Consider the following 57,671-nt stretch of genomic DNA (forward strand, 5'->3'; position numbering starts at 1 on the left):
CGCACGGTACGACTGGTAGATTCGGTCGCACCGCACGCGGTTCCACACGTTCAGCAGTTCTATTGAGGTGACGGCAATGGCTTTGACGCCGGAAGACGTAGTCAACAAGCGGTTCCAGCCGACGAAGTTCCGCGAGGGCTACGACCAGGACGAGGTCGACGACTTCCTCGACGAGGTCGTGGTCGAGCTCCGTCGCCTGACCGCGGAGAACGACGAGCTCCGCCAGCGCCTGCAGGCGGCCGAGTCGGCCCCGCAGCCGGCGCAGGCCGAGCAGCCCGCTCCCGCAGCCGAGCCGGAGCCCACCCCGGCCCCGGTCGAGGCAGCACCGGAGCCCGCTCCGGTCGCCGCGGCGGCACCGGCCACGACGGTCCCCGCCGACGAGGACACCGAGGGCACCACGAACCTCCTGACCCTGGCGCGTCGTCTCCACGAGGAGCACGTCCGCGAGGGCATCGAGAAGCGCGACGCGCTCATCGCCGAGGGCACGGCCCAGGCGGCTCGCCTGGTCTCCGAGGCCGAGGCGAAGCAGCGCCAGATCATCGCCGACACCGAGAACACGAACCGTCAGCGTGTCGCGGTGCTCGAGCAGGAGCAGCGCCAGCTCGAGGGCAAGATCGACGAGCTCCGGACCTTCGAGCGCGACTACCGTGCGCAGCTCAAGAGCTACATCCAGGGTCAGCTCTCCGAGCTCGACACCTCGGGCGAGCAGTCCGGTCTCACCCCGGCGCCGGCTTCGGCGCAGGGCTTCGGCAACTGACGTTGTCGCGACCAGCATCACGAGCGAAGGTCAGTGTCCGCGCGATCGCGGCACTGGCCTTCGCCGCTGTCGTGGTGGTGGCGTTCGACCAGGTCGCCAAGACGCTGGTCGTCGCGAACCTGCCCTACGGCACTCCCGTCCCGGTCCTCGGCGGGGCGTTGCAGTTCCTGTACGTCCGGAACCCGGGGGCCGCGTTCTCGTTCGCGGTGAACATGACCTGGGTGTTCTCGGTCATCTCGGCCGCGGTCGTCGTCGCGATCATCGTGTACTCGCGTCGCATCCGGTCGATGTGGTGGGCCATCGTGCTCGGCATGCTGCTCGGCGGCGCGCTGGGCAACCTGCTCGACCGGCTCTTCCGTGAGCCGGGCTTCGGTCGTGGCCACGTCGTCGACTTCATCTCGACGCCGTGGATGATGCCGGCGATCTACAACGTCGCCGACTCCTTCATCTGCATCAGCATGGTGGTCTTCGTGCTGCTGGTGATCCTCGGGGTGAACCTCGACGGCACCCGCACGCTCTCGGCCAAGCGCCAGGCGCAGCTCGACGCGGCGCAGCCGGTCGACGCGGCGGAGCCGCTCGACGGTGGGGCCGCGTTCTCGTCGGCTGATGCGGCTCTCGACGAGCCGACCCGCGCCTCCAGGCCGGAGGACCGCGACCGTCGCGACACGCTGGGCCACGACGCCACGTGAGCGAATCGCGTTCTCTTCCCGTGCCCGACGGGCTCGCCGGTGAGCGCGTCGACGCCGCCATCGCGAAGCTCCTCGGCTTCAGCCGGTCGTTCGCGGCCGACGTCGTCGCGGCCGGTGGCGTCCGCGTCGACGGCGTCCCCGTCGACAAGTCGGATCGGCTGCACGCCGACTCCTGGCTCGAGGTCGAGTGGACCCCGAAGGAGCCGCCGCGCATCGTGCCGGCGGCCGTGCCGGGCATGACGATCGTGCACGACGACGAGGACATCGTCGTCGTGGACAAGCCCGTCGGTGTCGCTGCGCACCCCTCGCCGGGGTGGGACGGTCCGACCGTGCCCGGGGGCCTCGCCGCCGCCGGGTTCACCATCGCGACCTCCGGCGCCGCCGAACGTGCCGGGATCGTGCACCGCCTCGACGTCGGGACCTCGGGCCTGATGGTCGTCGCGAAGACCGAGCTGGCGTACACGCACCTGAAGCGGGCCTTCAAGGAGCGCACGGTCGAGAAGGTCTACCACGCACTCGCGCAGGGCCACCCCGACCCGACCTCGGGCACGATCGACGCCCCCATCGGCCGGCACCCGTCGAGCGACTGGAAGTTCGCGGTCACGTCGGAGGGCAAGCCGAGCGTCACCCACTACGAGACCCTCGAGGCCTTCCGCGCCGCCACCCTGCTCGAGGTGCACCTGGAGACCGGGCGCACTCACCAGATCCGGGTGCACATGGCTGCTACACGCCACCCGCTCGTCGGGGACACGATGTACGGCGCCGACCCGGTGCTCGCGGCCGAGCTCGGGCTGACGCGCCAGTGGCTCGATGCCGTCCGGCTCGGCTTCGACCACCCCCGCACGGGCGAGTGGGTGTCGTTCGAGGCGCAGTACCCGGACGACCTGCAGGCAGTGCTGGAGCAGATCCGGAGCGCGTCGCTCTGACGCGCCCGGGCGCTTGCGCCGAGTGGTCGTGAACTGTCGGCTGCGGCGCCGCCAGGCGACGCTTTCTGTGCCCGCGGCGGTCGGCGTGCGGCGTGTCCTGCTCTCTCGGCGGGGCGCCCCGCGCGTGTCGCGACCCGGTGCCGGTCTGGAGGCGCGGTGCGGCCCCGACCCGCGCCTCCAGGCCGACGCGCCCGGCCGCACGCGCCGAGGGGTCACGAACTGTCGGCTGCGGCGCCGCCAGGCGACGCTTTCTGCGCCCGCGGGGGAGCGCGTGCGGCGTGTCCTGCCGTCTCGGCGGGGTGCCTCGCGTGTGTCGCGACCCGGTGCCGGTCTGGAGGCGCGGTGCGGCCCCGACCCGCGCCTCCAGGCCGACGCGCCCGGCCGCACGCGCCGAGGGGTCACGAACTGTCGGCTGCGGCGCCGCCAGGCGGCGCTTTGTGCGCCCGCGGCGCAGCGCGTGCGGCGTGTCCTGCCCTCTCGGCGGGGCGCCCCGCGCCTGTCCAGACCGCCGCGCCCGGGCGCTTGCGCCGAGGGGGCACGAACTGTCGGCTGCGGCGCCGCCAGGCGACGCTTTCTGCGCCCGCGGCGGCATGGGTGCGGCGTGTCCTGGCCTCTCGGTGTGGCGCTTCGGGCGTGTCGCGACCCGGTGCCGGCCTGGAGGCGCGGTGCGGCCCCGACCCGCGCCTCCAGACCGACGCGCCCGGCCGCACGCGCCGAGGGGTCACGAACGGTCGGCCGGGGCGCCGCCAGGCGACGCTTTCTGCGCCCGCGGCGGAGCGCGTGCGGCGTGTCCTGCTCCCTCGGCGGGGCGGCCCGCGCGTGTCGCGACCCGGTGCCGGTCTGGAGGCGCGGTGCGGCCCCGCCCCGTGCCTCCCGTCCGCCCCGACGCGCGCGGGAATGTGGGCGGCCGCGGTTAGGCTGTTCCCACCCCGCAGCACACCGTACGAACCGGAGGTTCCGTGTCGGATTCCGACTCCTTCGTCCACCTGCACGTGCACAGCGAGTACTCGATGCTCGACGGTGCCGCCAGGCTCTCCGACCTCGTGGCGGAGACCGCCGCGCAGGGGATGCCCGCCGTGGCGGTGACCGACCACGGCAACATGTTCGGCGCCTTCGAGTTCTGGAAGGCCGCCAAGGCCGGTGGCGTCAAACCGATCATCGGGACCGAGGCGTACATCACGCCCCGCACGCACCGCTCGGACAAGACCCGTGTGCGCTGGGGTGACGGCGGGGGCGACGACGTGTCCGGCGCCGGGTCGTACACGCACATGACGATGTTCGCCGAGAACACGACGGGCATGCACAACCTGTTCCGGTTGTCGTCCAAGGCGTCGCTCGAGGGCTACTACTTCAAGCCCCGTATGGACATCGAGCTCCTGCAGGAGTACCACGACGGCATCATCGCCACGACGGGTTGCCCCTCGGGGGAGATCCAGACACGCCTGCGGCTCGGCCAGTACGACGAAGCGGTGCAGGCCGCCGCCGACTACCGCGACATCTTCGGCAAGGAGAACTACTTCGCCGAGGTCATGGACCACGGCCTCGAGATCGAACGCCGGATCATGAGCGACCTGATCCGTCTGGCGAAGGACCTCGACATCCCGCTGGTCGGCACGAACGACCTGCACTACACGCACGCTCACGACGCCAAGTCGCACGCGGCACTGCTCTGCGTGCAGTCCGGCTCGACCCTGAACGACCCGAACCGCTTCAAGTTCGACGCTGACGAGTTCTACCTGAAGACCCCGGCGCAGATGCGGCACGTCTTCCGCGACAACCTCGAGGCCTGCGACAACACGCTGCTCATCGCGGAACGCTGCAACGTCGAGTTCGACACCTCGGCCAACTACATGCCGAAGTTCCCGGTGCCCGAGGGCGAGACCGAGCACTCCTGGTTCGAGAAAGAGGTCGCGAAGGGGCTGGACTACCGGTACCCGGACGGCATCTCGAAAGAGGTGCAGGACCGCGCCGACTACGAGGTCGGCATCATCAACCAGATGGGGTTCCCGGGCTACTTCCTGGTGGTCGCGGACTTCATCAACTGGTCCAAGAACAACGGCATCCGCGTCGGTCCGGGTCGTGGCTCCGGCGCCGGCTCGATGGTGGCGTACGCGATGCGCATCACCGACCTCGACCCCATCCGGCACGGCCTGATCTTCGAGCGGTTCCTCAACCCGGACCGCGTCTCGATGCCCGACTTCGACGTCGACTTCGACGACCGGCGCCGCGGTGAGGCGATCAAGTACGTCACCGAGAAGTACGGGTCGGAGCGCGTCGCGCAGATCGTCACGTACGGCACGATCAAGGCGAAGCAGGCGCTGAAGGACTCCTCGCGCGTCCTCGGGTTCCCGTTCGGCATGGGCGAGAAGCTCACCAAGGCGATGCCGCCGCCCGTGATGGGCAAGGACATCCCGCTCACCGGGATCTTCGACAAGGACCACCCGCGCTACAAGGAAGCCGTCGACGTCCGTACCGTGGTCGAGACCGACCCCGAGGCGAAGACCGTCTTCGACACCGCGCTCGGGCTCGAGGGGCTGAAGCGCCAGTGGGGCGTGCACGCAGCCGGCGTCATCATGTCGAGCGACCCGCTCATCGACATCATCCCGATCATGAAGCGGGAGCAGGACGGCCAGATCGTCACGCAGTTCGACTACCCGGCAGCGGAGTCGCTCGGCCTGATCAAGATGGACTTCCTGGGGCTCCGCAACCTCACGATCATCAGTGACGCCCTCGACAACATCAAGACGAACCGGGGGACCGAGCTCGACCTCGAGAACATGGGCCTCGAGGACCCCGAGGCGTACGCGCTCCTGCAGCGCGGTGACACCCTCGGCGTGTTCCAGCTCGACGGTGGACCGATGCGTGGCCTGCTGCGGCTGATGAAGCCCGACAACTTCGAGGACATCTCCGCGCTCATCGCCCTGTACCGCCCGGGGCCCATGGGTGCGAACTCGCACACGAACTACGCGCTCCGCAAGAACGGCGAGCAGCCGATCACGCCGATCCACCCGGAGCTCGAGGAGCCCCTCAAGGACATCATCGGCACGACCTACGGCCTGATCATCTACCAGGAGCAGGTCATGGCCATCGCGCAGAAGGTCGCCGGGTTCTCCCTCGGCCAGGCGGACATCCTCCGCCGCGCGATGGGCAAGAAGAAGAAGTCCGAGCTCGACAAGCAGTACGCGGGCTTCCAGCAGGGCATGAAGGACAACGGGTACTCCGACGCGGCGATCAAGACGCTGTGGGACATCCTGCTGCCCTTCTCCGACTACGCGTTCAACAAGGCGCACTCGGCGGCCTACGGTGTGGTGTCCTTCTGGACCGCGTACCTCAAGGCGCACTACCCGGCCGAGTACATGGCGGCGCTGCTGACGAGCGTCGGCGACGCCCGGGACAAGCTCGCGCTCTACCTGAACGAGTGCCGCCGGATGGGCATCAAGGTGATGCCGCCGGACGTCAACGAGTCGATCGGCTTCTTCGCCGCAGTCGGCGACGACATCCGCTTCGGCATGGGTGCCATCCGCAACGTCGGGTTCAACGTCGTCGACGACATCGTCAAGGCGCGGACCGAGAAGGGCGCCTTCGAGTCGTTCCACGACTTCCTGCGCAAGATCCCGATCTCGTCGGCGAACAAGCGCACGGTCGAGTCGCTCATCAAGGCCGGTGCCTTCGACGAGTTCGGCGACACCCGACGTGCCCTGGTGGAGATCCACGAGGGCGCGGTCGAGGGTGCGGTCAAGGTCAAGCGCGACGAGGCCCACGGCAACGTCGGGTTCGACTTCGACTCGCTCTTCGCCGAGGCAGCCGAGGACGCCCCGAGCGCCGCGGTGTCGCAGGTGCCGGACCGTCCGGAGTGGTCCAAGCGCGACAAGCTGGCGTTCGAGCGGGACATGCTCGGGCTCTACGTGTCCGACCACCCGCTCGCCGGGCTCGAGATCGAGCTCGCGAAGCACCAGTCGATCACCATCGCCGACCTGCTCACCGCCGACGACTCGATCGAGGGTGAGACGGTCACCGTCGCCGGCCTGCTGACGAGCGTGCAGCACCGGGTGGCGAAGACGAGCGGCAACCCGTACGGCATCGTCGACATCGAGGACTTCGGTGGCCAGATCGGCGTGATGTTCCTGGGCAAGACGTACCAGGAGTTCGGCCCGTCCCTGGTGCCCGACTCGATCGTCGTCCTGCGCGGCCGCGTCAACGTCCGCGACGACGGCAAGGCCCTGCACGCGGTGAGCATGTTCCAACCGAACGTCGGCGACGCGATGGGCTCCGGCCCGCTCACCCTTTCCCTTCCGGAACGCCAGGCCACGACGACCACGGTGACGGAACTCGCCGCCGTGCTCGGCCGCCACCAGGGGGACACCGAGGTCCGGCTGAAGCTGCTCAAGGACGACGTCGCGCGCACCTTCGAGCTGCCGTTCCCGGTGAACCTGACCCCCGACCTGTTCGGCGAGCTGAAGAGCCTGCTCGGACCTCGCTGCCTGGTGTAGGAGCGTCGACCATGGCCGGTCACCGGATCTTCGGGACGCCCGTCGCGGACGTCTACGGGCACTACCTGGCGAAGGTGGAGCGGAAGGGCCACACGAAGGCGGAGCTGGACACCGTCATCGAGTGGTTGACCGGCTTCGACGGGCGGGCGCTCGCGCAGCACGTGGCCGACCGGACCACGTTCGAGGACTTCTTCGCCGGCGCGTACCTCAACCCGAACGCCCCGCTCATCACCGGGGTGATCTGCGGGGTGCGGATCGAGGAGCTCGACGACCCGCTCATGCGGCAGATCCGGTACCTCGACAAGCTCGTCGACGAGGTCGCGAAGGGCCGGCCGATGGCGAAGATCCTCCGGACCGCGTGACCGACGGGCGGCCGTCGCCGGCGGCCCCGACCCTCGACCGCCTGGCCGCGGCGTTCCGTCCCGTCCACGCGCCGGCGCAGTTGATCCACGGGGACCTGCTGGGCAACGTCCTGTTCGCGGAGGGACTCGCGCCCGCGATCATCGACTGGCCACCGTACTGGCGTCCGGCCGGCACGGGAGCCGCGATCGCCGCGGTGGACGCGGTCTGCTGGCACGGCGTGCCCGTCGACCGCCTCGACGATCTCGGCGAGGGCGAACACGAGTGGCGGCAGTTGCTCCTGCGCGCCCTCGTGTTCCGGATCGCCACGCTGCACCTGCTCGGTGCGTTCGACGTGGCCGGCATCGCGCGACACCGCGCGGTCGTCGACGCACTCGCGTGACGGACGGGAGGCCCGTGGCAGCGCCGCCACGGGGATCCCGTCCACTCGTCGGTCGTCGCTCAGGCGCCGCGGCCGGCGATCGCGCGGAGGCGGGCGACGATGCGCGGGTTGCGCGCACCGAACGTGAGCGCGGCGAGGCGTCGGACCGACACCGTCGCGCGGTGCACCAGGAGGCCGGTCGCTTCGGCGATGTCCGAAACCGCGTGCCAGCGAGCACGCAGGGACGCCGGGTCGATCTCGTTCGCGGCGGCTGTGCGGACGAGCCGGACGAGGTCGTCCCCGTCACGCCAGCTCGTGCTCTGGTTCTCGAAGCGGCGCAGGATGCGGTCGATCGCCGACGCACGGTGGTTCGCGACCGCGTGTGACCACCGGACGTCCTGCGACACGGGGTCGACGAGGATCCAGCGGGGAGCGTTGGCGTTGAGCGCGGAGAGCTGCGCGAACGTGGTCAGGGCGCCGAGGGCGACCGCGACGTCGAAGATCTGCCGTGGCCGGCCGCCGACGGCGATCGCAGCGCCCGGGAACGCCTCACGGGCGTCCCGGATCTGCGACTTCGCGACGATGACCGTGACGACGACGTCATCCGGCGCTGCAGCGAGAGTGCTGCGGGTCCGGGCGATGACCTCGTGGGTCAGGTCGGCCGGGAGGTGCAGCGCCACGCGGACGACGTCGTCGTCGGGCAGGAACGCATCGGCGAACACGTCGACGGCGTCACGGTACCGGGCGAGGAAGAGCGCGATCGCTCCGCCGTAGAAGGGGTAGCGCTCGAGCAGGATCCGCTCGTGCTCGAGTCGGAGCGAGGGACCGCGATCTCCGCTGAAGCTCGTCGAGCCCGTGTGCAGGACCAACGCACGGTTCGCCAACACCGAGGTGAAACCGTGCTCGTTGATCCGCAGGCAGAAGTCGTTCTCCTCGCCGTAGCCGGGGGAGAAGACGTCGTCGAACAACCCGAAGCGGTCGACCATCTCGCGCCGGATGAGGAAGCAGAAGCCCATCGCCACCGGGGAGACCGTGTGCCGCGGGAGCAGGTACTTCGTCCGGCCGTGCAGCTCGCGGGTGCGGCGCGGTGCGAGGCTCGCGCGCGGGTTCCGCCGCGCGTAGGGGAAGGACGCGATGGTGGCGTTGTCGCTCCTCGCGCACACGACGCCGATCGAGTCGTCCGAGGCCAGGACCGCGGTCATCTCGTCCAGGAACCCCGGCATCGGGACGGTGTCGCTGTTGAGGAGCAGGACGTCGTTGCCCGTGCGGTCGAGCTCGAGGACGGCCCGGTTGCAGTTGCCGACGAAGCCGAGGTTGCGGCTGTTGCGGGTGTACTCGAACCCCTCGTGGTCACCGACGAGCTCGAGCACCCGGGCCTCGATCGCGTCGACGCGGGGGCCCATGTCGTTCGCCAGGAGCACGCGGTCGACGGCGAAGTCCACCGTCTCGAGCAGTGCCTCGATGCAGCGCTCGAGACCGGGGAGGTCGTCGTAGATGGGGACGACGATCGTGACCGGACGACGGTCGCGCGTCATCGCCGAGCCAGCTTCCGGACGACGACGCCGGGCTGGGCGATGAGTCGGCCGACGGCCCCGGAACGGGATCGCACGCGGCTCGCGAGGAGACCGACGGCGGCTCTGGCGCTCGTCGCACCGAGCGACGCGTACGCGCCGGGCAGCTCGAACCAGTAGCGCGCCGCCTGGGGGAGCCGGTAGCCCTCGGCGCCGACCAGCGCGACCAACCGTGCGATGGCCGCCGCGTTGTCGTGGCCCGCACCCGTGACGGTGGCGAGGCGTTCCGGTGCAGCCGCACCGTGCCTCCTGGCCGTGTCCGGGTCGGCCGCGTACGCGGCGAGGGCGTCGGCGAGGGCGTCCGTGTCGTCGGCATCGACCAACGCGCCGGTCACGCCGGGCTCCACGAGTTCCGCGCTGCCGCCTTGGCGCGTGGCGACGACGGCCCTGCCGAGCGCCATGTACTCGGCGGTGGTGCGACCGAAGGCCTCGATGGTGGACGGCGTGACGCAGACGTCGGCCGCCTGGATGAAGGGCGCGGGCGTGTGCTGCTCGCCAGCGAAGACGACGTGCTCGGCGACGCCGAGCGCGCGGGCGCGGTCGGTGAGCCGCTGGTCCTCACCCGGGTGCTTCCAGCTCCCGACGAAACAGACGCTCGCGGTCACGCCTCGTCGGCGCAGCGCGCCGAGCGCGTCGACGACGCGGTGCTGACCCTTGGACTCCTCGACGCGGCCGAGGACCGTGATCCGGAGGCCGGGTTCTGCCTGCGGGAAGGGGGTGACGGCAGGCGTGTCGTCCTTCGTCGCCAGGAGTCGGCTCGTGTCGACCGTCGGGTACGCGACGGAGAGCTTGTCGGCAGGGATGTACTGCGCCAGGTGCTCGCGCATCGCCTCGGAGTTGGTGACGACGGCCCCGGACAGCAGGCCGATGTCGCCGAGGACGCCCGCACGGCCCGTCTGGAACTGCAGACCGTGGTCGAGGTCGCCGTACTCGCGGACGAACCACGCCTGCGGGATCCCGAGGACCGCGGCGGCGAACGACGCCCACGGGGCGACGAGTGTGTTGGTGACGACGAGGTCCGGGCGCTCGCGCTCGTACTTCCGGATGATCGCGTTCACGGCGGCGTAGTCGACGGTCGCGAAGGCGGCGCGTTCGGCAGCCGGTGCGGGCTGCGGACTCGGCAGGGCCCAGCCGCGGAACCGCAGCGCGTCGTACGACCAGCCACGCTCGTCGAGGGCATCGATGAACTTGCCGCGCGGGGCCTTGGTGATGAAGGTCGGCGTCATGGCCGGGTCCTGCGCCTGCCAGTCCTCCACGAAGCGGATGAGTGACCGTTCCGCCCCGCCGAGGTTCACCGGCGCGGTGGAGTGGTTGGCGAAGCTGACGATCACCCACCAACCCTACTCAGGTTTCACCAGGTGTTCGTCTCCGCGGCACCCGCAGCGGACATGCATCACCGAGTCGAACGTGGCAAGTGCAACCTTTGTGCGAGAATGTCTCGTCCCCGAATCCCTGTGAGGAGCGCTGCGTTGCGCCCCGGAGGAGCCTGCACCCGAAGCATGACGTACCTGAACGAGCTCATGTCGTCGCGGGAACTCCTGGCGAACCTCACCGCCCGCGAGGTCAAGGGCAAGTACCGCCGCACGGTCTTCGGGCAACTGTGGTCCCTGATCAACCCGCTCGCGACGATGCTGATCTACACGATCGTGTACTCGTTCATCTTCCGGGCACGACTCGAGGTCGGTGACCCCAGCGGGCTGAACATCTACCCGCTCTGGCTCATGTGCGGGCTGCTGCCCTGGATCTTCGCGCGCAACGTCATCAACTCCGGCATGACGTCGATCGTCGCCAACGGCTCACTGATCAAGAAGGTGTACTTCCCGCGGATGACCCTGCCGCTCGCGGCCGTCGGGTCCTTCGGGTTCACGTGGCTGGTGGAGATGGGGGTGCTGCTCATCGCGCTCGCGATCGCCGGGTCGAACTTCTGGCTCTACCTGCCGCTGATCGCCCTGACGATGGTGTTCCTCGCCATGTTCTCCGCCGGCCTCGGGCTGATCCTGTCGATCATCAACGTGCACTTCCGCGACATGCAGCACCTGGTCGGCATCGCACTGCAGATGTGGATGTACCTGTCGCCGATCATCTACCCGCTCTCGCTCGTCGAGGACGCCGCCAACAAGGCCGGACATCCGTGGATCATCCACGTCTACAAGCTCAACCCGATCGAGCGGTTCTCCGAGGTCTTCCGGAACCTCATGTACGACAACCGCCTCCCGAACTGGACCGACCTGGTCGCGTGTGCCATCGCCGGGTGCGCCTCGCTCGCGATCGGCTACGTCGTGTTCTCCCGCAACGAGAAGAAGCTGGCTGAACTCCTGTGAACGACTCCGCCGTCTCCGTCGAACACGTCTCCAAGCGCTTCCGCATGTACCACGAGCGCAACGACTCGCTGAAGAGCATGGTCATGCGCGGGAAGAAGTCCGTGCACGAGGACTTCTGGGCACTGAAGGACGTGTCGTTCGAGGTCCCGCACGGATCGACGTTCGGTCTCATCGGCAAGAACGGGTCCGGCAAGTCGACGCTGTTGAAGTGCCTCGCCAAGATCCTCTGGCCGGAAGAGGGCTCGATCACCGCGCGTGGCAAGCAGGCGTCACTGCTCGAGGTCGGCTCCGGGTTCCACCCCGAGCTCTCCGGTCGCGAGAACGTGTTCCTGAACGGCTCGATCCTCGGGATGAGCCGCAAGGAAGTGGCGCGGAAGTTCGACGACATCGTGTCGTTCTCCGGTGTGGGCAACTTCATCGACCAGCCGGTGAAGAACTACTCGTCCGGCATGTACGTGCGGCTCGGGTTCTCCGTCGCCGTCGCGGTCACGCCGGACATCCTGGTCGTGGACGAGGTGCTGGCCGTCGGCGACGCGACGTTCCGCAAGCGCTGCCAGACGAAGTTCAAGGAGATGAAGGACGAAGGCCGCACGGTCATCCTCGTCTCGCACTCCATGGGGACCGTCAAGGACATGTGCGACCAGGTCGCCTGGCTCAACGAGGGCGAGCTGAAGATGATCGGCCCGACCAAGAAGGTCGTGTCGGCGTACGAGGCGACCGTCTGAGCGTGCTCCTGCGCTGCACCTAGGCTGGAGCCGTGCAAACGGATGTTGAGGAGCTGTCGGCCTACTCGGACGACCGCGGGAACCGTATCGAGTACGCCGGCCCGAAACGGGGGAACGTCAAGATCACGTTCCGCGGGTCGAACAACGTCGTGCGGGTCCACCAACGTGCGCGTCTCGGGCGGATCGTGGTGAGCATGGACTGTGACAACGGTCTGCTCGACATCGCGGAGAACCACGGTGCGCCGGCGTTCGTCGCGAACATCAGGATCGGGCAGGACTCGTCCGTGCTCGTCGGCGCCAACGCATCCACCACCGCCAACTGCGTGATCTCGGCGACGGAGGGGACGACCGTGCGGATCGGCGACGACGTCATGATCGCTTCGCACGTCCAGATCCGGGCGGACGACGCGCACCCGATCTTCGACGTCCGCACCGGAGCGCGGGTCAACGTGTCGAGGTCGATCGACATCGGTGACCACGTCTGGCTCGCACTCGGCGTCACCGTCCTCGGCGGTACCACCGTCGGACGCGGCTCCGTGATCGGGACCGGGTCGATCGTGACGGGCCGGGTCCCCAACAACTGCATCGCCGTCGGGACGCCGGTACGGGTCGTGCGGCGCGACGTCGCCTGGGAGCGGCCGCACCTCTCGCTGAAGGAGCCCTTCTACAAGCCGGACGCGTCGACGGTCGAGCGTTCGCCGTTCTGGGAGCTCACGGAAGCCGACGACTGATCCTCGGCGGGCAGCGCGGCCTCGGGCTGGGGCTCGGCTGGTCGTGGTCCGCCCGTCAACCACTCCATCATCTGGATGACGCGTTCCGAATTGCGCCCGTCCCGCGTGACGAAGGTCCGTCGCGCCCGTTCCCGGAACGTGTCCGACGGGCGGAACCCGGCCTCTGCGATCCGTTCGACAGCGCCTTCCACTTCCCGGACGGACCCTGTGACCTCGCCGAACCCGGCTTCGTCGTAGTCGAAGTACCCGCGACGACCACTGTGCGAGCCGCCGAAGAACTCGCGGAGGTCGAAGTGGAAGTACACCACCGGGACGTCGATGAAGGCGGCGTCGAAGGCCAGCGACGAGAAGTCGGTCACGAACGCAGCGCTCCGGGCGAGGACGTCCTGCACGCCGTCGACGGCGAAGTCGAGGATCTCCACGTCGTCGGGCAGGTGGAAGTCGGTCAGGTACGGACGGAGGAGCGGGTGCGGCATGAGCGCGAGGCGCTTCCCGGTCCGCTTCGCGAGTGCGCGGAGCTCCGGCGACGACATGAGCGCCGTGTACTCCTTGGCGAAACGGCTCTCCATGAACCGGTCGTCACGCTCCCACGCTCCGGATCCGGCGACCTGCGCCCCGACGAGGTAGTGACGCCAGGTTGGCATCACGAGGATGAGGTCGCGCTCGGTTTCCTGCTTCGCCCGGCTCTTCTCGAGGAGCGCGTCGAAGCGGGGCAGCCCAGTCAGGACGACCTCGTGCTGGGAGAAGATCCACTGCCCGTGGCCCGCGATCGCGTCCCGCTCCTGCGGGGTCGAGACCACGAACAGGTCGGGTCGCTTCGAGTTGAGCCACCGCGACAGGTCGTAGTTGATCACGCCGTGCTGCAGGAAGGTGAAGTGGAACCGCGGCTGCCCGAACTTCGACGCGGGCAGGGGCTTGGTGACGAAGTCCGCGATGTGCGACGACGCGACGTGTTCGGCGTGGAGCATCAGTTGCACCCACTCGAGCGACCGGAACGCGATCATCCGGAACCCTTCGCGCTGCAGGCGGTCCCAGTCCTTGGAATCGCGGTTGAGCACGAAGTAGGCGTTGATGTCCGGACGGTGCCGTCGAACGTACCGGTAGGCGTGTTCCGCGTTGTCGTTCGCGTCCGTGTCCCGATCGATGAACACCCACGCGCCCTGGAACCGTTCGCGTGCGCGTCGCGTGCGGGCCAGCGTCGGTGCCAGGGCGTTCCGGAGTGCGGTCTTCTGCAGGGAGTTCCGGGTCGTGATCGCACGCTCGCGCACCGCTCGCCAGACGTGCTGCTTGTTGGTCAGCTCCACCTCGTTGGGATCGACCACGCGTCGGCGCTGCGCCAGGATCTGCGGTTCGAGCTGGCGGCGGGTCAGGGTTGCGTAGTGGTTCGGCACTTCACCCCGGGCGAAGACGACCTGCTGTCCGTCCACGTGCATCTCGGTGACGTGGCCGCGGGGGATCCAGATCACGCGCCGGCGAACCAGCGGCCGACCGTAGAAGACGAAGTCCTGGACGGTCTCGAACTCGGGGACGACCTCGTGTCCGTCGACAGCGATCTGTTCCGCCGGGATCTCGCCGGTGAACCAGTACTGGAGCTGCACGAGTTGGTGGGCCTCATCGACCTGAGCGAGGTTGACGGTGTTCGGGCGGTCCGGTTCGTCCCGGTACCCGACGAGCATCGCCCGCCGCACCGCGAACTCCACGGGCAGTAGGTCGAAGGAGCGGACCGCTTCCGGACCGACTCGCTGCAGGACCGCAGCCGCCAGCTCGTGGAACTCGTCGAACGCATCGGCGGGGGCGAGGGCCGAGGGCGACCGGATCGCACGCTCGCGCCGGAAGTACCCGACGAGGTCGTAGAGGACGGTGTTCGCCACCCAACGATCGATGCGTCCGGTCGCCGACGCCTCGTCGAGGAGCCCGAGGTGACCGTGACGGAGCACATCGGTGTACTTCCGTCGGTCCTCGTGGCTGGTCTGCACGGTGGAGCTGCCGTCGCCGCGCTGACGGTAGCGGTACTTGGCCGAGGCCATCAGACCGATCCGGTGCAGTCCGTTGCGGAGCAGGTAGCGCGCGACGAAGTGGGCGTCCTCGAACGTGGGTCGGACACGACCGTCGAACCGGAGACCCGCCGCCTCGACGAGGTCACGACGCATGAACGCCGCGTTCACGCCGGTCTGCACGATGGGGTCCAACCGCATGTCGACGATGCGCGATCCCTTCTCGAAGCGCTTGCGGGACGGGTGCCCGTCCGTCACGCCGCCGTCGTCGTCCAGGAGGAGCTGATGGGCCGCGAGGAGCGCGACATCGTCCGACGCGTGCAACTCGATGAACTTCGCGACCTCTTCGAAGTACCGTTCCTCCAGCTCGTCGTCGGCGTCGACGAAGGTGACCCACTGCCCGGTGGCCCGGGCCAATCCGGTGTTCCGTGCGTCGGCGATCCAGGCGTTGTCCTGGTGGATCACGGTCACGTCGGCTCCGGCAGACCTTGCCCAGTCGTCGAGGAGCGACCCCGTCGAGTCGGTCGATCCGTCGTCGACGAACACGAACTGCACACGGTCGTGGTCGAACGTCTGCCCTTCGAACGACCGCAGGAGCGTCGGGAGGTACCGTTCCACGTCGAGTGCCGCCACGACGACGGAGATGAGTGGTGTGGTCCGGATCGCTGAGTCCATCGGTTGATCGGCTCCCTGTCGTCGTGATGCACGTGCTGCGATAGTTTAGGGCTGAAGTCGAGGTTGGCTCGTCGCGCACTGCGCAACCCGAACGTGATGAACTCCAGGAGAAGTGCTGTGGGCGGACCCCTTCCCCTGCTGTCGGTCGTCGTGCCGGTCGGCAGCGTCGGCCCGTGGTTCGACGTCGCGCTGGAGGCGCTCCGGTCGCAGAGCCACCGTCGGCTCGAGATCATCCTCGTGCTCGACGGGCTCAGCTCCGGGGTGACGGAGTCCGTCCGGTCGCTCGCCACCGAAGACCCGCGCATCGTCGTGCTCGAGATCGGGGAACGTGGCGGAGCCGGCAACGCCAGGAACACCGGGCTGCGCGTCGCGACCGGCGACTTCGTCGTGTTCGCGGACGCCGACGACCTCGTGCCGCCCGCTGCCTACGAACGGCTCCTCGCCGTGTTCGCCGAGTCCGGTCCGGTGCTCGTCAGCGGCAGGGCTGAGCAGTTCACCGGGGACGGGCGCGAGTCGACCTACTGGACGACGGACGACGCACTCTGGACGACCGGGGGGACCGGCCTCCGACTCTCGGACACGCCGCAGCTGGCCTTCGACCACACACCCTGGAACAAGGTCTTCAACCGCACGTGGTTGCTCGAGTCCGGCGTCGAGTTCCCGACCGGCACCACCTGCGAGGACGTTTCCTGGTGGGCGCGGCTCGCGGTGGGAGCGAGGGTCGACGTGCTGCCCGAGGTGGTGTACCGCCACCGACGACACGACGAGTCGGTGACGTCGGGCATCGGCCGGGGCGACGACCTGGACGACTGGGTCGAACAGACCCGTGCAGCAGTCGAGACGTACGCGGCACACGGGGCGGATGGGGCGACGGCGGCTTTCGGACGGCGGCTGATCCGCCGAGAGGCGTGGACGCGGGTCCGCGGGATCGGCGTGCTCGACCCGGCCGGCGCCCGCCTGCTCGCCGACTTCGTGCGGTGGATCGGCACCTGGGTCGACGAGACCGAGTTCGACGACCTCAGCGCCTACCCCGGCGCCGCCTACGCCCTGCTCCGGGCGAAGGAGCCGGGACTCGCGGCCGAGCTCGTCGAGACGTTCGACCGCCCGGCAGAGGACGTCGTCCTGCGGTGGGGCAGTCTCGCCGCCGAGTGCGAGCGGGCCCTCGGTCCCGACACGGAGCGCGGCGCTGACCTGTGGCGCGAACGCCTGTTCCGGCCGGTCGTCGATGCCGCACAGCGTGGCGATCCGCTCCCTGTCCGTCCAGAGCTCGTCGCGGCGTTCTGGGACGAGTTCGTCGGCCGTGGGCTGGACGAGCACGAACAGGTCGTGCTGTCCGCGTTGCGGGACGGAGCAGTGGACGACGTCGTGTTCCTCCGACGCAATCGTCGCGTCCGTGCGACCGCCGACCGACACCGTGGTGGTCTCCGGATCAGCATGACGGGTCTCGAGCACCCGGCACCGGGGAGTGTCGTGCTCGAGCGCGACGGAACCCGGACGGCAGTGCACCGGGGCGTGCTGTCATCGGACACGGTCGTGTCGTCGGCGAGGCCTCGGCCGGGTGACAGGTGGAGCGTCGAGTTCACGCTGCGCGACGGGCGGATCCACCGTGTCGAGGTGGCCGTCGCACCGTCGGCACTGCGCCGCGTCGCCGCCGTGCTCAGGACGAGGAGTCGGCCGTGAGCGCACAGCTCTCCGTCGTCATGCCGGTGCACGACGTCGCGCCGTGGATCGAGGAGCAGCTCGACTGTGTCCTGCGGCAGGATGTCGACCTCGAGGTGATCGTCATCGACGACCGGTCCACCGACGAGACGGTCGCGATCGTGGAGCGGATCGCGTCCGGCGACCCCCGTGTGCGACTGCACCGATCGCGAGCAGCGGGGGGAGGCGCCGCCCGCAACCAGGGGATCGACCTCGCGCAGGGCGAGTACCTGGTGTTCGCCGACGGTGATGACCTGGTACCTGACGGGGCGTACCGGGCGCTCATCGACGCAGCCGAGCGCAGCGACGCCGTGATCGCGCTCGGCCGGCACCTCAAGTTCAGCTCCGGGTCGACCTGGGAGCCCATGTCAAGTTGGTACGACGTCCTGACCGAGTCGGTGACGGACCTCCAGGCCATGCCGAGGCTCTTGGCGAACCGCGCATGCTGGAACCGGGTCTTCCGCGCCGACTTCCTGCGCGCGTCGGGCGTCCGGTTCCCGAACGCCCCGCGCTCCAACGACATCGTGCCGATGGTCCGCGCGTTCCTCGCCGCGGACCGTGTCGCGGTGGTGCCGGAGGTCGTCTACCTCTACCGCGAGCGTCCGGGAGCCTCGTCCATGACCGCGAGGGCGTCGGGCATCGATGGCGTGCTGAGCTACTTCGATCAGGAGATCGAGGTGGCATCACTGCTCGCCGATGCCGCCCCGGAGGTCCGCCGCGCGCACGCCGAGGTCGTCCTCGACGCCGACGGGTACGTCCACCTCGAACGGTTCCTCCGCGGCCAGCCGGATGCGAACGACCTGCACCGGGTCATCGGAGCGGTGCACGATCTGCTCGCGGTCGTGCCGACCGCCGATCGTCAGGCGCTCCGTGCCGAGCGACGAGCGCTCTGGTTCGCGGTGGCCAACGGAGCGGGGGAGATCGCCGTGCGCCTCGCGTCTGCGCTGCACGACGCGCGCGACGACCGCGACGTGCCGCCGGTGCTGCTCCGCGCCTGGGTGGACGTGATCCGCTCGGTCGGTGTGCTCGGAGAGGAAGCGGTCTTCGCACTCGATCGCGGATCCCTCGTGAACGACGGGCCGTTGGTCCTGCTGGCGAACCGCGCGGAGCACACCGACGTGTCGGTGCTCGGATCCGCCGTCACGGACCTGGGTCCGCTGACGGCGGGGGTCGAAGGGAACTCCGAACTCCTGCGCGCGATGGCGGGTGCCGTCCACGGGCAGGACCCGCTCGCAGTGCAGCTGGTCTCGATGGTGCGGCACCTCGCACCGCTCGTCGTCGACGAGGCGCACCCGGACGCCGGCGGCCTGACCTTGAGCGGACCAGTGGCCGGGACGGTGCCTGACGGGGTCTCCCTCGACATGGTCCTGACCACAACCCCGACCGCAACCGCGACCGGACCCGGGGCAGCCGGTACCCAGGCCGTCCTCCGGGTCGATCACGGCCGGTCCCGATGGTCGCTGCGCCTGGAGAACGGCGACATCGCCACCGGCAGACACCGTGCCGTGGTCCGGATCTCGTTCCGTGGTTTCCGGCTCGACTTCCCGGTCGTGACCGCGAGGATGCCGCTCCCGCCCGTTCCGAGCGGCGTGCAACTGCAGCCCCTGGCCGACCGTGCGGACGGCTGGCGGTTCCTCGTCGACCGTCGGGTGCCGAGCGGGCACTTCGCCCGACGGCTCCTGCGCGCAGCGCGCGCCAGGCTCAGGAACTGAGGCCGGCGAGTTCGTCGGCCGGGTGCCCGGCGGTCAGGGCATCGCCGATGACCATGCGGTCGAGGTCGGCCATGAAGTCCTGGAAGAACGGTCGGCCGAAGTGCCAGGGCGAGATGCCGTAGGGGTGCGCGCCGTCGGAGTGGTACGAACGGTCGCGGTTGTCGATGGTACGGAGGTCGTGACGGGCAGCGATCGAACGGTAGAGCGAGTCGTACCGGTCGTTCTCCCGCAGCAGCCGCTTGTACAGGTCATCCCGTTTCTGGTCTCCGCGGTACTTCACGAACTCCAGGTCGCCGGTGCTCGTCCGGTAGTACGAGCTGTACCGGAAGCAGTTCAACACCAGGGTCGTCTCCGGGAGCGCCTGTCGCTGCCATGCGACGAGCTCGTCGACGGCCTGCTCGAGGAGCGGCACGTACTCGGCGCTCGCGTTCGCCATGTGCAGGGTCGTGAACCCCTCACCCGCCGCGAAGAAGTCCGTCTTCCGGAAGCTGTTCGGATTGTTCGTGATGGTCGCGTCGCCGATCCGCGCGAGCCCGTACCGGACGTCGGAGTAGAGGTCGAACAGCAGGTAGTCGGGCGCGAACGACTCGATTTCTGCGCGGTCCGACTTGGCGATGTCGCGCGCCATCGTGCGCGCCCCGTGCTCGTTGACCTTGTCACCCGGCTGGATCCGTTGCGCGATGTCCGGAGCGACGGGCGCCGACAGGAAGCTCACGAGACCGGTCTGCCACGCGAGCGGACCGAGGTCGTAGACGTCCTTGTAGTGCGGGTTGTTCCGCGTGATGAACGCTTCTCGCGTGACGCACGAGCCGATGATGGCCACCTTGATCCGTGACACCGAGTTCTCCGTTCGATCGAGCATGAGCCAGCAACAAGGGTTGATTATGCCTCAGGGCGCGTGGCGGTCCGCGTCGGCAGGCCAGCCGTCGTGCGCCGCAGGAGCGCCTCGTACCGGCGGGAGACCGCGAACGGCGCGAGCCGGGCCGCGAACCCGAGTGCGGCACCGCCTTCCGGCAACGGCTCCGACAGCACCCGGGCGAGCGCGCCGGCATCACCGGGTTCGAACCACCGGACCCAGGCTTCACCGCCGAAGTCGCTCCGGAGGTGCGCTTCGTCGGGCAGCACGACCGGCACGCCGAAGGTCGCGGCGAGGTGGAGGCTGCCGGAGTTCAGGACGCGCCGGTACGGCAGCACCGCGATGTCCGCGGCGTCGAACCAGCGCTTGACCTCGGCGTCGCCCACGTAGTCGTGGTGACGGACGGTGCGGAGCCCTTCGGGCACGAGCCGATCGATGGTCGCTTCGTCCTCGGCCGACGTCCTCCCGGCGAGCAGGAGGACGAACCGGCCGGCGGCGGACGCCTGCTGCAGGGCCTCGATCAGGACGTCGACTCCCTTGTACGGACGGATCTGTCCGAAGAAGAGCACGGCGACGTCGTCGTCATCGAGTCCGAAACGTGCTCGTGCCTCCGCCCGGGACCCGTTGCCGTCGTAGATGCCGCGGTAGCTCGGGTGGGGGAGGTGTTCGACCGTTCGCCCGGAGAGGTCGTAGAACGGCGCCACCACGTCGCTCGTGCGGGAGTTCATGACGTGCACCGTGTCCGTGGTCGCGGCCAAGTAGCGGTTCAGCGCGATCTCGTGCTCCTCGTGCCGGACGTCGTGTGCGAGCGCGTTGTGGATCGTCCAGACGACCCGGGCGCCGTGTGCCCGCGCTCCGTCGACCGCGGCTCGGAACCGAGCGAGTCGGGCAACGGCCTCGGCGGCGTCGTCCGCACGCTGCACGATCGGAGCTGTCCAGTGCACGTGCACGACGTCTCCGGTGCCGAGGGAGCTCAGGTCGTGCTCGAAACGCTCGAGCCTCGCGGACTCGAGGACGTCCCACCCCGAGGCGCGTGGGGCCAGGAGCATGAGGTTCAGGTACGGGTTGTCGCGGTAGACGGGGAAGACCGCGAGCCGCGGTGGACGGCCGTCGCGAGGACGCGAGCGCGCTGTTGGAGCCACATGGCGATCCTACGAGGGGTCGCCGGTGCTCCGGTCGATAGCATCGAGGGATGTTCAGAGCTCGATCCAAGATCACCACCGATACACCGCTGACCTTCGCCGTGTCGGGTGACTCGGTCACGGCCCGCCCCGAGTCCTGGCGTGACCAGCTCGGCGATCGCCGTCTTCGGCTGGTCGGAGGCTTCGCCGAGGACGGTGCGACGTCCGAGCGTGCGTTCGGTCAGGTCCGTCGTTCACTGGCCGACGTGCTCGTGGTCATGATCGGCATGAACGACGTCCGGGAGGGCGTGCCCTTCGAGGAGATGACCGCGAACATCGAGAAGATCGTGCGGTTCGCGGAGTGTCAGACACCCCTGATCTGCTTGGTCCCGCCGAACAACCGCACCAACGGCACGGTGAACCAGCGTACGAACGGTGTCGTGGCGAACCGGCACTTGTTCGACCTCGGTGCGCGACGAGGGTGGGTGGTCGCGGATCCGTTCGCCTTCGCCCGGGCCTCCAACAACTCGTGGGGTGGCGGCATGTCCGAGGACGGCGAGCACCCGCTCCCGCACGTCTCCGCAGAGGCGGCGGTCCGCATGCGCCTGTTCATCCGGCAGGCAGCGGCGACGATGGGTCTCAACCAGTGAGATGAGGTCGGTCGGCGCTCAGTCCAGCGTCGCGACGATGTACTCGGCCTCGTGGAGGACCGAGCAGAACGCCAGCCCCTCGTGGTCGAGCGCATCGCGCTTCCGGATGACCGCGCCGCACACAGCGCACTTGGTCGTGAAGGTCGACCGCATTGCATCCGAGAGGAGCGACATGCGAGCAGCCTGCTCCGGCAAGGTGAACAGCAGGCCTCGTTTGTCTCGGAACCTGGTGAACGTGCCCGAAGAATCCGCCTCAGAATCGAAACGCGCTCAGCTCCGCGGGCTCGTGGTGTTCGCTCGCCACCTGCGCCGAGGGAGCGCTCACAGCGACCGGACGACCTGCCCCGCCTCCGCCGCAGCACCGACCACGACGGCGAAGTCCCCCTCCGCGACGGACTGCCCCTCCGCCAGCCACACGACGTTCCGCGCCCCCGGCTGAGGCACGAACGACGAACCACCCGGCCCCGAAGACGGTGCCCCCACGACCAGCACGGTCACCTCGTCCAACCCGCTGGATCCCCGGTACCAGGACGTCGGCATGTCGACCTGCACCACGTGTCCCGCGGCTTCGAGTGCGATGACCAGTGCGGACACGTCCGCGACGCGCGTGCCGTCGTGCTTGACGGCGACACGGAAGCCTGCAGCCCCCTCCTCCCGGACGATGACCGGTCGCGAGGACCGCACCATCACGCCGTGGCCCTTGGGGAGCCCGGGGGCCACTCCGAGGTAGCGCAGTCCGGCTGCGTCGTACCGGTCGACGGCGTCGGCGTCGGGGTACCGCCCGCGCCAGCGCTCGTCGAAGATACGGCGGTTGTCGACCCGGGCGTCGTCCCGACCGGGGGAGCGGCTCTCGTGGTGTACGACGACCGAGGACGGCACGACGACGAACGTCGAGCCGGCCGGGGACGACGCGAGCGCTCGCAGGCACAGGTCGACGTCCTCGAGCCCGTTCGCGAACACGGGGTCGAACCCGTGCCAGCGGATCAGGTCGACGGCACGGAACGCCGCGGCGGCTGCGGTGATCGCCGAGAACCGCACTGCGCCGGCGGAGCCCGACCCGAACACGCGGTCGGCGTCGTGCCGCGGGTGCTCGCCGAGGAAGTGCCAGGGCAGCACCTTGTCCCCGCCGAACACCGTGCCGGCGGCCTGCACGACGCCGTCCGGGTACACGAGCAGGGGCTGCGCGCCGAGGACCGACGGGTCGTCCAGCGCGCTGACGAGCGGCCGCAGCCAGCCGGTGGTGACCTCGGTGTCGTTGTTGAGCATGACGACGGTGCCGCCCGAGGACCGGGCGAGTCCGAGGTCGCTGCCCAGGGCGAAGTTCCGGTTCCGGTCTTCGCGCTGCAGGACCACCCGGGGTTCGTCACGGAACCATGCACCGAGGATCGCGGAGACCGATCGCGGAGAGCCGTTGTCGACGAGGACGACCTCGACGCGGTCGCCGTCGTGGTCGGCCGCGCCGAGGACGGCATCGACTGCGCGCCGGGTCATCGTCCAGTCGCGGAACACCGGGACGACGATCGAGACGAGTCCGGTGTCGCGCGTCGGTGCTGCGGACGCCAGGGCGTCCCAGTCGATGCGGTGGCGGGCGAGCGCGACCTCCTGCCACGACGCGGGCTGGGCGGAGGAGACCCGTCGCTGGTCCCGCACGTTGTCGTAGTCGACGCCGATGACGGGCACGTACGCGGGCACCCCCAACCGCTGCCCGATGCGGAGCAGCCACTCCCAGTCGATCCAGCGTCGGAGCGTCTCGTCGAACGGGCCGACCCCTGCGGCGACGTCACGGCGGACCACGAGCGCATTGAGGTCGATGAAGTTGCCCGCGAGCAGGTCGTCGAGCGTGCCGTCCTCGCCGCGGTACGTCTCGACGGGAGCGGTCCGGTCGTCCGCGTTGTTCGCGCCGACCATCCGCAGCCCCGTGTGCACGGCGGGCCCGTCGGTCTCGAGCAGTGCCGCGAGGGCTGCGGTCAGGTGTTCCGGACGCCAGGTGTTGTCGGCGTCGAGGAACGCGACGAAGTCGCCACGCACGGCCGCGAGTCCGGTGTTCCGTGCGGCGCCGGCACCGCCGTTCTCCCGCTCGAGGAGCCGGATGCGCCCGTCTTCGGCAGCGAGCCCGCGCACGACGTCGACGGTGTGGTCGCCGGACCCGTCGTCGACCACGAGGAGTTCCCAGTTCGTGTGCTGCTGCGCTCGCACCGAAGCGATCGCCGCACCGACCACGTCGGCGCGCCGGTACACCGGCATCACGATCGACACGAGCGGTTGCTCCGCGTCGCGCCGCGCGACACCGCGCGGGTACCGGCGGAGGGCCTCGGTGACCTCGGGCCCGTCCCACGTGGACCGGTAGCGCCGCCGGGTGCGGTGCTGCGCACCGGCGAAGGCGCGCCCAGCGGCGACGGCTGCGTCACGTGCGGCGCCCCAGGTGGGAGCGTCGCCACGGCGGCCTGGAGGCACGGGGAGCGTGGTCGCATCGGTCGCGTTCCGCAGGAAGTGCCGGAGCGCATCGAGCGTGGACGCCGGGCGGTCGGCTCCCGGCACCGAGGCGGCGTACACGCCTGCGTCGAAGAGCGGCCCGGTCTGGAAGAGCTCGGGGCCCTCCTGGTGCAGGGCGTCGTACCAGGACATCGCGGGGACGGGCTGGTGCTCGCGCATCCACTCGTGCTCGATGAGCGGGTGCAGCGAGAGCCCCCGCTGCCCGTCGTTGTGCACGTAGAACGCGACGGCGTCGGCGTCGGTGTCGAACGTCCGTCCGGTCTGTGCCTCGAAGTACGCGCGGTCGAGCACCTCGAACTCGGCGATCCGACGGGCCCAGCGGTCGAGCCGGTCGGTCACGGTCAGCGGTCTGTCCGGGCCCCGGAAGGGTCGGGCGAGGCGCCGTGCGACGCGGCCGATGCCCTTGGCCTCGGCCATCAGCGGCGCCCCGGCAGTCGTGCGGCGACCTTCGCGATCGCCTGGCCGGTGCGGAAGGACCTGCTCGCGCGCAGGTCGGCGAGCTCGTGGCGCAGGCGCACGACCTCGTCCGCCGCGCTCGCCGCGGCGACGTCGGCAGCCGTGAGGTCGAGGGGGAGCAGTGCCGCCCACCGACGTTCGAGCGCGTCGGCCGTGCCCGCGAGCGGGGCCGTCAGCGCGTCCGCGATGCGTGCACGGGCGTCGGTGACCGCGCCCGGTGCGACGACCACGGCGAAGTGGTCCACGACGGCCGCGAGGGTGTCGGCACCCGTCCGGTGCGCTCGCGACGACCACGGCACCGCGTTCTGCGCGGCCCGTACGACCACCAGGTGGAGCGCCCGGCGGTTGGCCGTGACGACGTCCGCGGGCGCCGGGTCCACGAGCACGGCGACGGTGACGAGGTCGTCTGGGCTGGGGTCTCCGGTGGTGACGGTCCACGCGGCCGGTGCCGACGTGCCGGCGGGGAGCCGGGCCTCCAGGTCGAAGCCGTCCCCGAAGGCCGCGTCGACCTGGCGGACGAGCGTGTCGGCGTCCTCGACGTGCCGCAGGTCCACGGCGAGCCGCGGGCGCTGCCCCGAGGGGACGAGGACGTCGGCGAACCGCTCGGTCGCCGTCATGCCGTGCCGCTGGTACGCGGCCACTGCGTCCGGCAGGAACGGGTAGCGACCCTCGAGCACGCGCTGGTGTGCGGCGCGCAGGGCGCTGCGGTTGCCGGAGAAGCTCTTGCCGCCGGCGTGCAGGACCAGCGCGCGGTTGGCGATCTTGGCGAGCCAGCCGTGGGCGGCGATCCGGAGGCAGTAGTCGTTCTCCTCGCCGTAGCCGGGCGCGAAGGCCTCGTCGAACAGACCGTGCTCGGCGACCAGCTCGCGGCGGGTGAGGAAGCAGAAGCCCATCGCGACGGGCAGGACCTGGGACACCGGGAGCAGCGGTGCGAGCTCGTCCCAGACCCGTCGGGTGCGGTCCTCGGTGCGGGCCGCACCCCGGTTGGTCAGGCGGTAGGGGATGCTCGCGATCGTCGCGTTGTCACTGCGCGCGGTGACGACGCCGGTGCGGTCCTCGTCGAGGACCGCGAGCATCGCGTCGAGGAACCCCGCCGTCGGCACGGCGTCGCTGTTGAGGAGCAGGACGGCCTCGGTGTCGGGCTCGTCGGCACCGCGGTCGAGTTCGTCCACAGCACGGTTGCACGTGCCGACGAACCCGAGGTTGTGGTCGTTCCGCTCGTACCGGAACCCGGGGCGGTCGCCGATCCGGTCGAGCAGCGCCCGCTCGATGGTGTCCGCATCGGGCCCGCAGTCGTTGACGAACAGGGCGCGGTGCCGCTCGGTGTCGAGGTGCTCGAGGAGCCCGTCGACGCACCGCAGCAGGGAGTCGAGGTCGCCGTACACGGGCACGACGACGAGGGTGGAGCGGGTCATCGGGTGGACTCCTCAGCTTCGAGTGCACGTGCGAGGGCGTCCACGGCGGTCTCCAGCGGGCCACCGAGCACCCCCGCGGCCAGGGGCACGTGCCCGGTCGGGCCGTCCGCAGCTGCCTGCCGGACGGCGTCGGCGACGGCCAGGCCGAGGGAACGGGCGTCGGCGGGGACCGCCTCGAGGTTCGGGTGCAGGTGCGCCCGGGTGCCCCGGAACTCGTTCGTCACGACGCGTGCGCCGGACACCGCGCCGTCGAACGGCGGGTGGCTCGGGTGCGGGCTGTGCTGGAGCGACAGCACCACGTTCGTCGATGCGATGAACCGGAAGTAGTCGTCCCAGGGCATGGTGCCGTGCGAGACGAGCTTCACGTCGCCTCGGCCCCCGTCCAGCTCGACGTCGCCGTGCTGTTCGCCGGCCGAGTGGAACTCGACCCGGATGCCGTCGTCGGCCAGCTCCTGCACCGCGACCCGCAGCGCGGCGACGCCGAGGCGGAACAGGTTCCGGTGCTTGCTCGGACGGCCGTAGAAGAGGACCCGGACCACGTCCTCGTGCTTGCGGGCAGCGGCCACGCGTTCGAGCAGCTCGAGGTCGAGGTGCGGTGCGAAGGTGTGCTCGGAGGGGACGTCGAGGCCCTCGACGTCGGCCAGGTACCGGCGCAGCGGCTCGGAGTTCACGAGCATGCGGAAGCCGGCGCGGTAGGTCGAGGCAGCGACCGCGTACTCGGTCGACCACGGGCTGAAGCCGGGTTCGTAGTCCTGCACCAGGTACACGACGCGGTGTCGGGGGACGACCCCGGCGGTGACGGCGACGTCGATCGGGTGCGCGGTCTTCCAGTGCGTGGCGACCCAGACGTCGTCGCGGCCGAACTCGGTGTCCAGGACGTCCTCGCGCCGGACCACGCGGACGCCGGGACGTCCGTCGACGCGCGACTCCGGGAACCGGTCGGCGACGAGCGCCTCGGCTGCGGCGGCACTGTTGCCGGGTGTCGTCCACCGGACCATGACGACGCGGACCCGCCGGCCGAGCCGGTCGCCGAGCGCGAGGGCGACGGCCAGGGCGGTCTGCACCCCGGCGAAGGCGGCACCCTCGCGGAGTTCGTCGACCACGAGCACCACCTCGGGATCGCGGTCCACGGTGCGGATGCCGGCGAGCGACAGGCTCGTCTCCACCAGGCCGTCGAACGGGCGCGCGGCCAGCGGCGCACGATCGCGTTCTCGCCGAGCCACACCGACGTCGACCCGGGACACCGTCCGGCCGAGTCGCTCACGGACGTCGTTGCGGTAGTGGCCGTCGCGTGCGTACCGCTCGTTCACCCGGACGAGGTCGCTCACGAGGCGCCGTGCCTTCTCGAAGTTCATCAGCCCTCACGTTACTGGGCGTCGGCGTTCGGCTCGGTAGGATCGGACCCCTCATGATGCAGCGAATCGACCTCCGCGGCGGCCTCCCCGCCCGTGCCGAACTCCTCCGACTCATGCCCCGCGCCGCGGGCGACGTGTCGCACGCGGTCGACGCCGCGCGCGAGTTGATCGAGGACGTCCGACACCGCGGGGCCGCGGCCCTGCACGACCAGGCCGAGCGCTTCGACGGCGGGGCTCCCGCGAACGTCCGGGTCCCCGCTGCCGAGATCACCGCCGCCGTGGCCGGGCTCACCCCCGAGGTCCGGGGAGCCCTCGACGAGGCCATCCGCCGCGTCCGGGCCGCGAGTGCCGCGCAGATCCCCGCCCCGTCCGTGACCACCCTGGCCGACGGCGCCGAGGTCCACCAGCGCTGGCAGCCGATGCGCCGCGTGGGGCTCTACGTGCCCGGTGGCAAGGCCGTCTACCCGTCCAGCGTCGTGATGAACGTCGTCTCGGCCCAGGTCGCGGGCGTGCCCTCGATCGCCCTCGTGTCGCCGCCGCAGCGCGACCACGGCGGCGCGGTGCACCCGACGATCCTCGCTGCGGCAGGGCTGCTCGGCGTCGACGAGGTCTACGCGATGGGCGGCGCCGGAGCCGTCGGCGCGCTGGCGTACGGCGTCGCCGAGATCGACCTCGAGCCGGTCGACCTGGTCACGGGGCCGGGCAACAACTACGTCGCCGCCGCCAAGCGCCTGGTGCGCGGGGTGGTGGGCATCGACTCCGAGGCCGGGGCGACCGAGATCCTCGTGATCGCGGACGACACCGCCGACGCCGGGTTCGTGGCCGCCGACCTCATCAGCCAGGCCGAGCACGACGAGCAGGCCGGCAGCGTGCTGGTGACGACGTCCGCGACGTTCGCCGACGAGGTAGAGGCCGCCATTCCGGAACGCACGGCGGTGCTCGGGACGGCTGCGCGCCTCCAGACCGCCCTGGACGGACCGCAGTCCGCGATCGTCCTGGTGGACTCGCTGACCGACGCCGCGACCGTGAGCAACGCCTACGGGCCGGAGCACCTCGAGATCCAGACGGTCGACGACGACGCCGTGCTGGCCGACATCGACGCCGCCGGTGCGGTGTTCGTCGGGCCGAGCACGCCGGTGAGCCTGGGGGACTACCTGGCCGGGTCGAACCACGTGCTGCCGACGGGCGGCCAGGCCCGGTTCGGGTCCGGGCTGTCCGCGTCGACGTTCCTGCGACCCCAGCAGATCGTCCGGTACACGCCCGAGGCCCTGGCCGAGGTCGCGCCGCACATCGTCGCCCTGTCCACCGAGGAGCAGCTCCCCGCGCACGGGGCCGCCGTGACGGAGCGCACGAACCGATAGCCTGGGGAACGACATGTTCTGCCCCTTCTGCCGCCACCCGGACTCCCGCGTCGTCGACTCACGGACGAGCGACGACGGAACCTCCATCCGCCGCCGTCGACAGTGCCCCAACTGCGGTCGACGGTTCTCGACCACCGAGACCGCATCGCTCAACGTTGTGAAGCGCAACGGTGTCACCGAGCCGTTCAGCCGCGACAAGATCGTCTCCGGCGTCCGCAAGGCGTGCCAGGGGCGCCCGGTCACCGACGGCGACCTGGCCGTGCTCGCGCAGCGCGTCGAGGAGACCGTGCGGTCCTCCGGATCCAGCCAGATCGACGCGAACGACATCGGCCTCGCGATCCTCGCGCCCCTGCGGGAGCTCGACGAGGTCGCCTACCTGCGGTTCGCGAGCGTCTACCAGGCGTTCGACTCGCTCGAGGACTTCGAGGACGCCATCGGCCAGCTCCGCCGCGACCACCACGCGGCGTCCGACACGGCCGCCGGGTCGTCCACACCGTCCGGCACGCGCGCGTGAGCGGCATCGCCGAACGCATCGTGCGCGGCGGCTACCGCGTCGTGTTCCGCTCCGTGTTCGCGAACATGGACCCGGAACGTGCCCACCACCTGGCCTTCGCCGTCATCGCGGGGCTGCCCCGCGTGCCGTTCCTGAGCGGCGTCGTCGAGCGGTACTGCCGTCCCGCGGCGGCCGACGGCATCACCACGATGGGCATCCACTTCCCGTCGCGCTTCGGCCTGGCGGCCGGGTTCGACAAGGACGCCCGCGGCATCGCCGGTCTCGGCTTGCTCGGCTTCGGCCACGTCGAGGTCGGCACCATCACCGCCAAGCCGCAGCCCGGCAACGAGCGCCCGCGCCTGTTCCGGCTGATCGGCGACCGCGCCCTGATCAACCGCATGGGCTTCAACAACCACGGCGCCGCAGCGGCCGCCCGTCGCCTCGAGCGCGCCCGCCGCAACCCCGGTCGCCCCGTCATCGGCGTGAACATCGGCAAGAGCCGGGTCGTCTCCGTCGAGGACGCCATCGACGACTACCTCGAGTCCACCCGTCGGCTCGCGACGTTCGCGGACTACCTGGCGGTCAACGTCAGCTCGCCGAACACGCCCGGTCTGCGCGGACTGCAGGAACTCGACCAGCTCCGACCGCTGCTGTCCGCGGTGCGCGACGCCGCCGGCCGGACGCCGGTGCTCGTCAAGATCGCGCCGGACCTGACCGACGAGCAGATCGACGCGATCGCGGGCCTCGCGGTCGAGCTCGGGCTGTCCGGGGTGATCGCGAACAACACGACGATCTCCCGCGACGGGCTGACGGCGGATCCGTCCGACGTCGAGGCGATGGGTGCCGGGGGCCTCTCCGGTGCGCCGGTCGCCGCTCGTTCGCTCGAGGTCCTGCGTCGCGTCCGCGCCGCGGTGCCCGCCGACTTCTGCGTCATCGCCGTCGGTGGTGTGACCACCGAGCAGGACGTGCAGGACCGCGTCGACGCCGGAGCGACGCTCGTGCAGGGCTACACGGCGTTCCTCTACGAGGGGCCGACCTGGGCCGCGCGCATCAACCGGCTGCGCCGTCGGCGGCTGCGTCGCGCCGCGCGGTAGACGCGACCACCTGACGGACTGGAGGCCCGTGGCGACACCGCCACGGGCCTCCAGTCCGTCCTGGGGGCGCGCCTGCGCCATCGGGTGAGCAGAACACGCCGTGGCTCGCCAGTCGACCCGTCGTGTTCTGCTCACTCGATCGCCGACGCGGAGCGTGGGAGCGGGGAACAGGGGAGTGGGAACGACGAAGCGCCGCCCGGCAGGCCGGGCGGCGCTTCGTCGTGTGCCTGTGGCTAGAGCGTGGGGTACTGCCCACGCCGGACCTGGGGCTTCGGCAGCCGCAGGAAGCGCAGCTGCCACGCCCGCGTGAGGATGTAGAGGAACGTGCCGCGCTGGAACTCGCCGAACTTGTTGGTGAGCTTGCGGCGGAGCGACAGCCACAGCACCACGCAGTCGATGATGAACAGCGCCACGAACGCCCACACGAGCAGGAGCGAGTAGGAGGCGATGACGGTCTGCGCGGCCGCGAACCCGACGATGAGGAACAGCACGAGCACGGGCATCATGACCTCGCCGACGTTCCAGCGGGCGTCGATCCAGTCGCGGACGAAGCGTCGCTGCTCACCGCGGTCCTTCGCCGGCAGGTAGCGCTCCTCGCCGTTGGCCATGCCGACCCGGGCACGCTCGCGCTCCGAGTTGAGGCGGGCGCGGGCGGCCTTCTTGTCGACCGGCGTGTTGCCGACGAGGGGGCGGCGGTTCGCTGCCTCTCGCTCGCGGCGGGACGGCGTGGGGCGGCCCTTGCCCTGCTCGAGGAGCTCGGCCTCGGTCGGGTTGACGGTCGTGTTGGTCTTGGGGGCTGCCTTCGCCACGGTGCGTTCCTAACGGCGGTGTGCGTGCGGGATCTCCTCTAGATTACCGGGCATGACCGACAGCGAACAGCACAGCCCCGCGACCGACCCCGCGCTCCTCGACGCCCTGCGCGAACACGTGCAGGGTGCACTGCCCACGACGATCGCCGACCTGTCCGCGCTGGTGCGCCTGCCGTCGGTGTCCTGGTCGGCCTTCGACGCGTCGAACGTGCGCGCGAGTGCCGAGGCCGTCGCGGACCTCGCCCGGTCGACCGGGGTCTTCGGAGCGGACGACGTCCGGATCGTGCGGTCCGCGGTGTCCGGGTCGACGGCCGACGTCGCCGAGGCCGACGCGGAGACCGAGCTCGGCCAGCCCGCGGTGCTCGCGGTGCGCCCGGCGCGGAACGGCAAGCCGACGGTGATGCTCTACGCCCACCACGACGTGCAGCCGCAGGGCGACGAGGCCCTGTGGGAGACGCCGCCGTTCGAGCCGACCCTCCGCGGCGACCGCCTGTACGGCCGCGGTGCCTCGGACGACAAGGCCGGCGTGATGACGCACATCGCGTCGCTCCGCGCGGTGCACGCCCAGTTCGGTGACGACCTCGACCTCGGGATCGTGCTCTTCGTCGAGGGCGAGGAGGAGTTCGGCTCCCGCTCGTTCCGCACGTTCCTGCGCGAGCAGAAGGAGCACCTCGCCGCCGACGTCATCGTCGTGGCGGACAGCGACAACTGGTCCACCGAGGTCCCGTCGATCACGGTCTCCCTGCGCGGCAACGTCACCTTCAAGCTCACCCTCACCACGCTCGAGCACGCCAGCCACAGCGGCATGTTCGGGGGAGCGGCCCCGGATGCGATGATCCCCATGGTGCGGCTGCTCGCCTCGCTGCACGACGCCGACGGTTCGGTCGCCGTCGAGGGGCTGTCCTCGTACGAGGCCGACGTGCCGGAGCGCACCGAGGACGAACTCGCCGTCGACGCCGCGCTCATGCCCGGTGTCCGCCCGATCGGCACCGGCGCCGTGCTGTCCCGCATGTGGTTCCAGCCGTCGATCACGGTGACCGGCATGGACGTGCCGAGCGTCGCGAACGCCTCGAACACCCTGCTGCCCACGGTCTCGGCACGGGTCTCGGTCCGCGTCGCCCCTGGTCAGGACGCCCGGCAGGCGTCCGCGGCCGTCGAGCGGCACCTGCGCGAGCACGTCCCGTTCGGCGCACGGATGGAGATCACCGAGCCGGACAGCGGCGACGGGTTCCTCGTCGACACCGCCGGCTGGGCCGTCCAGGAGGCCCGCATGGCAATGCGGGAGGGCTGGGGCGCCGAGGCGGTCGAGCAGGGCATCGGTGGGTCGATCCCGTTCGTGTCCGACCTCGCCGCGGAGTTCCCGGACGCGCAGATCCTGGTCACCGGCGTCGAGGACCCGGACACCCGCGCCCACAGCCCGAACGAGTCGCAGCACCTCGGCGTCCTGCACCGTGCCATCGCGTCGGAGACGATCCTGCTCGCCAGGCTCGCGACGCGCAGCTGAGGGTGCTTACAATCGACGCCAGGCGCGGTGACCAGCACCGCCCGGAGGGAGACGCGCGATGAGCGACACCATCACCGAAGCACCGGCGACCGAAACGCAGTCGCACGGCGTCCTCCTGAGCGACGCCGCTGCCGGCAAGGTGGCGAGCCTGCTCGAGCAGGAGGGCCGCGACGACCTGCGCCTGCGCCTCGCCGTCCAGCCCGGTGGCTGCTCGGGCCTGATCTACCAGCTCTACTTCGACGAGCGCCTGCTCGACGGTGACGTCACCGCCGAGTTCGACGGGGTCGAGGTCGTCGTCGACAAGATGAGCGTCCCGTACCTCGACGGCGCGACGATCGACTTCGAGGACACGATCCAGAAGCAGGGCTTCACGATCGACAACCCGAACGCGCAGGGCAGCTGCGCCTGTGGAGACAGCTTCCACTGATCGCCAGCGATCCGACACGCGAGCGGGGAGCGACCGGAACGGTCGCTCCCCGCTCGCGTTCGTGTGACCGGACGTGGCGCGCCGGGGCGCGGTGTGACCGGGCGAAATCGTGCCCGCAGACGTGCGGATCGAGGCCAGAACCGTGTCGTGTGTGCGCGAGCGGTACCGAGCTGCGAGTAAGCTAGGAGTGTTCCAATCAAGCTGGGAGCCAGCCATGCGCCGCCTTCGTGCGGCTCGCCGTCGGACTCGACGGGCTGACCTCCGAAGCTCACGTCTTTTGCGAGAGGTAACAGTGCGTTCGAATCGCCGTATACGTTGGGCGGCCGTCCCGGTGGCCGTCGGTCTGGTCATCGCACTGGCTGGCTGCACGCAGCAGCAGATGAACGGATGGCTCCCCGGCACGGAGGAGACGAAGGACGTCACCAACCACACGAGCCGCATCGTCGGCCTGTGGACCACCAGCTGGGTCGTTCTCCTCGCCGTCGGTCTCATCGTGTGGGGCCTGATCATCTGGGCCGCGATCGTCTACCGCCGCCGGAAGGGCCAGACCGGCCTGCCCGTGCAGATGCGGTACAACATGCCGCTCGAGATCTTCTACACGATCGTGCCGCTGATCCTGGTGCTGGGCTTCTTCGCCTTCACCGCGAAGGACCAGGCAGCGATCGAGAAGCCCTTCGCCGACCCGGACGCCACCGTGCACGTGTACGGCAAGCGCTGGGCGTGGGACTTCAACTACATCAACAAGGACAACCCCGAAGAGAGCGTCTACTACCAGGGCATCCAGGCCCAGGAAGAAGAGAACGCCAACGGGGCGATCGACGAGTCGCAGCTGCCGACCCTCTACCTGCCGAAGGGCAAGAAGGTCGCGATCGAGCTCTCCTCGCGCGACGTCGACCACTCCTTCTGGGTCATCGACTTCCTCTACAAGAAGGACATGCTCCCGGGCAAGACCAACTGGGAGTACTTCATCCCGGAGAAGCTCGGCACGTACCAGGGCAAGTGCGCGGAGCTCTGCGGTGAGTACCACTCGCTGATGCTCTTCCAGGTGAAGGTCGTCACGCCGGCGCAGTACCAGGACTACCTCGACACCCTGAAGGACCAGGGCAAGGTCGGTCTGCTCGGTGACGAGTACAACACCAACACCAACGAACCGAACAACAAGGCGCCGGTCGAGGCGTCCAGCGAGAACAAGTAGGGGCTCGTCAGATGACAACGTCACTCGTCGGCCAACCGACCCAGACCTCGTCGCCGGACTTCCAGGCGTCGAAGGTGGGTCGGAAGGGCAACATCGTCGTTCGGTGGATCACCTCCACCGACCACAAGACCATCGGGTACATGTACCTGATCGCGTCGTTCATCTTCTTCCTGCTCGCAGGTGTGATGGCCCTCGTGATCCGCGCCCAGCTCTTCGAACCCGGCCTGCACGTGGTCGCGACGAAGGAGCAGTACAACCAGCTGTTCACCATGCACGGCACGATCATGCTGCTGATGTTCGCGACGCCGCTGTTCTCGGGCTTCGCGAACGCGATCATGCCGCTCCAGATCGGTGCGCCCGACGTCGCCTTCCCGCGACTCAACGGCTTCGCCTTCTGGCTCTACCTGTTCGGCTCGCTCATCGCGGTCGGCGGCTTCCTCACCCCGCAGGGCGCTGCCTCGTTCGGGTGGTTCGCCTACGCGCCACTGAGTGACACGACGTTCACACCAGGGCTCGGCGGAACACTCTGGGTCTTCGGGCTCGGCATGACCGGCTTCTCGACGATCCTCGGCGCGGTGAACTTCATCACGACGATCATCACGATGCGTGCCCCGGGTCTGACCATGTTCCGCATGTCGATCTTCACGTGGAACACCCTCGTGACGGCGCTCCTCGTCCTGATGGCCTTCCCGGTCCTCGCGACGGCGCTCTTCGGCCTCGGGCTCGACCGCGTGTTCGACGCGCAGATATTCAACCCGGCCAACGGCGGGGCTCTGCTCTGGCAGCACCTGTTCTGGTTCTTCGGGCACCCCGAGGTCTACATCATCGCGCTGCCGTTCTTCGGCATCGTCTCCGAGGTCTTCCCGGTGTTCAGCCGCAAGCCGATCTTCGGGTACAAGACCCTGGTCTACGCGACCATCTCCATCGCGGCCCTCTCGGTCACGGTGTGGGCGCACCACATGTACGTCACCGGCGGAGTCCTGCTCCCGTGGTTCTCGCTCATGACGATGCTCATCGCGGTCCCGACCGGCGTGAAGATCTTCAACTGGGTCGGCACGATGTGGCGCGGTTCGGTCACGTTCGAGACCCCGCTGCTCTGGGCCCTCGGCTTCCTGATCACCTTCACGTTCGGTGGTCTGACCGGTGTCATCCTGGCGTCGCCGCCGCTCGACTTCCACGTGTCCGACTCGTACTTCGTCGTCGCGCACTTCCACTACGTGGTCTTCGGCACCGTCGTGTTCGCGATGTTCTCCGGCTTCTACTTCTGGTGGCCGAAGTGGACCGGCAAGATGCTCAACGAGCGTCTCGGCAAGATCCACTTCTGGCTCCTGTTCATCGGGTTCCACACCACGTTCCTCATCCAGCACTGGCTGGGCGTCATCGGCATGCCGCGTCGCTACGCGACCTACCTGCCGAACGACGGCTTCACCTGGATGAACCAGCTGTCGACGATCGGCTCGATGATCCTCGCGATCTCGTTCCTGCCGTTCATCTTCAACGTCTACGTGACCGCCCGGAACGCACCGAAGGTCGCCGTGAACGACCCGTGGGGCTACGGCCGCTCGCTCGAGTGGGCGACCTCCTGCCCGCCGCCGCGCCACAACTTCACGTCGATCCCGCGCATCCGTTCGGAGTCCCCGGCCTTCGACCTGAACCACCCCGAGGCCGGTGTGCCGATCGGTGTGGGTCCCGCGAAGGACGCCCCCGATGCCCCGACCTACGACGCCGCGAAGGGCGAGGTGAAGTAACGCCATGCGCGCGAACACCAACCTGTTCTGGATCCTCTTCGGGTTCTTCATCCTGGCGGACGCCGCCTACACGATCTGGGCGCTGATCTACTACGGCGAGCCCGAGTGGGTGGGCACCGTCGCCATCGGTCTGACCGGCCTGATGTCCGCGTTCATCGCGTTCTACCTGGGCAAGGTGATGGCGTCCCAGGGCGGTGTCCTGCCCGAGGACCGTCCCGACGCCAACATCGAGGACGGCGACGCCGAGCTCGGGCACTTCAGCCCCTGGTCGTGGTGGCCGATCCTGCTGGCCGCCGCGGTCGCCGTGTGCTTCCTCGGTGTTGCCGCCGGCCTGTGGATCGTCCCGATCGGGCTCGTCCTCGTGGCGATCACCCTGGTCGGCTGGGTCTACGAGTACTACCGCGGCAACTTCGGGCACTGACCCGGCGCTGCAGCGCACCTGACACTTCGGGCGGCACCAGAACGGTGCCGCCCGAAGTGCGTCCAGGAGACGAACTCCGGTCCCGATCCGGAACAAACGGGCCCGCCCGCGACTTGACTGGAGCGGACCTCCCACCACAGCGAAAGGAGTCACCTCAGGTGACCGACAAGCGCACCCTCATCATCTTCGGCGCGACGGGCGACCTCGCCTCCCGCCTGCTCCTGCCGGGCCTCGGCACGTTCCTGCAGAGCGGCCGTGCCGTCCCCGTGCAGCTGATCGGCACGGGCCGCAGCGAGCGCAGCCCCGAGAAGTGGAAGGACATCGTCACGCAGTCCTTCGCGTCGCAGGACGTCAAGGGGCCGGAGGTCGACGCGACCATCGAGTCGACGCAGTTCATCCAGGGCGACCCCACCGACCCGAAGCACCTCGAGGCGCTCCTGGCCGCGGCCGACTCCGAGCCGATCCTGTACTTCGCGCTCCCGCCGCAGATCGCCTCCGACATCTGCGAGGCGCTCGAGCACGTCGAGCTCCCCGAGGGCACGACCCTGGCCTTCGAGAAGCCCTTCGGCACCGACGTCGCCAGCGCCCAGGCCCTCAACGAGACGGTGCTGAAGCTGGTCCCGGAAGAGCGCGTGCACCGCACCGACCACTTCCTCGGCCGCACCACGGTCCTGAACATCATCGGTCTGCGCTTCGCGAACCGCCTGTTCGAGCCGATCTGGAACGCCGACAACATCGAGAAGGTCGACGTCTTCTACGACGAGACCCTCGGGCTCGAGAACCGCGCCCAGTACTACGACGAGGCCGGCGCGATGGTGGACATGATCCAGTCGCACCTGCTGCAGATCCTCGGCATCGTGACGATGGACGCCCCGGCGGACATCGACGCGGTCGAGTTCCGCTCGTCCCTGGCCCGGGTGCTCCGTTCGACCCAGCTCAAGGGCGGCGACCCGAAGATCGCGTCGCGTCGCGCCGTCTACACGGCCGGCACGATCGACGGCAAGGAGCTGCCGTCGTACCAGGACGAGGACGGCGTCGACAAGTCGCGGAGCACCGAGACGCTCGCCGAGATCTCGGTCGAGGTCGACACGGCCCGCTGGAAGGGCGTTCCGTTCACGCTGCGGTCCGGCAAGGCACTCGGCAACAGCCGGAAGGAGGTGCTGATCACCTTCAAGCCGGTCACGCGTCTGCCCTCCGGTCTGAGCGGTCGCCCGAAGGCGGACACGCTCCGCATCGTCCTGAACCCGGACGAGATCGAGCTGACCGTCTCGGCCAACGGCGGTGGCAACCCGTTCGAGATGGGCCAGGTCACCCTGTCGTCGTCGTTCAGCGACGGCGAGCTCACCCCGTACGGCGAGGTCCTGAACGGCATCTTCCACGACGACCCGCTGCTCTCCATCCGCGGTGACGTGGCCGAGCGCTGCTGGGAGATCGTGGAGCCGGTCGTCGCCGCCTGGAAGGCCGACGAGGTCCCGCTCGAGGAGTACCGCGCCGGTTCGCGCGGTCCGGCGGACTGGGAGTCGTCGTCCTGACGGACGCGCTGCCGACGTCCTGAACGGACGCCCTGACGGACGGGAGGCACGGTGCCAGCTGGCACCGGGCCTCCCGTCCGTCGTGGGGTCGCCATCAGGGCATGGCGAGACGCATCAGGCGGGGGAGCCGGCGCGCTCACCCTCGCCGGTCCACGACCGGGTACCGCCGTCGTGGACGGGCAACCGCGTGCGGTGCCCGACGGTCGCGCCACGGGCGCGCTCGATGGCGTCCGCTGCCGACACGAGCGTCAGGTGCGACAGCACCTGCGGGGTGTTGCCGATGTGGTGCCCGGTGGCGACGTCGATCTCCTCGGAGAGCATGCCGACGTCGTTGGCGTACCCGACGAGCACGTCCATCAGGCGCTCGGCGTCCTCGACCCGGCCCGAGGCAGCGTACTGCTCCACCAGCCAGAACGAGCACGCCAGGAACGGGTGCTCGGCGCCGGACAGCCCGTCGAAGCCGGCCGTCGTGCGGTAGCGGAGCACGAGACCGTCGTCGCCGACCCGCAGGTCCTCCTCGATGGCGCGCACGGTGCCCGTCATCCGGGGGTCGTCGGCGCGGCAGAACCCGACCTGCGGCAGGACGAGCAGACTCGCGTCGACCTCCTCGGTGTCGTAGTGCTGGCGGAACGAACCGCGCTCGGCGTTCCAACCGTGCTCCTCGATCTCGGCGCGGACGGTGTCGCGCAGGGTGCGCCATCGGTCGACGGGGCCCTCGAGGCCGAACTCCTCGACCGCGGCGACCCCGCGGTCGAACGCGGCCCAGATCATCACCCGCGAGTGCGTGAAGCTGCGCCGCGGGCCGCGCATCTCCCAGATGCCGTTGTCCGGCTCCTGCCAGTGCTCCTCGACGTAGCCGAGCAGCGCCCGCTGCAGCGCCCACGAGTCGGCGTTCTCCTCGACACCGAGCTCGCGGGCGTCGTGCAGTGCCGCGAGCACCTCGCCGAAGACGTCGCCCTGGTACTGCGTCGAGGCGCCGTTGCCGACGCGCACGGGCGTCGAGCCGAGGTACCCGGGCAGCTCGGGCAGCTCCCGTTCGGGCAGCTCGCGTTCGCCGGCGATGCCGTACATGATCTGCACGTCGGCGGGGTCGCCCGCGATGGCACGCAGCAGCCAGCCGCGCCAGTGCGTGGCCTCGTCGCGGTAGCCGTGGGCGATGAGCGACGCGAGCGCGAGGGAGGCGTCGCGCAGCCACACGTAGCGGTAGTCCCAGTTGCGTTCGCCGCCCGGGTCCTCCGGCAGGCCCGTGGTCGCGGCGGCGACGACGCCACCGGTCTCGCCGTGGGTCATCGCGCGGAGGAACACCAGCGACCGTCGAGCAGCGTCGGCGTACCGACCGGTGGTCTGCGCCGGGGCGGTCCACGCCGTCCACCACTGCACCGTGTGGGCGAGGGCCGCGTCGACGTCGAGTGGCTCCGGCGGCTCGCGGTGCGACGGGTACCAGGTGAGCACGGTGTCGAGCACGTCGCCGTCGTGGATCGTCGTGACGGCGGTGTGCCGGTGGTCGTCGGCGCGGAACTGCGGTCCCCGCACGATCACCGAGCCCGGACCGGCCGTCGCGAGCAGCGCCGGTTCGTCGTCGTCCCCGATCTGCCGGATCCACGGCAGGGCCCGTGCGTAGTCGAACCGGATCCGGAGCGTCTGCCGGAGCTCGACGGTGCCACGGAGCCCGCGCACCCGGCGGACGATCGAGGGGCGGTGCGCGCCGACGGGCATGAACTCGGTGACCTCGACCACACCGTCACGGGTGGTCCACACGGTCGAGAGCACCAGGGTGTCGCCGTGGTACCGCCACTCGGCCGTGGCCTCGTCGTCGACGGGTCGCAGGGTCCAGTGGCCGTGGTCCTCCGTGCCGAGCAGTGAGGCGAAGGTGGACGAGCTGTCGAAGCGTGGCAGGCACGCCCAGTCGATGGTCCCGTCGCGGCCGACCAGGGCAGCGGTGCCGGTGTCGCCGATCAGGGCGTGGTCCTCGATGCGGTTCGGCGGTGTGTGCGGTGCGGCTGGGCGTGGTGCTGCTGGGCGTGGTGCGGCTGGGTGTGGTGCGGCTTCGGGCGGTGCGGCCGGCTCGGTGCTCATGGACCGATCGAACACCCGGTGCCCGAGCGCCGCGGTCGGCGACGGGGGCTCCGGGCCGAGAACGTGATGAAGGGTCGCTCAGGCCGGGTCGGAGGCGTCGGACTCGATGATGCCGACCCGCGCGAGCTCGCTCCACAGACCGGCGCCGTCCGGTGCGTACACCCAGGGTGCCGACGAGTCACGGGAGCGTTCCTGCGCCCGCGAGCGTCCGCCGGCCAGGACCGCTTCGCTCGTGGACAGCTGCCGGATGGCGACGCCCGCGACGTTGTCCGGGTGCTCCCGCGAGAAGTCGCCGTAGAGGCTCTCGTCGTGCTGTCCGTCGTCGCCGACCAGGAGCCAGCGGATGTCCGGGAAGTCCTTCGCGAGCCGGCGCAGGTTCTCCTGTTTGTGCAGCTGCCCGCTGCGGAAGAACCGGTCGTGGGTGGGACCCCAGTCGGTGAGCAGGAGCGTGCCGGACGGGTACATGTTGCGCGACAGGAAGCGCTGCAGCGTCGGCGCGACGTTCCACGCTCCGGTCGACAGGTAGACCGTCGGGGAACCGGGGTGCTGCGCGAGGATCCGTTCGTACAGCACGGACATGCCGGGCACGGGGCGGCGGGCGTGCTCGGTCAGGACGAACGAGTTCCAGGCGGCGAGCATGGGGCGGGGGAGCGAGGTCACCATCACGGTGTCGTCGATGTCGGACAGCAGCCCGAAGCGGGTGTCCGGGTGCACGACGAACACGTCGGCCTCGACGTCGCGCCCGCCGCCCGCCGACAGCCGTACGGTGCGCCAGCCGGGCTCGAGGTCGATCGGGACGATGGTGTCGACGACGCCGCCACGGTCGGTCTGCACCACGTGGGAGACGCCGCCGGCGGTGACGGTGACCTCGGCGTGGTCGACGGCGACGCTCGTGAAGCTCTTCCAGCCGCGGACTCCGGCGTAGGAGACGTCGGAGGCGAGACCCCGGCGCGTCAGCAGCACACGGCAGAGGATGCGCACCCAACCGGGTGCGCCGTAGCCGGTGTACGGGACCACCGTCGGGACGAGTCCGCGACGGCGTGCACGGTGCTCGCGGAACTCCTGGACGGCGTCCTCGATGCGGGCCGCGCGGTGCAGGAGCGGCTCGGCCAACGACGGCTCGTGGGGCGTCGGGTCGGGCATGGCGTCATCCTCCCACGGGCGGCTGACGAAACCCGCGCGCTGGACAGAACTGGTGCGTCGCAAGTGGTGAGTCGCAGCCACGTTCCAGGTGCGTTCTGCGAAAGTTGTCCCCGTCACACCAACCAACCGCGCTGGAGCGCAAGAGGAGAACACGTGCTCGTCACCGAGGTAACGAACGCTCTGCCGGGGGGATCATCACTGCTCAGGAACGAGCCGGTCCAAGCCCGCAGTTCGGCGCGCCTCGCCGGCCTCCTCGACGCCGCAGCCGCGGTGATCGACGAGATCGGGTTCGAACGGCTCACGACCGCCATGGTCGCCGAGCGCGCGGGGGCGTCGATCGGCACCGTCTACCGGTACTTCCCGGACCGCATCGCCGTGGTCGAGGCACTCGCGATCCGCTGCACCCAGCGGCTCGCCGCCCGCTTCGTCGAGGCGCTCGACGCCAGTGGCGCCGAGACCTGGCAGGACGCCAACGACGCGCTCATCGACATGACCGCGGAGATGTACCGCACCGAGCCCGGCTTCCGGGCCATCCGCTTCGGCGACCCGGCGGACACCGGAACGGGCGACGCGGAGGACCGCATGGGTGCGCTCGGCGCGGCCGTCGGCCAGATCATGCGCGACCGCTTCGGCCTGCCGGACGACGAGCGCATCACCCGCGCCTGGGTCGTCCTCGCCGAGTCCGGTCACGCGGTGCTGGCACGGGCACACCGCGACCGCGAGCACCCCGACACGGAGCTGATCGAGGAGTACCGCCGGATGAACCGTGCGCACCTGGAATCGGTGATCGCCGCTTCCTGACCGTCCCGTCGAACCGGCGCGACACGCCGGAGACCGAACCGACCCGCCCGCGCCTCCGAACACCGAGGCGCGGGCGTCGTCGTCCCCGCCGATCCCGTGGTGTCCGTCGGCATCCCCACCGACCTGTGCACCGCCGCGGGTCCGTCACGGATCGTCACAGCGAACCGATGTCGGCACCCCCGGGTACTCTCATCCGGAGTCGGGCTACCTCCGAACAGAAGGGCACCCCATGATCGAGTTCCGCTCGGTGCGCAAGACCTACCCGGACGGCACGACTGCGGTCGAGCACTTCGATCTGGTCATCCCGTCCCGGACCACCACCGTCTTCGTCGGATCCAGCGGCTGTGGCAAGACCACGCTGCTCCGCATGATCAACCGCATGGTCGACCCCACGTCCGGAACCGTCGAGATCGACGGCTCGGACGTCGCCGGGATCAACCCCGTCGAGCTCCGTCGCCACATCGGGTACGTCATGCAGAACTCCGGACTGCTGCCGCACCGCAAGGTCGTCGACAACATCGCGACCGTCCCGCTGCTGACCGGCGTCTCCAAGGCCGACGCTCGCAAGCGCGCCCTCGAGCTCATGGACACCGTCGGACTCGACCGTGCCTTCGCCGACCGGTACCCGTCACAGCTGTCCGGCGGCCAGCAGCAGCGCGTCGGTGTGGCCCGCGGCCTGGCCGTCGACCCGAACATCCTGCTCATGGACGAGCCGTTCGGTGCGGTGGACCCGCTGGTGCGCAACGACCTGCAGGACGAGCTCATCCGCCTGCAGCGCGAACTCGGCAAGACCGTCGTGTTCGTGACGCACGACATCGACGAGGCGTTCAAGCTCGGCGACCAGGTCGTCATCCTCAAGAAGGGCGGCGAGATCGCCCAGCAGGGGACGCCGGCCGAGATCCTCGCCGCACCCGCCGACGACTTCGTCGCCACGTTCATCGGCGCCGGCCGCGGGCGCCGCGCGCTCCGCGTCGAGCAGACCCCGACCGGTCCGATCGTCGTCGACGGTGAAGGCCGCGCAGCCGGCGTGCTGACGGGCCCCGTCGGGGTCGTCGACGCCGCCGAGGCCGTTCCGCAGTCCGACTCCCGAGCAGCAGAGGCCGGAGCGTCCCACGACGCACCGGGTGCCCCGGCGCAGGGTGGGGGCACCCGGTGAAGTGGGTGCTGGCGAACCTCGACACGATCTGGGACAACACGGTCTCCCACCTCGCGATCGCGATCCCGCCGATCATCGTCGCGTTCCTGCTGTCGATCCCGATCGGGTGGCTGGTGGTCCGGCTGCAGCGCCCCGGTGGCTCGCGCTTCGCCTCGGGTGTGGGCAGCAGCATCGTGACCCTCGCCGGTCTGCTCTACGCCATCCCGTCGCTCGCCCTGTTCGTCGCCCTGCCGAGCATCATCGGCACCGGCCTGCAGAGCCCGATCAACGTCGTCATCGGTCTGACCTTGTACGGCCTCGCCCTGATGGTCCGTTCCACGGTCGACGGGCTGACCTCGGTCGACTCCGAGACCAAGTCCGCCTCGACCGCCATGGGCTACTCGCCGGCGCAGCGGTTCTTCCGGGTGGAGCTCCCGCTCGCCGGTCCGGTCCTGCTGGCCGGGCTCCGGGTGGTCTCGGTCTCCACGATCTCGCTGACCACGGTCGGCGCGGTCCTCGGCATCCCGAGTCTCGGCCTGCTGTTCACCGACGGCCTGGGGCGCGGGATCTACGAGGAGATCCTCTCCGGCATCGTGATGGTGCTCGTGCTCGCCTTCGCCCTCGACGGCCTCCTCGTGCTGCTCGGGCGCCTGGTCATGCCGTGGACCCGGACGAACTCGGTGTCACGCCGACAGGCTCGCCGAGTCCTGCAAGCAGCGGAGGTCTCCTCGTGATCATCGGTCAGGCCTTCGCGTGGGTGTTCGACCCCACGAACTACGGCGGGTACAACGGCATCCCCACGCGCCTCTGGGAGCACGTCTGGATCACCCTGCTCGCGGTGCTCATCGCCGCGGTCATCGCCGTGCCGGTCGGGTACGCGATCGGCCACACCCGCCGTGCTCGTGGCTTCTCGATCGCGGTGTCCGGCGGGGTGCGGGCGCTCCCGACGCTCGGCGTGCTCTCGCTGTTCGGGCTGCTGCTCGGCATCGGGCTGCAGGCTCCCTTGCTCGCCCTCGTCATCCTGGCGATCCCGTCGGTGCTCGCCGGTGCGTACTCCGGCATCGAGTCCGTCGACCCGGGGGTCGTCGACGCCGCGAAGGCCCAGGGCATGACCGGCTGGCAGATCCTGTGGAAGGTCGAGATCCCGCTCGGGCTCCCGCTCCTGATCGGTGGCATCCGCGCCGCGGTGCTGCAGGTCGTCGCGACGGCCACGCTCGCCGCGTACGTCGGGGCCGGTGGCCTCGGCGGCTACTTCTTCCTCGGCTTGAAGACCCAGGACTACGCCGAGATGCTCGGCGCCTCCATCCTCGTGATCGCCCTCGCGATCGCGTTCGAGATCGTGTTCGCCGTGCTGCAGCGGGCGGCGGTGCCGAAGGGCACCGCGGACCCGTCGGCCCGACAGCGTCAGGGGTCGCGTGAGCGAGCCCGCAATCCACTCCCGGAAGGAAATCCCTCGTGATCACAGCACTCAAGATCCGCGCCGGTGTCGCCGCCGCGATGGCGGTCGGCGTCGTCGCCGCCCTCGCCGGCTGCGCGTCGAGCGACCCGCTCGACAGCGGTTCCAGCGACTCGTCCGACTCGAAGACCATCGTCGTCGGCTCGCAGCAGTACTACTCGAACGAGATCATCGCCGAGCTGTACGCCCAGGTCCTCGAGAAGGACGGCTTCGACGTGAAGCGCAACTTCAACATCGGGCAGCGTGAGGTCTACATCCCGCAGCTCGAGAAGGGCGCCATCGACGTCATGCCCGAGTACAGCGGCAACCTGCTGCAGTACTTCGACAAGGACTCGGACGCGAAGACCGCCGACCAGATCGATGACGGGCTCGACAAGGCCCTGCCGAAGGGCCTCCGGGTCCTCGACGAGGCCGACGCGACCGACCAGGACAGCTACACCGTCACGAAGAAGTTCTCCGAGGACAACGACGTCACGAGCCTGGCCGACCTGAAGAACGTCGACGAGAAGCTCACCGTGGGCGCCAACTCCGAGAACCAGACGCGGCCGTACGGCCCGAAGGGGCTCAAGTCGGTCTACGGCGTCGACGTCGACTTCAAGGCGATCGAGGACGGCGGCGGTGCCCTGACCGTCAAGGCGCTCAAGGACGACACCGTCCAGCTGGCCGACATCTACACCGCCGACCCGAGCATCAAGGCGAACGGCTTCGTCACGCTGAAGGACCCGGAGAACCTGATCCTGCCGCAGAACGTCGTGCCGGTCGTCTCGAAGAAGGTCAACGAGAAGGCTGCGGACGCGATCGACTCGGTCAACGAGAAGCTCACGACCGAGGCCCTGATCGAGCTCAACACCAAGAGCACGGCCGACAAGGAGAAGGCGTCCACCATCGCCGAGGACTGGCTCAAGGCCGAGGGTCTGCTGTAACCACAGCCCTCCGAACAAAGCGACAGGCGTCGGGTGTCCACCCGGCGCCTGTCGTCGTTCGTGGAGCAGGCAGCGCGAACATCCGTGCCGCACGGTTGTGCCGTGCAGGGGCCGTGCACGTTTGTGCAGAGACTGGTTCTACAAGTTGTCGAAGTGGAGTCCAGCGCGATAGCGTTGGGGTGTCCCAAGGGCTGTGACACCTGATGTATCCGTTCCACAGGAAGCAACTGACGTGCACGAACAGCGCGCGGCCACCCGTCTCGGAATCGCCGCATGAACGACCTCCTCGATCCGCTCCTCCTGTCGCGGTGGCAGTTCGGTCTGACGACCATCTACCACTTCCTCTTCGTCCCGCTGACGATCGGCATGGCAGCCGTGGTGGCCGTGTTCCAGACCGCCTGGTACCGGACCGGCCGCGCGCACTACCTGCAGCTGACGCGGTTCTTCGGGCGGATCTTCCTGATCAACTTCGCGATGGGTGTCGTGACGGGCATCGTGCAGGAGTTCCAGTTCGGCATGAACTGGTCGAACTACTCGCGCTTCGTCGGTGACGTCTTCGGCGCACCGCTCGCGCTCGAGGGGATCCTGGCGTTCTTCTTCGAAGCGGCCTTCATCGGCATCTGGATCTTCGGCTGGGACCGCCTGCCCAAGGGCCTGCACCTGGCGAGCATCTGGTGCGTGAGCGCCGGCACGATCATGTCGGCGTACTTCATCATCGCCGCGAACGCGTTCATGCAGCACCCGGTCGGCTTCGCGATGAACGAGGCCAAGGGCCGTGCGGAGCTCACCGACATCTGGGCGGTGCTCGGCAACAAGGTCGCCCTGGCCGCGTTCCCGCACACGCTCTTCGCCTGCTTCATGGTCGCCGCGGCGGTCATCATCTCGGTCGCGGCCTACCACCTGGCCCGCAACCAGAACCTCGAGACGATGATGCCGGCGCTCAAGTTCGGCATGTGGACCATGCTCGCGGCCGGCGCGCTGACCGTCCTGACCGGCGACCAGCTCGGCCTGACGATGGTCGACACGCAGCCGATGAAGATGGCGGCGGCCGAGGCGCTGTACAACACCGCGACCGGCAAGGACGCCTCGTTCTCGATCTTCACGCTCGGCACGCCCGACGGCGTGCACGAGCTGTTCTCGATCCGGGTGCCGTACCTGCTGTCGTTCCTGTCGACGCACACGTTCAACGGCACGGTCGAGGGCATCAACGACCTGCAGGCGCAGTACACGCAGGTGTACGGCCCCGGCGACTACAAGCCGATCATCTGGGTCACCTACTGGTCGTTCCGCTGGATGATCGCCCTCGGCGTCGGCGCGGTCATGGTCTCGCTGGTCGGGCTGTGGCTGACCCGCAAGGGCCGGTTCCCGACGCAGCGCTGGGTGTGGCGCATCGCCACCTGGACGGTGCCGCTGCCGATGGCCGCGATGATCGTCGGTTGGGTCTTCACCGAGATGGGCCGCCAGCCGTGGCTCGTGTTCGGGCTGCTCCAGACGAAGGACGGTGTGTCGCCGAACGTGACCGGGCTCGAGGTCCTCATCTCGCTGCTGGTCTTCACCCTGATCTACGGCTCGCTGGCCGTCGTCGAGTTCAAGCTCATCAAGAAGGTCGCGCAAGAGGGGCCCGCCGACCCGGACGAGGTCGACGAGGAGACCGGCGAGGTCAAGCACGAAGTGACGGTCTACTAGAAATGGACGCTGCCTGATGGATCTCCCCGTTCTCTGGTTCGCGATCGTCGGCGTCTTCTTCGTCGGCTACTTCGTCCTCGACGGATTCGACTTCGGTGTCGGCATGTCCCTGCCGTTCCTCGGCAAGGACGACACCGACCGTCGGGTCCTGATCAACACCATCGGCCCGGTCTGGGACCTCAACGAGACCTGGGTCATCGTCGCCGGGGCGTGCCTGTTCGCGGCGTTCCCGGAGTGGTACGCCACGATGTTCTCCGGGTTCTACCTGGCGCTGCTGCTCATCCTCGCTGCACTCATCCTGCGAGGGGTGTCGTTCGAGTACCGGCACCAGAACAAGCACCTCGAGTGGAAGCGCCGCTTCGACCTGATGATCATCGTCGGCAGTGCGGTGCCGTCGTTCCTGTGGGGCGTCGCGTTCGGCAACGTCGTCCGTGGCATCCCGATGGACGCCGGGCACAACTACACCGGCACGATCTTCGACCTGCTCAACCCGTTCGCGCTGTTGACCGGCGCCGCGACGCTGCTGGTGTTCTTCACCCACGGGGTCGTCTTCGTCGCACTGAAGACCGAGGGCGACATCCGCGTCCGCGCCAAGCGCCTGGCGACCCGTGCGGGCATCGTCACGATCGTCGTCGGCGCCGCGTTCCTGGTGTCGATGGCCTTCGTCCGGGCCACCCCGGCCTCGCTGGTGCTCTCCGTGGTCGCCGCCCTGGCCCTGGTGCTCGCCGTGCTCTGCAACGCCTGGGGCAAGGAGGGGCGCGCCTTCACGCTGATGGCGGTCACCATCGCCGCGATCGTGCTCGCGATGTTCACGGCGATCTTCCCCGACGTCATGCCCGCCTCGAACGACGTCGCGAACAGCCTGAACGTGTACAACGCCTCGTCCGGGTCGTACACGCTGACCGTGATGAGCTGGGTCGCGCTGATCTTCGTGCCCCTGGTCTTCGCGTACCAGGCCTGGACCTACTGGGTGTTCCGCAAGCGCGTCTCCCGCGCCCACGTCACCGCGGCCGCGCACTAGGCAGACGACGATGAAGCCCCTCGACCCCCGACTCCTGCGGTTGTCCCGGACGGCGCGCGGCTTCATCGTCGCCGCCGCCGGCACCGGTGTCCTCCGCACGCTCGCGACCATCGCGATCGCGTGGGGGATCGCGGCGGCCGTCACCCTCGGGGTCGACGCCGTCGGCGACGGCAGGGTGCCGGCGGCGTTCGGGCAGGCGCTCGCGCTGCTCGGCGGGGCGTTCGTCCTGCGTGCGGTGGCCGCGTGGGCGACGGACGACCTGGCGGCGCGCGCTGCTGCGAAGGTGAAGAGCGAGATGCGCACGACGGTGCTCGCCCGCGCGGCCGAGCGAGGTCCGTCGTGGCTCGCGGGCCGGTCGAGCGCCGGCTTCGCCACCACGCTCGGCCCCGGGCTCGACGCACTCGACGCCTACTTCGGCCGGTACCTGCCGCAGCTCGCGCTCACCGCGATCGCGACGCCGATGCTCCTGGTCGCGATCGGCCTGGGCGACCTGACGAGCGGGCTGATCATCCTGTTCGCCCTGCCGGTGATCCCGGTCTTCATGATCCTGATCGGCCTGGCGACGCAGTCGCTGCAGCGAAAGCAGTCGGACGCCCTCGCGAAGCTGGGTGGCGCCTTCACCGAGGCCGTCGAGGGGCTCGCCACGCTCAAGGTGTTCGGCCGTGCCCGCCGCCAGGTCGGTCGCATCGGGGCGGTCACCGACGAGTACCGCCGGGGCACGATCGGCGTGCTCCGGCTGTCGTTCGTGAGCGGCTTCGCGCTCGAGCTCGCCGCGAGCCTGTCCGTCGCACTGGTCGCCGTCTCGATCGGCATCCGCCTGGTGGACGGCTCGCTCGGCCTCGGGGCCGCGATGTTCGTGCTCGTGCTGGCACCGGAGGCCTTCGCTCCCATCCGCCAGGTCGGCGCCGACTTCCACGCTGCCCAGGACGGCGTCGAGGCCTCGGCCGCGGTGCTCGACGTGCTGGCCGACGACGAGACCGCATCACCGTCCGCGACGGGCAGCAGCGGCGGCTGCGGGACCGACACGGACCCCGCAGCACCTGCATCCGCCCTGGACGTCCGCGGGCTCACCGTCCGCCGACCCGACGTCGTGATCGGACCGTTCGACCTGCACGCCGAGCCCGGCACCGTCGTCGTGCTGGCCGGCCCGAGCGGTTCCGGCAAGTCGAGCATCATCGCCGCACTCCGCGGCGTCCTGCCGCACGACGGCACCGTCACCGTGCCCGGCCCGGCCGGCGCGTCCGTCGCCGAGCGCACCACCTGGGCCGACCAGCGGCCGCGTCTCGTCCGCGGGACGATCGCCGAGAACGTCGCGCTCAGCGCGACCCCCGACGACGCCGACGTGCGCACCGCCCTGGGCGACGCGGGGCTGGGACTCGACCCGGGCCTCCCGGTCGGCGCCGGTGGCAGCGGACTGTCCGGCGGCCAGGCACAGCGTGTCACCGTCGCCCGCGCGCTGTACCGCGCACGCCGTGCCGCCACGCCCCTCGTGCTGCTCGACGAGCCGACGTCCGCGCTGGACGCCGAGGCCGAGGAACGCGTCATCGCGGCCGCCCGTGCCCTGGCGGCCGACGGCGCCGTCGTCGTGGTCGCCAGCCACCGACCCGCGGTCGTCGCCGCGGCGGACGTCCGCGTGGACGTCCGCGCCGGTGGGTCCGTGACGGTCCGCAACGGGGTGCGCGCATGAGCCGGGAGGCCCGTGGCGGCTCCGTCCTGCGGCTCGCGATGCCGCACGGGTCGGGTTGGGCGAAGGCGGTCGCCGCCGGGTCGCTCAGCGCGGTCTGCGCCGTCGCGCTACTAGCGGCGAGCGGCTACCTGATCACCCGTGCCGCCGAGCACCCGCCGATCCTGTACCTGACGCTCGTGATGGTCGGCGTGCGCGCCTTCGCGCTGGGGCGTGCGGTGCTGCGGTACGTCGACCGGCTCGCCGGGCACGACGCGTCCTTCCGGCAACTGGCCGTGGTGCGGACGGAGATGTACCGGCGGCTGGCGTCGATCGCTCCCGCCGGACTCGGCCGGACCGGACGCGGCGACCTCATGACGCGCCTGGTGACCGACACCGACCGGCTGCAGGACCTGCCGATCCGCGTCGTCGGGCCGCTCGTCTCCGCCGGGGTCGTCGCGGTGCTGTCGGTCGTCGCCGTGGCGCTCGTGTCGGTGCCGGCGGCGCTCGTGCTCGTCCTCGCGCTGGCGGTCGCGGCCCTGGTCGGCACGATCGTCACCCGGGCGATCGCCGAGCGCTCGGACCGCGAGACCGCCGCCGACCGGGGTCGCGTCGCGGACCTCGTGCTCGACACCGTCCGGACGCTCGACGTCTTCGCCGCGTACGGCACCCTCGACGAGCGGCTCGCGCACATCGCCCGGCTCGACGCGGGTGTCACCCGGGCCGTCCGGCGCCGTGGCACGGTCGAGTCGCTCGTCGGTGCCCTGGTCGGCCTGGTCGGTGGCGGTGCGGTGATCGGGATCCTCGCCGTCGGTGCCCCCGCCGTGGTGTCCGGTGCGCTCGACGGTCCGCTCTGGGCACTGGCGGTCTTCGTGCCGCTGGCGCTCTTCGAGGTCGTCGGGACCGTCCCGCTCGCCGTCCTGACGCTCCGCCGGGTGCGTGCTGCGGCCGAACGGGTCGAGCAGGTCGTGCCCGCCGAGGTGCCCGTCGGCATCGTCCCCGAGCCCGACGAGGACGCCGACCCGGCGTCGCTCGTGGTCGAGGGGCCGGTCACGCTCGCCGTGCAGGACCTGACCGTCCGCTGGCCCGGTGCTGCCGAGCGTGCAGTCGACGGGGTCTCGTTCACGCTCGCCCCCGGCGAGGCCGTCGTGCTCGAGGGGCCGAGCGGTGCCGGCAAGTCGACCCTGGTCGACGCGCTCGTCCGGTTCGTGGAGCACGAGGGTTCCTACACGCTCGACGGCGTCGAGGCGAAGGCGATGCACCCCGACGCGGTGCGGGCCCGGGTCGGCCTGATCGAACAGGACCCGTTCGTGTTCGACCAGTCGGTGCGGCAGAACCTGCTCTTCGCCCGTGAGACCGCGACCGACGACGAACTGCTCGCCGTGCTCGACCGGGTCGGCCTGGGGGAGTGGGTCGTCCGACGGGGCGGGCTGGACGCCTCGGTCGGGGAACGCGGCGTGCTCGTGTCCGGCGGCCAGGCGCACCGGCTCGCGCTCGCCCGCGCACTGCTGCACGCGTTCCCGGTGCTGGTGCTCGACGAACCGACCGCAGACGTCGACCCGGACCTCGGTGACACCGTGCTGCGTGACCTCGTCACCACGGCCCGCGCAGCGGGTCGGACGGTCGTCATCGTGTCGCACGTCCCGGTGGCGCCGGACCTGGTCGACCGCACCCTGCGGATGCGGGACGGACGCCTGCTCGCCGGGTGAGCCGACAGGCGGACGCGGGACGGGCCTCCCGGCTTGTATCGTTGACGACCGTGACCACCGAGCAGCACGCCGAGGACCCGAACGCCTACGACTTCCGTCGTATCCAGGAGAAGTGGCAGCCCCGCTGGGAAGGGCTCGGGCTCTTCACCACCGACCTCGACGACACCCGTCCGCGCAAGTACATCCTCGAGATGTTCCCGTACCCGTCCGGCGACCTGCACATGGGGCACGCCGAGAACTGGGCCCTCGGGGACTTCGTCGCGCGCTACTGGCGCCAGCAGGGCTTCAACGTGCTGCACCCGATCGGCTGGGACTCGTTCGGGCTGCCCGCCGAGAACGCGGCGATCAAGCGCGGGGTGGACCCGAAGGACTGGACCTACGCGAACATCGAGCAGCAGAAGGCGTCCTTCAAGCGCTACGCGCCGTCGTTCGACTGGACCACCGAGATCCACACCTCGGACCCCGAGTACTACAAGTGGAACCAGTGGCTGTTCCTGAAGATGTACGAGAAGGGCCTGGCGTACCGCAAGGACAGCTGGGTCAACTGGGACCCGGTGGACCAGACCGTGCTCGCGAACGAGCAGGTCCTGCCCGACGGCACCTCGGACCGCTCCGGCGCCGTCGTCGTGAAGAAGAAGCTCACGCAGTGGTACTTCAAGATCACCGAGTACGCCGACCGGCTGCTCGACGACCTGAACCAGCTCGAGGGACGGTGGCCGGCGAAGGTCATCGCGCAGCAGCGCAACTGGATCGGCCGCTCGGTCGGTGCCGACGTCGACTTCGTGATCGAGGGCCGCGACGAGCCCGTCACGGTCTTCACCACCCGCCCGGACACGATCCACGGGGCGACGTTCCTGGTCGTCGCGCCGGACTCCGACCTGGCGGCTGAGCTCGTCGCCGACCCGTCGGTGCCGGCCTCGGTCCGTGACGACTTCGACGCCTACCTGACGGCGACGCAGAAGACGTCCGAGATCGACCGGCAGAACGCCGACCGCCCGAAGACCGGCGTGCCGCTCGGCCGGTCCGCGATCCACCCGCTCACGGGGGAGCGCCTGCCCATCTGGGCCGCCGACTACGTGCTCGCCGACTACGGCCACGGCGCCGTGATGGCCGTGCCCGCGCACGACCAGCGCGACCTCGACTTCGCGCGGGCGTTCGACCTGCCCGTCAAGGTGGTCGTCGACACGAACGCCGCCGTCACCGGCGCGATCCCGGTCATCCCCGAGGGCGCGACGCTCGACGACTTCGACGTGCCGACCCTCGACCCGGTCGCCACCGGCGAAGCGCTGACCGGTCAGGGCCGGATGATCAACTCCGGGCCGCTCGACGGCATGTCGAAGCAGCACGCCATCACCGCTGCCATCGCGCTGCTCGAAGAGCGCGGCACCGGCCGTGCCGCCAAGACCTACCGCCTGCGCGACTGGCTCATCTCGCGCCAGCGCTTCTGGGGCACCCCGATCCCGATCATCCACGGCGCCGACGGCACCGAGCACCCGGTGCCCGAGGACCAGCTGCCGATCGTGCTGCCCGACACCGAGGGGCTCGACCTCAAGCCGAAGGGCACGTCCCCGCTCGGTGGCGCGACCGACTGGGTGAACGTCCCGAACCCCGTCGACGGCACCCCGGCGCTCCGCGACACCGACACGATGGACACCTTCGTCGACTCGTCGTGGTACTTCCTGCGGTTCCTGTCGGCGAACGACGACACCCAGGCGTTCGATCCGGCAGCCGCACGCCGCTGGGCTCCGGTCGACCAGTACATCGGCGGCATCGAGCACGCGATCCTGCACCTGCTCTACGCCCGCTTCGTCACGAAGGTCCTGTTCGACCTCGGGTACCTCGACTTCACCGAGCCGTTCTCGGCGCTGCTCAACCAGGGCATGGTGCTGTCCGGTGGCTCGAAGATGTCGAAGTCGAAGGGCGGCGTCTCGCTCGGCGACGAGCTCGACGCGAACGGCGTCGACGCCATCCGACTGGTGATGGGCTTCGCCGGCCCGCCGGAGGACGACATCAACTGGGAGGACGTCTCCCCGTCCGCCTCTGCTCGGTTCCTGGCGCGGGCGTACCGCCTGGCGCTCGACGTCACGTCCGCACGCGACGTCGTGTGGGCCGACGGCGACCGGGCTCTCCGCCAGGTCACGCACCGGTTCCTCGCCGACGCCCCCGGGATGATGGAGTCGTTCAAGTTCAACGTCGTGATCGCGCGACTGATGGACCTGGTCAACGTCACCCGCAAGGCGATCGACAGCGGCCCCGGTGCCGGTGACCCCGCCGTGCGCGAGGCCGTCGAGACCATCGCGCTCGGGCTGAGCGTCTTCGCGCCGTACACCGGCGAGGAGATGTGGGAACGGCTGGGCTACGAGGCCACCGTCGCGACGTACGGCTGGCGGAAGGCCGACCCGACGCTGCTCGTGCAGGAGACCCTGACCGCCGTCGTACAGGTCAACGGCAAGGTGCGTGACTCGTTCGAGGTGTCGAAGTCCATCGAGGCGGACGAGCTCGAGCAGCTCGCACGGTCGTCGGCGAACGTGCAGCGGTACATCGGTGACCGGGAGATCGTGAAGGTGATCGTCCGGGCGCCGAAGCTCGTGAACATCGCCATCAAGGGGTAGCGACCGTCGCTGGCGTCGTCCCTCACAGCAGGGGCGTTCGCGGCACCCGTCCACGGGTGTGACCTCCGGAGCCCGGCCGATCGGCCGGGCTCCGTAGCGTTCGGGGCATGTCGTCCCCGTCGTCTCCCGGACCCTGGTGGTCCCGTCTCGCGCTGTCACCGCGGGCCGCCGTGGTGCTGGCGGCGGTCGTGGTGGTGGTTGCCGTCGTCGTGGTGCTCGTCGGGGCGCTGGTGTCGGGTGGTGGCGAGGGTGCCGGAGGAACGGGCGGGGTCGTCGTGCGTGGGGCGCCGACGGCCGGTGCGGCGTCGGGCGGCCCGTCGCCGTCGGCTGGTGCGTCTGCCGGTGCTGCTCCGTCCGCCCCTGGTGCCGGGCGCGTCGTGGTGCACGTGCTCGGGGCGGTGCGGCGGAGCGGTGTGGTCGAGTTACCGGCATCGAGCCGGGTCGGTGACGCGCTCGAAAGTGCCGGTGGGGCCAACGATGACGCCGACCTCGACCGGCTGAACCTGGCGCGGGTGCTGACGGACGGCGAGCGGTTGTACGTGCCGCGGGTCGGGCAACAGGAGGTGCCCGAGGCGCTCGGGCCGATGGCAGACGGTGCTGCCGCCGGGCCGACTGCCACCGCCGGAGCCGGGAGCGGTGGTGGCTCGGCGGGCACCGGGGGCGAGGAGTCCGCCGTCGTCGACCTGAACACCGCCGACCAGGCCGTGCTCGAGACCCTGCCCGGCATCGGACCGGGGCTGGCCGGGCGGATCATCGCCTGGCGTGACGAGCACGGCCGGTTCACCGCGGTCGAGGACCTGCTCGACGTCAGCGGCATCGGCGACGTGCGGTTCGCCGAGCTCCGCGATCGTGTGCGGGTCTGAGGGGCGACGGTGCAGCTCGCGCCGAGTGCGATCGACCTGCGGGTCGCGGTGCCGGTGGTGGTCGCCTGGATCGCGACCGCCCTGCTCGTCGGCGTGCCCGACGTGGCAGCCGTGGTCGGTGGGACCGCGGCGCTCCTCACCGGCGTCAGCGGGATCGTGCTCCGGTGGCGACGGGGCACCGGGGTCGTGCCGGTCGTCGCCGGGCTCCTGCTCGTCGCGGGGGCCCTGACGACGCTGCTCGCAGTGTCGGTCACCGTGGGGGAGTCCAGGCGGGCCCCGGAACCGCTGCGTGCGCTCGTCGCCGGTCCGGGGGCGGGGCGCGTCAACGTCGAGGCGGTGCTGACCCGCGACCTCGTGCCGGGTGACCGCTCCGTCACCGCGACGCTCGTGCGTGCGGACGACCTCGACGGGCTCCGCGTGCCGGTCCGGCTCGTCCCCGACCAGCACGGCGGTGCACCGGGTGCCGTGCTGGCAGCCGGTGCCCGGGTCACCGTGACCGCCGCCGTGCAGCCGGACGAACCCGGATCGGCGACCGCGTTCGTGGCGTTCCTGCGCGGGACGCCGTCGTCGGTGCCGCCCGACGGACTGCTCGGCGCCACCGACACCGCGCGACAGGCCTTCGTCCGGGCCACTGCCGACCTGCCGCAGCCCGGAGCGGCACTGCTGCGCGGACTCGCGATCGGGGACCGCTCCGGCCTCGACCCGACGACCGAGGCAGCGATGGAGACCTCGGCGCTGACGCACCTGACGGCGGTGTCCGGGGCGAACTGCGCGGTGGTGGTCGGCCTCGTCGTGGTCCTCGGCCGTGCCTGCGGGCTCCCGAGAGGCCCCCGAGCGGCGGCGGCCGTCGGCGTGCTCCTGGTGTTCGTCGTGCTCGTGCGGCCCGACCCCTCGATCGTCCGGGCGACGGTGATGGCGATCGTGGTGCTCGTCGTGCACCTGGCCGGCCGACCGGTGCGGGGTGTCCCGCTCATCGCCCTCGCCGCGGTCGGCATGCTCGTCGTCGACCCCTGGTTCGCCCGGTCGTTCGCGTTCGCCCTGTCCGTGCTCGCCACGAGCGGGATCGTGGTGCTCGGCCCGCCGCTCACCGAGCTCCTGGCTCGTCGTCTGTGGCCTCCGGTCGCCGCGGCACTCGCGATCCCCGTCGCGGCGCAGGTGGCGTGCTGGCCGGTGACGATCCCGCTGTCGGCGGCGCTCCCGACCTACGCGGTGCCGGCGAACCTGCTGGCGGAGCCGTTCGCGCCGGTCGTCACGGTGGTCGGGCTCGCCGCGTGTGGTCTCGCTCCGGTGTGGCCGGTGGGTGCGCAGGGGCTCGCGGCCGTCGCGTGGGTCCCGGCCGCCGCCGTCGGGGGCATCGCACACGGGGCGGCGGCCCTGCCCTACGCCTCGGCACCCTGGCCTGCCGGGGTGCTCGGTGTGGCCGCCGCCGTGCTGGTGTGCGGCTGCATCGCGGTCGCCGTGCTGGTCCGGGGGCAGCTCGGCTCCCGGCTGCTGCTCGCCGCGGGGGTCGTGGTCGTGGTCGGTGTCGCAGCGGTCACCGTCCCGGTGCTCGTCGTCCGGGGCTCGGTACCGGATGACTGGTCGGTCGCCGCGTGTGACGTCGGGCAGGGGGACGCCGTGCTGCTCCGCGGTGACGACGCCGTCGCGCTCGTGGACACCGGCGACGACGAGGAACGGCTCCGGGCGTGCCTGGACCTGCTCGGGGTGACCCGGATCGACCTGCTCGTCCTGACGCACTTCGACCGCGACCACGTGGGCGCGGTGGGCGCGGTGGCCGGCACCGTCGAGACCGCCCTGGTCGGACCCGTCGGACGTGCGTCAGACGAACGGGTGGTCGACGACCTCCGACGTGCCGCTGTCGACGTGCGGACGGCCGACGACCGGGTCTCCGGAACCCTCGGGCCGCTCGCCTGGCGTGTGGTGTGGCCGCTGGTCGGCGACCGTGCCGCCGGCAACGACGCGAGCATCGTGCTTGCCACGGGGCCGGCCGACGGAGACTCCTGTCCGGCGTGCCTGACCGGGGTCTTCCTCGGCGACCTGGGGGAGTCGTCGCAGCGTCGGCTCCGGAACGCCGGGGAGCTGCCGGTGGGGCCGGTCGACGTCGTGAAGGTGGCGCACCACGGCTCGGCGGACCAGGACCCGCAGCTCTACCGGGGGCTCACGGCGCGGGTCGGGCTCGTCGGGGTCGGCGCGGACAACACCTACGGACACCCGACGGCATCGGCCCTCGGCATGCTCGAGGCCGTGGGCACGCTGCCGCTCCGCACCGACGAGCTCGGCACCGTGGTGCTCGCCCGGTCCGGCAGCGACGAGGTGCGGGTGTGGACGGAGCGCTCGTCGTCGGCGGCCGCCCGTAGGATCGACGGTGCACCACTCGACCCGGCACCGTCCGGGCCGGCACCACCGGAAGGACCACATGGCCGCCAAGAAGCCCGCGCGCGCCGCAGCGAAGATCGACCAGGTGCCCTGGTCGGGGATCCGTCCGGCGGCCGTCGTGCTCATCACCGGGCCCGAAGCGTTCCTCGCCGACCGCGCCCGCGGTGTGCTGAAGGACCTGCTGCAGGGCGAGGACCCCGCGCTCGAGGTGCACGACCTCGAAGCCGACCAGTACGCCCCCGGGCTCCTCGCCACCCTCGCCAGCCC

Annotated in this window: 45 protein-coding genes and 1 pseudogene (1 of these 46 only partly in view); 34 read left to right on the forward strand and 12 right to left on the reverse strand. The window is 70.3% G+C overall.

Annotated features, from left to right (window positions below):
* Nucleotides 1-76: 76 nt before the first annotated feature.
* The 6 genes from DEJ12_RS13245 to DEJ12_RS13270 all read left to right on the forward strand — a co-directional run bounded on the left by DEJ12_RS13245 (nucleotide 77) and on the right by DEJ12_RS13270 (nucleotide 7,604).
* Nucleotides 77-757, forward strand: a complete 681-nt coding sequence (locus tag DEJ12_RS13245) for a DivIVA domain-containing protein (RefSeq protein ID WP_071405424.1) — start codon at nucleotides 77-79, stop codon at nucleotides 755-757.
* Nucleotides 758-759: 2 nt separating this feature from the next.
* Nucleotides 760-1,446 (forward strand): signal peptidase II, encoded by a 687-nt coding sequence (lspA, locus tag DEJ12_RS13250; protein WP_241660342.1) that lies wholly within the window; start codon nucleotides 760-762, stop codon nucleotides 1,444-1,446.
* Nucleotides 1,443-2,372, forward strand: coding sequence for an RluA family pseudouridine synthase (locus DEJ12_RS13255; RefSeq protein ID WP_111030333.1), 930 nt, complete (start codon nucleotides 1,443-1,445; stop codon nucleotides 2,370-2,372). The genes lspA and DEJ12_RS13255 overlap by 4 nt, the downstream gene beginning before the upstream one ends.
* Before the next feature lie 1,010 nt (nucleotides 2,373-3,382).
* Nucleotides 3,383-6,862, forward strand: a complete 3,480-nt coding sequence (dnaE, locus tag DEJ12_RS13260; RefSeq protein WP_375334588.1) for a DNA polymerase III subunit alpha — start codon at nucleotides 3,383-3,385, stop codon at nucleotides 6,860-6,862.
* Between the two features lie 11 nt (nucleotides 6,863-6,873).
* Complete coding sequence (locus DEJ12_RS13265) at nucleotides 6,874-7,224, forward strand: DUF2200 domain-containing protein (RefSeq protein ID WP_111030335.1); 351 nt, start codon at nucleotides 6,874-6,876, stop codon at nucleotides 7,222-7,224.
* Nucleotides 7,221-7,604: a hypothetical protein gene (locus DEJ12_RS13270; RefSeq protein WP_111030336.1), complete on the forward strand. Its 384-nt coding sequence runs from the start codon at nucleotides 7,221-7,223 to the stop codon at nucleotides 7,602-7,604. Before DEJ12_RS13265 ends, DEJ12_RS13270 begins: the two co-directional genes overlap by 4 nt.
* Nucleotides 7,605-7,663: 59 nt before the next feature.
* Here the strand turns inward: DEJ12_RS13270 and DEJ12_RS13275 are convergent, their stop codons facing one another.
* Together DEJ12_RS13275 and DEJ12_RS13280 are read right to left on the reverse strand one after the other, a co-directional pair.
* Complete coding sequence (locus DEJ12_RS13275) at nucleotides 7,664-9,118, reverse strand: glycosyltransferase family 2 protein (RefSeq protein WP_111030337.1); 1,455 nt, start codon at nucleotides 9,116-9,118, stop codon at nucleotides 7,664-7,666.
* Entirely contained in the window at nucleotides 9,115-10,485 is a 1,371-nt protein-coding gene (locus DEJ12_RS13280) for a glycosyltransferase family 4 protein (protein WP_111030338.1), read from the reverse strand. The genes DEJ12_RS13275 and DEJ12_RS13280 overlap by 4 nt, the downstream gene beginning before the upstream one ends.
* Before the next feature lie 168 nt (nucleotides 10,486-10,653).
* On the opposite strand from DEJ12_RS13280, the gene DEJ12_RS13285 reads away from it, so the two are divergent.
* Genes DEJ12_RS13285 through DEJ12_RS13295 form a run of 3 tightly spaced genes read left to right on the forward strand, consistent with a single transcriptional unit; the run spans nucleotide 10,654 to nucleotide 12,931 of the window.
* The gene (locus tag DEJ12_RS13285) at nucleotides 10,654-11,475 is read left to right on the forward strand and encodes an ABC transporter permease (RefSeq protein ID WP_111030339.1); all 822 of its coding nucleotides are present in this window, start codon (nucleotides 10,654-10,656) and stop codon (nucleotides 11,473-11,475) included.
* The gene (locus DEJ12_RS13290; RefSeq protein WP_258367169.1) at nucleotides 11,472-12,200 is read left to right on the forward strand and encodes an ABC transporter ATP-binding protein; all 729 of its coding nucleotides are present in this window, start codon (nucleotides 11,472-11,474) and stop codon (nucleotides 12,198-12,200) included. Before DEJ12_RS13285 ends, DEJ12_RS13290 begins: the two co-directional genes overlap by 4 nt.
* A gap of 32 nt (nucleotides 12,201-12,232) precedes the next feature.
* Nucleotides 12,233-12,931: an acyltransferase gene (locus tag DEJ12_RS13295; protein WP_258370587.1), complete on the forward strand. Its 699-nt coding sequence runs from the start codon at nucleotides 12,233-12,235 to the stop codon at nucleotides 12,929-12,931.
* Here the strand turns inward: DEJ12_RS13295 and DEJ12_RS13300 are convergent.
* The gene (locus DEJ12_RS13300; protein WP_111030340.1) at nucleotides 12,865-15,600 is read right to left on the reverse strand and encodes a CDP-glycerol glycerophosphotransferase family protein; all 2,736 of its coding nucleotides are present in this window, start codon (nucleotides 15,598-15,600) and stop codon (nucleotides 12,865-12,867) included. The genes DEJ12_RS13295 and DEJ12_RS13300 overlap by 67 nt on opposite strands.
* Before the next feature lie 117 nt (nucleotides 15,601-15,717).
* Between DEJ12_RS13300 and DEJ12_RS13305 the strand changes: the two genes are divergently transcribed.
* On the forward strand, nucleotides 15,718-17,280 hold the full coding sequence (locus DEJ12_RS13305) for a glycosyltransferase (RefSeq protein WP_181433127.1): 1,563 nt from the start codon (nucleotides 15,718-15,720) through the stop codon (nucleotides 17,278-17,280).
* The gene (locus DEJ12_RS13310) at nucleotides 17,277-19,010 is read left to right on the forward strand and encodes a glycosyltransferase family 2 protein (RefSeq protein ID WP_111030342.1); all 1,734 of its coding nucleotides are present in this window, start codon (nucleotides 17,277-17,279) and stop codon (nucleotides 19,008-19,010) included. Before DEJ12_RS13305 ends, DEJ12_RS13310 begins: the two co-directional genes overlap by 4 nt.
* On the opposite strand, the gene DEJ12_RS13315 is transcribed toward DEJ12_RS13310, so the two are convergent.
* A complete protein-coding gene (locus tag DEJ12_RS13315) occupies nucleotides 19,000-19,872 on the reverse strand; it encodes a DUF6270 domain-containing protein (RefSeq protein ID WP_111030343.1) in 873 nt (290 codons plus the stop codon). The two genes, DEJ12_RS13310 and DEJ12_RS13315, sit on opposite strands and share 11 nt — an antisense overlap.
* A gap of 20 nt (nucleotides 19,873-19,892) precedes the next feature.
* Nucleotides 19,893-21,008 (reverse strand): glycosyltransferase, encoded by a 1,116-nt coding sequence (locus tag DEJ12_RS13320; protein ID WP_111030344.1) that lies wholly within the window; start codon nucleotides 21,006-21,008, stop codon nucleotides 19,893-19,895.
* 50 nt (nucleotides 21,009-21,058) lie between these two features.
* Between DEJ12_RS13320 and DEJ12_RS13325 the strand changes: the two genes are divergently transcribed.
* Nucleotides 21,059-21,637 carry an SGNH/GDSL hydrolase family protein gene (locus DEJ12_RS13325; protein ID WP_111030345.1) on the forward strand — a complete coding sequence of 193 codons (579 nt, stop codon included), beginning with the start codon at nucleotides 21,059-21,061 and terminating at the stop codon, nucleotides 21,635-21,637.
* 18 nt (nucleotides 21,638-21,655) lie between these two features.
* On the opposite strand, the gene DEJ12_RS18075 is transcribed toward DEJ12_RS13325, so the two are convergent.
* The 4 genes from DEJ12_RS18075 to DEJ12_RS13340 form a co-directional block, all read right to left on the reverse strand.
* A complete protein-coding gene (locus tag DEJ12_RS18075; protein WP_175529707.1) occupies nucleotides 21,656-21,811 on the reverse strand; it encodes a hypothetical protein in 156 nt (51 codons plus the stop codon).
* A 147-nt stretch (nucleotides 21,812-21,958) separates the two neighbouring features.
* The gene (locus DEJ12_RS13330) at nucleotides 21,959-24,547 is read right to left on the reverse strand and encodes a glycosyltransferase (protein WP_111030346.1); all 2,589 of its coding nucleotides are present in this window, start codon (nucleotides 24,545-24,547) and stop codon (nucleotides 21,959-21,961) included.
* Nucleotides 24,547-26,001, reverse strand: coding sequence for a glycosyltransferase family 2 protein (locus DEJ12_RS13335; protein WP_111030347.1), 1,455 nt, complete (start codon nucleotides 25,999-26,001; stop codon nucleotides 24,547-24,549). Before DEJ12_RS13335 ends, DEJ12_RS13330 begins: the two co-directional genes overlap by 1 nt.
* Nucleotides 25,998-27,356 (reverse strand): hypothetical protein, encoded by a 1,359-nt coding sequence (locus DEJ12_RS13340; protein WP_111023125.1) that lies wholly within the window; start codon nucleotides 27,354-27,356, stop codon nucleotides 25,998-26,000. The genes DEJ12_RS13335 and DEJ12_RS13340 overlap by 4 nt, the downstream gene beginning before the upstream one ends.
* A 53-nt stretch (nucleotides 27,357-27,409) precedes the next feature.
* Between DEJ12_RS13340 and hisD the strand changes: the two genes are divergently transcribed.
* Genes hisD through DEJ12_RS13355 form a run of 3 tightly spaced genes read left to right on the forward strand, consistent with a single transcriptional unit; the run spans nucleotide 27,410 to nucleotide 30,304 of the window.
* Nucleotides 27,410-28,717, forward strand: a complete 1,308-nt coding sequence (gene hisD, locus DEJ12_RS13345) for a histidinol dehydrogenase (protein WP_111030348.1) — start codon at nucleotides 27,410-27,412, stop codon at nucleotides 28,715-28,717.
* Between the two features lie 13 nt (nucleotides 28,718-28,730).
* Nucleotides 28,731-29,231, forward strand: a complete 501-nt coding sequence (gene nrdR, locus DEJ12_RS13350) for a transcriptional regulator NrdR (RefSeq protein ID WP_111023127.1) — start codon at nucleotides 28,731-28,733, stop codon at nucleotides 29,229-29,231.
* Complete coding sequence (locus DEJ12_RS13355) at nucleotides 29,228-30,304, forward strand: quinone-dependent dihydroorotate dehydrogenase (RefSeq protein ID WP_111030349.1); 1,077 nt, start codon at nucleotides 29,228-29,230, stop codon at nucleotides 30,302-30,304. Before nrdR ends, DEJ12_RS13355 begins: the two co-directional genes overlap by 4 nt.
* Nucleotides 30,305-30,537: 233 nt before the next feature.
* Here DEJ12_RS13355 and DEJ12_RS13360 read toward each other — a convergent pair whose 3' ends face one another.
* Nucleotides 30,538-31,113 (reverse strand): DUF3043 domain-containing protein, encoded by a 576-nt coding sequence (locus DEJ12_RS13360; RefSeq protein ID WP_111023129.1) that lies wholly within the window; start codon nucleotides 31,111-31,113, stop codon nucleotides 30,538-30,540.
* Between the two features lie 52 nt (nucleotides 31,114-31,165).
* Between DEJ12_RS13360 and DEJ12_RS13365 the strand changes: the two genes are divergently transcribed.
* The 6 genes from DEJ12_RS13365 (at nucleotide 31,166) to DEJ12_RS13390 (ending at nucleotide 37,940) form a co-directional block, all read left to right on the forward strand.
* Entirely contained in the window at nucleotides 31,166-32,617 is a 1,452-nt protein-coding gene (locus DEJ12_RS13365; protein WP_111030350.1) for a dipeptidase, read from the forward strand.
* A gap of 58 nt (nucleotides 32,618-32,675) precedes the next feature.
* A complete protein-coding gene (locus tag DEJ12_RS13370; protein WP_035808216.1) occupies nucleotides 32,676-33,044 on the forward strand; it encodes an iron-sulfur cluster assembly accessory protein in 369 nt (122 codons plus the stop codon).
* Nucleotides 33,045-33,336: 292 nt separating this feature from the next.
* Complete coding sequence (gene coxB / locus DEJ12_RS13375) at nucleotides 33,337-34,239, forward strand: cytochrome c oxidase subunit II (protein ID WP_111030351.1); 903 nt, start codon at nucleotides 33,337-33,339, stop codon at nucleotides 34,237-34,239.
* 11 nt (nucleotides 34,240-34,250) lie between these two features.
* A complete protein-coding gene (gene ctaD / locus DEJ12_RS13380; RefSeq protein ID WP_027465266.1) occupies nucleotides 34,251-35,987 on the forward strand; it encodes a cytochrome c oxidase subunit I in 1,737 nt (578 codons plus the stop codon).
* A 4-nt stretch (nucleotides 35,988-35,991) separates the two neighbouring features.
* The gene (locus tag DEJ12_RS13385) at nucleotides 35,992-36,408 is read left to right on the forward strand and encodes a cytochrome c oxidase subunit 4 (RefSeq protein WP_111030352.1); all 417 of its coding nucleotides are present in this window, start codon (nucleotides 35,992-35,994) and stop codon (nucleotides 36,406-36,408) included.
* A 158-nt stretch (nucleotides 36,409-36,566) separates the two neighbouring features.
* Nucleotides 36,567-37,940 (forward strand): glucose-6-phosphate dehydrogenase, encoded by a 1,374-nt coding sequence (locus tag DEJ12_RS13390; protein ID WP_071405720.1) that lies wholly within the window; start codon nucleotides 36,567-36,569, stop codon nucleotides 37,938-37,940.
* Between the two features lie 114 nt (nucleotides 37,941-38,054).
* Here the strand turns inward: DEJ12_RS13390 and DEJ12_RS13395 are convergent, their stop codons facing one another.
* Nucleotides 38,055-40,016, reverse strand: a complete 1,962-nt coding sequence (locus tag DEJ12_RS13395; protein ID WP_258370588.1) for a glycoside hydrolase family 15 protein — start codon at nucleotides 40,014-40,016, stop codon at nucleotides 38,055-38,057.
* Between the two features lie 78 nt (nucleotides 40,017-40,094).
* Entirely contained in the window at nucleotides 40,095-41,159 is a 1,065-nt protein-coding gene (locus tag DEJ12_RS13400) for an App1 family protein (protein WP_110864632.1), read from the reverse strand.
* 270 nt (nucleotides 41,160-41,429) lie between these two features.
* Between DEJ12_RS13400 and DEJ12_RS13405 the strand changes: the two genes are divergently transcribed.
* The 13 genes and pseudogenes from DEJ12_RS13405 to holA form a co-directional block, all read left to right on the forward strand.
* Entirely contained in the window at nucleotides 41,430-41,960 is a 531-nt protein-coding gene (locus tag DEJ12_RS13405) for a TetR/AcrR family transcriptional regulator (protein ID WP_181441395.1), read from the forward strand.
* Between the two features lie 229 nt (nucleotides 41,961-42,189).
* Nucleotides 42,190-43,116: an ABC transporter ATP-binding protein gene (locus DEJ12_RS13410; protein ID WP_027465271.1), complete on the forward strand. Its 927-nt coding sequence runs from the start codon at nucleotides 42,190-42,192 to the stop codon at nucleotides 43,114-43,116.
* Entirely contained in the window at nucleotides 43,113-43,829 is a 717-nt protein-coding gene (locus DEJ12_RS13415) for an ABC transporter permease (protein ID WP_110864634.1), read from the forward strand. Before DEJ12_RS13410 ends, DEJ12_RS13415 begins: the two co-directional genes overlap by 4 nt.
* Nucleotides 43,826-44,554 (forward strand): ABC transporter permease, encoded by a 729-nt coding sequence (locus tag DEJ12_RS13420; RefSeq protein WP_071405717.1) that lies wholly within the window; start codon nucleotides 43,826-43,828, stop codon nucleotides 44,552-44,554. Before DEJ12_RS13415 ends, DEJ12_RS13420 begins: the two co-directional genes overlap by 4 nt.
* On the forward strand, nucleotides 44,551-45,474 hold the full coding sequence (locus tag DEJ12_RS13425) for an ABC transporter substrate-binding protein (RefSeq protein WP_111030353.1): 924 nt from the start codon (nucleotides 44,551-44,553) through the stop codon (nucleotides 45,472-45,474). The genes DEJ12_RS13420 and DEJ12_RS13425 overlap by 4 nt, the downstream gene beginning before the upstream one ends.
* A gap of 273 nt (nucleotides 45,475-45,747) precedes the next feature.
* A complete protein-coding gene (locus DEJ12_RS13430; protein ID WP_027465275.1) occupies nucleotides 45,748-47,160 on the forward strand; it encodes a cytochrome ubiquinol oxidase subunit I in 1,413 nt (470 codons plus the stop codon).
* Between the two features lie 16 nt (nucleotides 47,161-47,176).
* Nucleotides 47,177-48,181 carry a cytochrome d ubiquinol oxidase subunit II gene (gene cydB / locus DEJ12_RS13435; protein WP_110864636.1) on the forward strand — a complete coding sequence of 335 codons (1,005 nt, stop codon included), beginning with the start codon at nucleotides 47,177-47,179 and terminating at the stop codon, nucleotides 48,179-48,181.
* A 10-nt stretch (nucleotides 48,182-48,191) separates the two neighbouring features.
* A complete protein-coding gene (cydD, locus tag DEJ12_RS13440) occupies nucleotides 48,192-49,868 on the forward strand; it encodes a thiol reductant ABC exporter subunit CydD (RefSeq protein WP_111030354.1) in 1,677 nt (558 codons plus the stop codon).
* The gene (cydC, locus tag DEJ12_RS13445; RefSeq protein WP_111030355.1) at nucleotides 49,865-51,553 is read left to right on the forward strand and encodes a thiol reductant ABC exporter subunit CydC; all 1,689 of its coding nucleotides are present in this window, start codon (nucleotides 49,865-49,867) and stop codon (nucleotides 51,551-51,553) included. Before cydD ends, cydC begins: the two co-directional genes overlap by 4 nt.
* Before the next feature lie 50 nt (nucleotides 51,554-51,603).
* Nucleotides 51,604-54,165, forward strand: coding sequence for a leucine--tRNA ligase (gene leuS, locus DEJ12_RS13450; RefSeq protein WP_111030356.1), 2,562 nt, complete (start codon nucleotides 51,604-51,606; stop codon nucleotides 54,163-54,165).
* Nucleotides 54,166-54,272: 107 nt separating this feature from the next.
* Entirely contained in the window at nucleotides 54,273-55,028 is a 756-nt protein-coding gene (locus tag DEJ12_RS13455) for a ComEA family DNA-binding protein (RefSeq protein WP_111030357.1), read from the forward strand.
* Between the two features lie 570 nt (nucleotides 55,029-55,598).
* A pseudogene (locus DEJ12_RS18330) lies at nucleotides 55,599-56,816 on the forward strand (ComEC/Rec2 family competence protein); the annotation flags it as partial.
* Between the two features lie 628 nt (nucleotides 56,817-57,444).
* On the forward strand, nucleotides 57,445-57,671 hold the 5' portion of the coding sequence (gene holA / locus DEJ12_RS13470) for a DNA polymerase III subunit delta (RefSeq protein ID WP_111030359.1). Its footprint extends 793 nt past the window's final position; 227 of the gene's 1,020 nt are visible here — the first part of the coding sequence; the start codon lies at nucleotides 57,445-57,447; its stop codon lies off the right edge, out of view.

Origin of the sequence: Curtobacterium sp. MCLR17_059, from assembly GCF_003234665.1 — a bacterium.
GTDB lineage: Bacteria > Actinomycetota > Actinomycetes > Actinomycetales > Microbacteriaceae > Curtobacterium > Curtobacterium flaccumfaciens.

Coding starts and splice junctions, on each gene's coding strand:
- DEJ12_RS13265 (WP_111030335.1), top strand. CDS start 6,874: ATGGCCGGTCACCGGATCTTCGGGACGCCCGTCGCGGACGTCTACGGG.
- DEJ12_RS13410 (WP_027465271.1), top strand. CDS start 42,190: ATGATCGAGTTCCGCTCGGTGCGCAAGACCTACCCGGACGGCACGACT.
- DEJ12_RS13315 (WP_111030343.1), bottom strand. CDS start 19,872: ATGCTCGATCGAACGGAGAACTCGGTGTCACGGATCAAGGTGGCCATC.
- DEJ12_RS13370 (WP_035808216.1), top strand. CDS start 32,676: ATGAGCGACACCATCACCGAAGCACCGGCGACCGAAACGCAGTCGCAC.
- DEJ12_RS13455 (WP_111030357.1), top strand. CDS start 54,273: ATGTCGTCCCCGTCGTCTCCCGGACCCTGGTGGTCCCGTCTCGCGCTG.
- DEJ12_RS13300 (WP_111030340.1), bottom strand. CDS start 15,600: ATGGACTCAGCGATCCGGACCACACCACTCATCTCCGTCGTCGTGGCG.
- DEJ12_RS18075 (WP_175529707.1), bottom strand. CDS start 21,811: ATGTCGCTCCTCTCGGATGCAATGCGGTCGACCTTCACGACCAAGTGC.
- DEJ12_RS13385 (WP_111030352.1), top strand. CDS start 35,992: ATGCGCGCGAACACCAACCTGTTCTGGATCCTCTTCGGGTTCTTCATC.
- hisD (WP_111030348.1), top strand. CDS start 27,410: ATGATGCAGCGAATCGACCTCCGCGGCGGCCTCCCCGCCCGTGCCGAA.
- ctaD (WP_027465266.1), top strand. CDS start 34,251: ATGACAACGTCACTCGTCGGCCAACCGACCCAGACCTCGTCGCCGGAC.
- DEJ12_RS13330 (WP_111030346.1), bottom strand. CDS start 24,547: ATGGCCGAGGCCAAGGGCATCGGCCGCGTCGCACGGCGCCTCGCCCGA.
- dnaE (WP_375334588.1), top strand. CDS start 3,383: ATGCTCGACGGTGCCGCCAGGCTCTCCGACCTCGTGGCGGAGACCGCC.
- DEJ12_RS13275 (WP_111030337.1), bottom strand. CDS start 9,118: ATGACGCGCGACCGTCGTCCGGTCACGATCGTCGTCCCCATCTACGAC.
- DEJ12_RS13245 (WP_071405424.1), top strand. CDS start 77: ATGGCTTTGACGCCGGAAGACGTAGTCAACAAGCGGTTCCAGCCGACG.
- nrdR (WP_111023127.1), top strand. CDS start 28,731: ATGTTCTGCCCCTTCTGCCGCCACCCGGACTCCCGCGTCGTCGACTCA.
- DEJ12_RS13400 (WP_110864632.1), bottom strand. CDS start 41,159: ATGCCCGACCCGACGCCCCACGAGCCGTCGTTGGCCGAGCCGCTCCTG.
- DEJ12_RS13340 (WP_111023125.1), bottom strand. CDS start 27,356: ATGAACTTCGAGAAGGCACGGCGCCTCGTGAGCGACCTCGTCCGGGTG.
- DEJ12_RS13430 (WP_027465275.1), top strand. CDS start 45,748: ATGAACGACCTCCTCGATCCGCTCCTCCTGTCGCGGTGGCAGTTCGGT.
- cydC (WP_111030355.1), top strand. CDS start 49,865: ATGAGCCGGGAGGCCCGTGGCGGCTCCGTCCTGCGGCTCGCGATGCCG.
- DEJ12_RS13285 (WP_111030339.1), top strand. CDS start 10,654: ATGACGTACCTGAACGAGCTCATGTCGTCGCGGGAACTCCTGGCGAAC.
- DEJ12_RS13325 (WP_111030345.1), top strand. CDS start 21,059: ATGTTCAGAGCTCGATCCAAGATCACCACCGATACACCGCTGACCTTC.
- DEJ12_RS13365 (WP_111030350.1), top strand. CDS start 31,166: ATGACCGACAGCGAACAGCACAGCCCCGCGACCGACCCCGCGCTCCTC.
- DEJ12_RS13335 (WP_111030347.1), bottom strand. CDS start 26,001: ATGACCCGCTCCACCCTCGTCGTCGTGCCCGTGTACGGCGACCTCGAC.
- cydD (WP_111030354.1), top strand. CDS start 48,192: ATGAAGCCCCTCGACCCCCGACTCCTGCGGTTGTCCCGGACGGCGCGC.
- cydB (WP_110864636.1), top strand. CDS start 47,177: ATGGATCTCCCCGTTCTCTGGTTCGCGATCGTCGGCGTCTTCTTCGTC.
- DEJ12_RS13395 (WP_258370588.1), bottom strand. CDS start 40,016: ATGAGCACCGAGCCGGCCGCACCGCCCGAAGCCGCACCACACCCAGCC.